At 31.2% G+C, this 52486-nt stretch carries 92 protein-coding genes and 2 pseudogenes (1 of these 94 cut by a window edge); 3 read left to right on the forward strand and 91 right to left on the reverse strand.

The window, feature by feature from the left end; genetic code table 11:
* The 3 genes from ABMB67_RS07470 to dcm all read right to left on the reverse strand — a co-directional run.
* Positions 1-602, reverse strand: a 602-nt coding sequence (locus ABMB67_RS07470; RefSeq protein ID WP_354571566.1) for an IS110 family transposase, incomplete at its 3' end; no start/stop codon positions are given.
* A 197-nt stretch (positions 603-799) separates the two neighbouring features.
* Positions 800-1021 (reverse strand): hypothetical protein, encoded by a 222-nt coding sequence (locus ABMB67_RS07475; protein ID WP_354571567.1) that lies wholly within the window; start codon positions 1019-1021, stop codon positions 800-802.
* Positions 1022-1128: 107 nt separating this feature from the next.
* The gene (dcm, locus tag ABMB67_RS07480) at positions 1129-2268 is read right to left on the reverse strand and encodes a DNA (cytosine-5-)-methyltransferase (RefSeq protein WP_435528559.1); all 1140 of its coding nucleotides are present in this window, start codon (positions 2266-2268) and stop codon (positions 1129-1131) included.
* Between the two features lie 74 nt (positions 2269-2342).
* Between dcm and ABMB67_RS07485 the strand changes: the two are divergent.
* Positions 2343-2495: pseudogene (locus tag ABMB67_RS07485) on the forward strand (DNA cytosine methyltransferase); the annotation flags it as partial.
* A 20-nt stretch (positions 2496-2515) separates the two neighbouring features.
* Here the strand turns inward: ABMB67_RS07485 and ABMB67_RS07490 are convergent.
* From ABMB67_RS07490 to ABMB67_RS07650, 33 genes are all read right to left on the reverse strand, one after another.
* On the reverse strand, positions 2516-2698 hold the full coding sequence (locus ABMB67_RS07490) for a hypothetical protein (protein ID WP_354571568.1): 183 nt from the start codon (positions 2696-2698) through the stop codon (positions 2516-2518).
* A gap of 138 nt (positions 2699-2836) precedes the next feature.
* Positions 2837-3070, reverse strand: a complete 234-nt coding sequence (locus tag ABMB67_RS07495; RefSeq protein ID WP_354571569.1) for a hypothetical protein — start codon at positions 3068-3070, stop codon at positions 2837-2839.
* Entirely contained in the window at positions 3051-3560 is a 510-nt protein-coding gene (locus ABMB67_RS07500) for a hypothetical protein (protein ID WP_354571570.1), read from the reverse strand. The genes ABMB67_RS07495 and ABMB67_RS07500 overlap by 20 nt, the downstream gene beginning before the upstream one ends.
* 32 nt (positions 3561-3592) lie before the next feature.
* A complete protein-coding gene (locus ABMB67_RS07505; RefSeq protein WP_494337745.1) occupies positions 3593-4498 on the reverse strand; it encodes a Mom family adenine methylcarbamoylation protein in 906 nt (301 codons plus the stop codon).
* A 46-nt stretch (positions 4499-4544) separates the two neighbouring features.
* Entirely contained in the window at positions 4545-4754 is a 210-nt protein-coding gene (locus tag ABMB67_RS07510) for a hypothetical protein (protein ID WP_354571572.1), read from the reverse strand.
* A 240-nt stretch (positions 4755-4994) separates the two neighbouring features.
* Positions 4995-5402: a DUF3307 domain-containing protein gene (locus tag ABMB67_RS07515; protein WP_354571573.1), complete on the reverse strand. Its 408-nt coding sequence runs from the start codon at positions 5400-5402 to the stop codon at positions 4995-4997.
* Between the two features lie 482 nt (positions 5403-5884).
* The gene (locus ABMB67_RS07520; RefSeq protein ID WP_354571574.1) at positions 5885-6037 is read right to left on the reverse strand and encodes a hypothetical protein; all 153 of its coding nucleotides are present in this window, start codon (positions 6035-6037) and stop codon (positions 5885-5887) included.
* 198 nt (positions 6038-6235) lie between these two features.
* On the reverse strand, positions 6236-6712 hold the full coding sequence (locus ABMB67_RS07525; protein ID WP_354571575.1) for a siphovirus Gp157 family protein: 477 nt from the start codon (positions 6710-6712) through the stop codon (positions 6236-6238).
* Between the two features lie 509 nt (positions 6713-7221).
* Positions 7222-7773: a guanylate kinase gene (locus ABMB67_RS07530; protein ID WP_354571819.1), complete on the reverse strand. Its 552-nt coding sequence runs from the start codon at positions 7771-7773 to the stop codon at positions 7222-7224.
* Positions 7770-7994 (reverse strand): hypothetical protein, encoded by a 225-nt coding sequence (locus tag ABMB67_RS07535; protein ID WP_354571576.1) that lies wholly within the window; start codon positions 7992-7994, stop codon positions 7770-7772. The genes ABMB67_RS07530 and ABMB67_RS07535 overlap by 4 nt, the downstream gene beginning before the upstream one ends.
* 20 nt (positions 7995-8014) lie before the next feature.
* Positions 8015-8710 (reverse strand): 3D domain-containing protein, encoded by a 696-nt coding sequence (locus ABMB67_RS07540; protein ID WP_354571577.1) that lies wholly within the window; start codon positions 8708-8710, stop codon positions 8015-8017.
* 19 nt (positions 8711-8729) lie between these two features.
* Positions 8730-11837, reverse strand: coding sequence for a DNA polymerase III subunit alpha (gene dnaE / locus ABMB67_RS07545; protein WP_354571579.1), 3108 nt, complete (start codon positions 11835-11837; stop codon positions 8730-8732).
* A gap of 19 nt (positions 11838-11856) precedes the next feature.
* Positions 11857-12969 (reverse strand): RecB family exonuclease, encoded by a 1113-nt coding sequence (locus ABMB67_RS07550; RefSeq protein WP_354571581.1) that lies wholly within the window; start codon positions 12967-12969, stop codon positions 11857-11859.
* A 12-nt stretch (positions 12970-12981) separates the two neighbouring features.
* Positions 12982-14001 (reverse strand): hypothetical protein, encoded by a 1020-nt coding sequence (locus ABMB67_RS07555; RefSeq protein WP_354571582.1) that lies wholly within the window; start codon positions 13999-14001, stop codon positions 12982-12984.
* Between the two features lie 13 nt (positions 14002-14014).
* Positions 14015-15511, reverse strand: coding sequence for a hypothetical protein (locus ABMB67_RS07560; RefSeq protein ID WP_354571583.1), 1497 nt, complete (start codon positions 15509-15511; stop codon positions 14015-14017).
* A gap of 14 nt (positions 15512-15525) precedes the next feature.
* Positions 15526-16131 carry a YorH family phage-derived protein gene (locus tag ABMB67_RS07565; protein WP_354571585.1) on the reverse strand — a complete coding sequence of 202 codons (606 nt, stop codon included), beginning with the start codon at positions 16129-16131 and terminating at the stop codon, positions 15526-15528.
* Positions 16132-16185: 54 nt separating this feature from the next.
* A complete protein-coding gene (locus tag ABMB67_RS07570; protein WP_354571586.1) occupies positions 16186-17154 on the reverse strand; it encodes an AAA family ATPase in 969 nt (322 codons plus the stop codon).
* A gap of 55 nt (positions 17155-17209) precedes the next feature.
* On the reverse strand, positions 17210-18328 hold the full coding sequence (locus ABMB67_RS07575) for a hypothetical protein (protein WP_354571587.1): 1119 nt from the start codon (positions 18326-18328) through the stop codon (positions 17210-17212).
* A gap of 129 nt (positions 18329-18457) precedes the next feature.
* Positions 18458-19177 (reverse strand): hypothetical protein, encoded by a 720-nt coding sequence (locus ABMB67_RS07580; RefSeq protein WP_354571588.1) that lies wholly within the window; start codon positions 19175-19177, stop codon positions 18458-18460.
* Between the two features lie 304 nt (positions 19178-19481).
* Positions 19482-20072 carry an HNH endonuclease gene (locus ABMB67_RS07585; RefSeq protein ID WP_354571589.1) on the reverse strand — a complete coding sequence of 197 codons (591 nt, stop codon included), beginning with the start codon at positions 20070-20072 and terminating at the stop codon, positions 19482-19484.
* 172 nt (positions 20073-20244) lie between these two features.
* Positions 20245-20535: a hypothetical protein gene (locus ABMB67_RS07590; RefSeq protein WP_354571590.1), complete on the reverse strand. Its 291-nt coding sequence runs from the start codon at positions 20533-20535 to the stop codon at positions 20245-20247.
* Positions 20536-20665: 130 nt separating this feature from the next.
* Entirely contained in the window at positions 20666-22591 is a 1926-nt protein-coding gene (gene ligA, locus ABMB67_RS07595; RefSeq protein ID WP_354571591.1) for an NAD-dependent DNA ligase LigA, read from the reverse strand.
* A 64-nt stretch (positions 22592-22655) separates the two neighbouring features.
* A complete protein-coding gene (locus ABMB67_RS07600) occupies positions 22656-23369 on the reverse strand; it encodes a metallophosphoesterase family protein (RefSeq protein WP_354571592.1) in 714 nt (237 codons plus the stop codon).
* Between the two features lie 290 nt (positions 23370-23659).
* Entirely contained in the window at positions 23660-23881 is a 222-nt protein-coding gene (locus ABMB67_RS07605) for a hypothetical protein (RefSeq protein WP_354571593.1), read from the reverse strand.
* Positions 23882-23932: 51 nt separating this feature from the next.
* A complete protein-coding gene (locus tag ABMB67_RS07610; RefSeq protein ID WP_354571594.1) occupies positions 23933-24127 on the reverse strand; it encodes a hypothetical protein in 195 nt (64 codons plus the stop codon).
* Positions 24128-24147: 20 nt separating this feature from the next.
* On the reverse strand, positions 24148-24420 hold the full coding sequence (locus ABMB67_RS07615) for a hypothetical protein (protein ID WP_354571595.1): 273 nt from the start codon (positions 24418-24420) through the stop codon (positions 24148-24150).
* Between the two features lie 19 nt (positions 24421-24439).
* The gene (locus ABMB67_RS07620; RefSeq protein WP_354571596.1) at positions 24440-24910 is read right to left on the reverse strand and encodes a hypothetical protein; all 471 of its coding nucleotides are present in this window, start codon (positions 24908-24910) and stop codon (positions 24440-24442) included.
* Positions 24911-24950: 40 nt separating this feature from the next.
* Positions 24951-25130 (reverse strand): hypothetical protein, encoded by a 180-nt coding sequence (locus ABMB67_RS07625; RefSeq protein ID WP_354571598.1) that lies wholly within the window; start codon positions 25128-25130, stop codon positions 24951-24953.
* A gap of 32 nt (positions 25131-25162) precedes the next feature.
* On the reverse strand, positions 25163-25360 hold the full coding sequence (locus ABMB67_RS07630) for a hypothetical protein (RefSeq protein WP_354571599.1): 198 nt from the start codon (positions 25358-25360) through the stop codon (positions 25163-25165).
* A gap of 40 nt (positions 25361-25400) precedes the next feature.
* Positions 25401-25658: a hypothetical protein gene (locus ABMB67_RS07635; RefSeq protein WP_354571600.1), complete on the reverse strand. Its 258-nt coding sequence runs from the start codon at positions 25656-25658 to the stop codon at positions 25401-25403.
* A 23-nt stretch (positions 25659-25681) separates the two neighbouring features.
* Positions 25682-25915 (reverse strand): hypothetical protein, encoded by a 234-nt coding sequence (locus ABMB67_RS07640; protein ID WP_354571601.1) that lies wholly within the window; start codon positions 25913-25915, stop codon positions 25682-25684.
* A 36-nt stretch (positions 25916-25951) separates the two neighbouring features.
* Positions 25952-26269 carry a hypothetical protein gene (locus ABMB67_RS07645; RefSeq protein ID WP_354571602.1) on the reverse strand — a complete coding sequence of 106 codons (318 nt, stop codon included), beginning with the start codon at positions 26267-26269 and terminating at the stop codon, positions 25952-25954.
* A 52-nt stretch (positions 26270-26321) separates the two neighbouring features.
* Positions 26322-26537, reverse strand: coding sequence for a hypothetical protein (locus ABMB67_RS07650; RefSeq protein ID WP_354571603.1), 216 nt, complete (start codon positions 26535-26537; stop codon positions 26322-26324).
* 90 nt (positions 26538-26627) lie between these two features.
* Between ABMB67_RS07650 and ABMB67_RS07655 the strand changes: the two genes are divergently transcribed.
* Entirely contained in the window at positions 26628-27461 is an 834-nt protein-coding gene (locus ABMB67_RS07655; RefSeq protein WP_354571604.1) for an ATP-dependent DNA ligase, read from the forward strand.
* A 50-nt stretch (positions 27462-27511) separates the two neighbouring features.
* On the opposite strand, the gene ABMB67_RS07660 is transcribed toward ABMB67_RS07655, so the two are convergent.
* From ABMB67_RS07660 to ABMB67_RS07860, 41 genes and pseudogenes are all read right to left on the reverse strand, one after another.
* The gene (locus ABMB67_RS07660) at positions 27512-28057 is read right to left on the reverse strand and encodes a hypothetical protein (RefSeq protein WP_354571605.1); all 546 of its coding nucleotides are present in this window, start codon (positions 28055-28057) and stop codon (positions 27512-27514) included.
* Positions 28058-28092: 35 nt separating this feature from the next.
* Positions 28093-28311, reverse strand: a complete 219-nt coding sequence (locus ABMB67_RS07665; RefSeq protein ID WP_354571606.1) for a hypothetical protein — start codon at positions 28309-28311, stop codon at positions 28093-28095.
* 36 nt (positions 28312-28347) lie between these two features.
* Complete coding sequence (locus ABMB67_RS07670; RefSeq protein ID WP_354571607.1) at positions 28348-28635, reverse strand: hypothetical protein; 288 nt, start codon at positions 28633-28635, stop codon at positions 28348-28350.
* Positions 28636-28692: 57 nt separating this feature from the next.
* The gene (locus ABMB67_RS07675) at positions 28693-29073 is read right to left on the reverse strand and encodes a hypothetical protein (protein ID WP_354571608.1); all 381 of its coding nucleotides are present in this window, start codon (positions 29071-29073) and stop codon (positions 28693-28695) included.
* A gap of 37 nt (positions 29074-29110) precedes the next feature.
* The gene (locus ABMB67_RS07680) at positions 29111-29470 is read right to left on the reverse strand and encodes a hypothetical protein (RefSeq protein WP_354571609.1); all 360 of its coding nucleotides are present in this window, start codon (positions 29468-29470) and stop codon (positions 29111-29113) included.
* A gap of 211 nt (positions 29471-29681) precedes the next feature.
* Positions 29682-29802: pseudogene (locus ABMB67_RS07685) on the reverse strand (AbrB/MazE/SpoVT family DNA-binding domain-containing protein); the annotation flags it as partial.
* A 46-nt stretch (positions 29803-29848) separates the two neighbouring features.
* Positions 29849-30145, reverse strand: coding sequence for a hypothetical protein (locus ABMB67_RS07690; protein ID WP_354571610.1), 297 nt, complete (start codon positions 30143-30145; stop codon positions 29849-29851).
* A gap of 94 nt (positions 30146-30239) precedes the next feature.
* Positions 30240-30485 (reverse strand): hypothetical protein, encoded by a 246-nt coding sequence (locus tag ABMB67_RS07695; RefSeq protein WP_354571611.1) that lies wholly within the window; start codon positions 30483-30485, stop codon positions 30240-30242.
* 137 nt (positions 30486-30622) lie between these two features.
* Complete coding sequence (locus tag ABMB67_RS07700) at positions 30623-30928, reverse strand: hypothetical protein (protein WP_354571612.1); 306 nt, start codon at positions 30926-30928, stop codon at positions 30623-30625.
* A gap of 20 nt (positions 30929-30948) precedes the next feature.
* The gene (locus tag ABMB67_RS07705) at positions 30949-31878 is read right to left on the reverse strand and encodes a DHH family phosphoesterase (RefSeq protein ID WP_354571613.1); all 930 of its coding nucleotides are present in this window, start codon (positions 31876-31878) and stop codon (positions 30949-30951) included.
* 86 nt (positions 31879-31964) lie between these two features.
* Complete coding sequence (locus ABMB67_RS07710) at positions 31965-32189, reverse strand: hypothetical protein (protein WP_354571614.1); 225 nt, start codon at positions 32187-32189, stop codon at positions 31965-31967.
* The gene (locus ABMB67_RS07715; protein WP_354571615.1) at positions 32186-32740 is read right to left on the reverse strand and encodes a hypothetical protein; all 555 of its coding nucleotides are present in this window, start codon (positions 32738-32740) and stop codon (positions 32186-32188) included. The genes ABMB67_RS07710 and ABMB67_RS07715 overlap by 4 nt, the downstream gene beginning before the upstream one ends.
* Before the next feature lie 179 nt (positions 32741-32919).
* A complete protein-coding gene (locus ABMB67_RS07720; protein ID WP_354571616.1) occupies positions 32920-33465 on the reverse strand; it encodes a metallophosphoesterase in 546 nt (181 codons plus the stop codon).
* 269 nt (positions 33466-33734) lie between these two features.
* Positions 33735-34043: a hypothetical protein gene (locus ABMB67_RS07725; protein ID WP_354571617.1), complete on the reverse strand. Its 309-nt coding sequence runs from the start codon at positions 34041-34043 to the stop codon at positions 33735-33737.
* Between the two features lie 37 nt (positions 34044-34080).
* A complete protein-coding gene (locus tag ABMB67_RS07730; RefSeq protein WP_354571619.1) occupies positions 34081-34347 on the reverse strand; it encodes a hypothetical protein in 267 nt (88 codons plus the stop codon).
* A gap of 15 nt (positions 34348-34362) precedes the next feature.
* A complete protein-coding gene (locus ABMB67_RS07735) occupies positions 34363-34557 on the reverse strand; it encodes an antitoxin VbhA family protein (RefSeq protein WP_354571620.1) in 195 nt (64 codons plus the stop codon).
* Between the two features lie 100 nt (positions 34558-34657).
* The gene (locus tag ABMB67_RS07740; protein ID WP_354571621.1) at positions 34658-34912 is read right to left on the reverse strand and encodes a hypothetical protein; all 255 of its coding nucleotides are present in this window, start codon (positions 34910-34912) and stop codon (positions 34658-34660) included.
* A 27-nt stretch (positions 34913-34939) separates the two neighbouring features.
* Positions 34940-35113, reverse strand: coding sequence for a hypothetical protein (locus ABMB67_RS07745; RefSeq protein ID WP_354571623.1), 174 nt, complete (start codon positions 35111-35113; stop codon positions 34940-34942).
* A 29-nt stretch (positions 35114-35142) separates the two neighbouring features.
* Positions 35143-35355, reverse strand: coding sequence for a hypothetical protein (locus ABMB67_RS07750; RefSeq protein ID WP_354571625.1), 213 nt, complete (start codon positions 35353-35355; stop codon positions 35143-35145).
* Entirely contained in the window at positions 35352-35543 is a 192-nt protein-coding gene (locus ABMB67_RS07755; RefSeq protein ID WP_354571627.1) for a hypothetical protein, read from the reverse strand. Before ABMB67_RS07755 ends, ABMB67_RS07750 begins: the two co-directional genes overlap by 4 nt.
* Before the next feature lie 15 nt (positions 35544-35558).
* A complete protein-coding gene (locus tag ABMB67_RS07760; protein WP_354571628.1) occupies positions 35559-35861 on the reverse strand; it encodes a hypothetical protein in 303 nt (100 codons plus the stop codon).
* A gap of 47 nt (positions 35862-35908) precedes the next feature.
* Positions 35909-36265: a hypothetical protein gene (locus ABMB67_RS07765; RefSeq protein ID WP_354571629.1), complete on the reverse strand. Its 357-nt coding sequence runs from the start codon at positions 36263-36265 to the stop codon at positions 35909-35911.
* A 16-nt stretch (positions 36266-36281) separates the two neighbouring features.
* The gene (locus ABMB67_RS07770; protein WP_354571631.1) at positions 36282-36563 is read right to left on the reverse strand and encodes a hypothetical protein; all 282 of its coding nucleotides are present in this window, start codon (positions 36561-36563) and stop codon (positions 36282-36284) included.
* Between the two features lie 292 nt (positions 36564-36855).
* Positions 36856-37245: a hypothetical protein gene (locus ABMB67_RS07775; protein ID WP_354571632.1), complete on the reverse strand. Its 390-nt coding sequence runs from the start codon at positions 37243-37245 to the stop codon at positions 36856-36858.
* Between the two features lie 122 nt (positions 37246-37367).
* On the reverse strand, positions 37368-37625 hold the full coding sequence (locus ABMB67_RS07780) for a hypothetical protein (RefSeq protein WP_354571633.1): 258 nt from the start codon (positions 37623-37625) through the stop codon (positions 37368-37370).
* Positions 37626-37664: 39 nt separating this feature from the next.
* The gene (locus ABMB67_RS07785; RefSeq protein ID WP_354571634.1) at positions 37665-37892 is read right to left on the reverse strand and encodes a hypothetical protein; all 228 of its coding nucleotides are present in this window, start codon (positions 37890-37892) and stop codon (positions 37665-37667) included.
* Positions 37893-38042: 150 nt separating this feature from the next.
* Positions 38043-38411, reverse strand: a complete 369-nt coding sequence (locus ABMB67_RS07790; protein WP_354571635.1) for a hypothetical protein — start codon at positions 38409-38411, stop codon at positions 38043-38045.
* A 53-nt stretch (positions 38412-38464) separates the two neighbouring features.
* On the reverse strand, positions 38465-38644 hold the full coding sequence (locus ABMB67_RS07795; protein WP_354571636.1) for a hypothetical protein: 180 nt from the start codon (positions 38642-38644) through the stop codon (positions 38465-38467).
* A gap of 23 nt (positions 38645-38667) precedes the next feature.
* Positions 38668-38871: a hypothetical protein gene (locus ABMB67_RS07800; protein ID WP_354571637.1), complete on the reverse strand. Its 204-nt coding sequence runs from the start codon at positions 38869-38871 to the stop codon at positions 38668-38670.
* Between the two features lie 41 nt (positions 38872-38912).
* Complete coding sequence (locus tag ABMB67_RS07805; protein ID WP_354571638.1) at positions 38913-39164, reverse strand: hypothetical protein; 252 nt, start codon at positions 39162-39164, stop codon at positions 38913-38915.
* Between the two features lie 72 nt (positions 39165-39236).
* Complete coding sequence (locus tag ABMB67_RS07810) at positions 39237-39401, reverse strand: hypothetical protein (RefSeq protein ID WP_354571639.1); 165 nt, start codon at positions 39399-39401, stop codon at positions 39237-39239.
* A gap of 26 nt (positions 39402-39427) precedes the next feature.
* Positions 39428-39901 carry a hypothetical protein gene (locus ABMB67_RS07815; RefSeq protein ID WP_354571640.1) on the reverse strand — a complete coding sequence of 158 codons (474 nt, stop codon included), beginning with the start codon at positions 39899-39901 and terminating at the stop codon, positions 39428-39430.
* Positions 39902-39928: 27 nt separating this feature from the next.
* Positions 39929-40375, reverse strand: a complete 447-nt coding sequence (locus ABMB67_RS07820) for a hypothetical protein (protein WP_354571641.1) — start codon at positions 40373-40375, stop codon at positions 39929-39931.
* A 20-nt stretch (positions 40376-40395) separates the two neighbouring features.
* Complete coding sequence (locus ABMB67_RS07825) at positions 40396-40752, reverse strand: aminoacyl-tRNA hydrolase (RefSeq protein ID WP_354571642.1); 357 nt, start codon at positions 40750-40752, stop codon at positions 40396-40398.
* Positions 40753-40796: 44 nt separating this feature from the next.
* Positions 40797-41078 carry a hypothetical protein gene (locus ABMB67_RS07830; protein ID WP_354571643.1) on the reverse strand — a complete coding sequence of 94 codons (282 nt, stop codon included), beginning with the start codon at positions 41076-41078 and terminating at the stop codon, positions 40797-40799.
* 161 nt (positions 41079-41239) lie between these two features.
* Complete coding sequence (locus tag ABMB67_RS07835) at positions 41240-41554, reverse strand: hypothetical protein (protein ID WP_354571644.1); 315 nt, start codon at positions 41552-41554, stop codon at positions 41240-41242.
* A gap of 22 nt (positions 41555-41576) precedes the next feature.
* A complete protein-coding gene (locus tag ABMB67_RS07840; RefSeq protein WP_354571645.1) occupies positions 41577-41789 on the reverse strand; it encodes a hypothetical protein in 213 nt (70 codons plus the stop codon).
* 51 nt (positions 41790-41840) lie between these two features.
* On the reverse strand, positions 41841-42245 hold the full coding sequence (locus tag ABMB67_RS07845) for a DUF3603 family protein (RefSeq protein WP_354571646.1): 405 nt from the start codon (positions 42243-42245) through the stop codon (positions 41841-41843).
* A gap of 139 nt (positions 42246-42384) precedes the next feature.
* Positions 42385-43518 (reverse strand): IS200/IS605 family element RNA-guided endonuclease TnpB, encoded by a 1134-nt coding sequence (gene tnpB / locus ABMB67_RS07850; protein WP_354571647.1) that lies wholly within the window; start codon positions 43516-43518, stop codon positions 42385-42387.
* A gap of 10 nt (positions 43519-43528) precedes the next feature.
* Complete coding sequence (gene tnpA, locus ABMB67_RS07855) at positions 43529-43927, reverse strand: IS200/IS605 family transposase (RefSeq protein ID WP_354571648.1); 399 nt, start codon at positions 43925-43927, stop codon at positions 43529-43531.
* A 326-nt stretch (positions 43928-44253) separates the two neighbouring features.
* Positions 44254-44487 carry a hypothetical protein gene (locus ABMB67_RS07860; protein ID WP_354571649.1) on the reverse strand — a complete coding sequence of 78 codons (234 nt, stop codon included), beginning with the start codon at positions 44485-44487 and terminating at the stop codon, positions 44254-44256.
* Between the two features lie 225 nt (positions 44488-44712).
* Here ABMB67_RS07860 and ABMB67_RS07865 point away from each other — a divergent pair, with 225 nt between their 5' ends.
* Positions 44713-44937 (forward strand): helix-turn-helix domain-containing protein, encoded by a 225-nt coding sequence (locus ABMB67_RS07865; RefSeq protein WP_354571650.1) that lies wholly within the window; start codon positions 44713-44715, stop codon positions 44935-44937.
* Between the two features lie 269 nt (positions 44938-45206).
* Here the strand turns inward: ABMB67_RS07865 and ABMB67_RS07870 are convergent, their stop codons facing one another.
* The 14 genes from ABMB67_RS07870 to ABMB67_RS07935 form a co-directional block, all read right to left on the reverse strand.
* Positions 45207-46172 (reverse strand): phage lytic cycle repressor MrpR family protein, encoded by a 966-nt coding sequence (locus ABMB67_RS07870; protein ID WP_354571651.1) that lies wholly within the window; start codon positions 46170-46172, stop codon positions 45207-45209.
* Position 46173: 1 nt separating this feature from the next.
* Positions 46174-47499 carry a ParB N-terminal domain-containing protein gene (locus tag ABMB67_RS07875; RefSeq protein ID WP_354571652.1) on the reverse strand — a complete coding sequence of 442 codons (1326 nt, stop codon included), beginning with the start codon at positions 47497-47499 and terminating at the stop codon, positions 46174-46176.
* A gap of 111 nt (positions 47500-47610) precedes the next feature.
* Positions 47611-48642, reverse strand: coding sequence for a tyrosine-type recombinase/integrase (locus ABMB67_RS07880; protein ID WP_354571654.1), 1032 nt, complete (start codon positions 48640-48642; stop codon positions 47611-47613).
* Between the two features lie 75 nt (positions 48643-48717).
* The gene (locus ABMB67_RS07885) at positions 48718-48924 is read right to left on the reverse strand and encodes a hypothetical protein (RefSeq protein WP_354571656.1); all 207 of its coding nucleotides are present in this window, start codon (positions 48922-48924) and stop codon (positions 48718-48720) included.
* A gap of 207 nt (positions 48925-49131) precedes the next feature.
* The gene (locus ABMB67_RS07890; protein ID WP_354571658.1) at positions 49132-49302 is read right to left on the reverse strand and encodes a hypothetical protein; all 171 of its coding nucleotides are present in this window, start codon (positions 49300-49302) and stop codon (positions 49132-49134) included.
* A gap of 54 nt (positions 49303-49356) precedes the next feature.
* Entirely contained in the window at positions 49357-49581 is a 225-nt protein-coding gene (locus ABMB67_RS07895) for a hypothetical protein (protein WP_354571660.1), read from the reverse strand.
* 19 nt (positions 49582-49600) lie between these two features.
* Positions 49601-49741, reverse strand: a complete 141-nt coding sequence (locus tag ABMB67_RS07900; RefSeq protein ID WP_354571661.1) for a hypothetical protein — start codon at positions 49739-49741, stop codon at positions 49601-49603.
* A 22-nt stretch (positions 49742-49763) separates the two neighbouring features.
* Complete coding sequence (locus tag ABMB67_RS07905; RefSeq protein WP_354571663.1) at positions 49764-49973, reverse strand: hypothetical protein; 210 nt, start codon at positions 49971-49973, stop codon at positions 49764-49766.
* Positions 49974-50016: 43 nt separating this feature from the next.
* Entirely contained in the window at positions 50017-50259 is a 243-nt protein-coding gene (locus ABMB67_RS07910; RefSeq protein WP_354571664.1) for a hypothetical protein, read from the reverse strand.
* 94 nt (positions 50260-50353) lie between these two features.
* On the reverse strand, positions 50354-50539 hold the full coding sequence (locus ABMB67_RS07915; protein ID WP_354571666.1) for a hypothetical protein: 186 nt from the start codon (positions 50537-50539) through the stop codon (positions 50354-50356).
* 28 nt (positions 50540-50567) lie between these two features.
* Positions 50568-51299 carry a hypothetical protein gene (locus ABMB67_RS07920; protein WP_354571667.1) on the reverse strand — a complete coding sequence of 244 codons (732 nt, stop codon included), beginning with the start codon at positions 51297-51299 and terminating at the stop codon, positions 50568-50570.
* 109 nt (positions 51300-51408) lie between these two features.
* Complete coding sequence (locus tag ABMB67_RS07925) at positions 51409-51630, reverse strand: hypothetical protein (RefSeq protein WP_354571669.1); 222 nt, start codon at positions 51628-51630, stop codon at positions 51409-51411.
* A 32-nt stretch (positions 51631-51662) separates the two neighbouring features.
* The gene (locus ABMB67_RS07930; RefSeq protein WP_354571670.1) at positions 51663-51821 is read right to left on the reverse strand and encodes a hypothetical protein; all 159 of its coding nucleotides are present in this window, start codon (positions 51819-51821) and stop codon (positions 51663-51665) included.
* A gap of 65 nt (positions 51822-51886) precedes the next feature.
* Positions 51887-52486 carry the 3' portion of a hypothetical protein gene (locus tag ABMB67_RS07935; protein ID WP_354571671.1) on the reverse strand. It continues 114 nt past the right edge of the window, so 600 of the gene's 714 nt are visible here — the last part of the coding sequence; its start codon lies beyond the right edge, outside the window; it ends in the stop codon at positions 51887-51889.

Here is a 52486-nt window from a genome sequence, read left to right on the forward strand (position 1 = left end):
GGAAACAGCTTTAAGGTACAGAGAGCGGCTTTGCCTTCCCAATCTCCAAACACATCGAAAAACTCTGGAAAGTAGCGTTGAATCACATTTTGAATACGACCTTCTGTGATCATAAGCTGTTCAACGAGCTGATCTCTTATTTTGGCGCCTTCCCTCAGTTCGGCATAAATGCCCTCTAAGAGATTCGGTACGGAGTATCGCCCGTCTTTCATCAGCTGTGCGATCACTTTGGCATCCTTGGTATCATTTTTCGTCGGTGAATTGTCGTCGAGTTCTTTACTTTTCTTAACGTGCATTGGGTTCACGACGACAAAGTCGTAACCTTTTGCCGTTAGATAGTAAGCAAGACTCTTCCAATAATGTCCTGTTGGTTCTACGCCAAAAATGACGTGATTCTTCTTGTGTTTTTCTTGGTGTTGCTTTACCCACTCAACGAGGGCTTCAAAGCCAAAGATTCGATTTTCAAAGATCAAACGCTTTCCAAAGTCTAATCCACGATCATCTTGAGCACGTGCGACATGTTTGTCTTTGGCAATATCAATGCCAATAATGAGAGTTGATGGTGTGATTTGCGAGATTTTGTGATTTTGAGTATAATTCATTACGAGTCCTCCTTGGTTACTAATTTAAGGGTCCATTTTTGCTTCGAAGCTTTGGACACCTCGTATCATACCAAGGGGCTCTTTTTTTGATCAATCCTCAAATTTCTTCATTACAGGAATCCTCCTTTAAAATAAAAAGAGAAGCTTATTTAACTTCCCTCTTAACTTGTACCTCAATTATAATTATTTTTATTTTATTAGTCAATAGATTTATTTAATTTATTTTGTTTATTTTCTTCTCTATGTTTTTTCACTGCTTTATTGTACATATCCGAAATCTGCTGTGAGCTGTAATTAGATTTAACCTCTTCCCATTTCATCCCATAAAGCTCTTTTGTGTAATTTAAGATAATTTGTGCAGGAGATTCTGGGTGTGGTTGTTTATTTTCCTCTACTTTAACTAGTTTCTTTTTAACCAAATTGAACCTCCCTTAAAAGTTGGATTTTATTGAAATATTAGGTCTCAAAAACCCTTATATATCAACGTTTTTTTATGTGTGGTATTTTTCAATTTATCATTTATGTATTAAATTAAACTACTTTTCTTCATTTCTTTGAAAATAGCTTCTGCAACATTTATTACAATGCTATTACCAGCTTGTTTATAAAGCTGTGAATCAGATCTATCTTTACCTTTATAGAATTCTTGATTTAATGATTCTTTAGCAGTATTAAAATCATTATCTGTGAATCCCATTAGTCTCCAACATTCTTTAGGTGTTAATTTTCTGATTGCAAAATTATTTTCTAAATATAACCCTGTTTTTCCACCTAACCCTCCTCCATTGGCGGTCTGAGATGCTGCGATTCCATTTGAATCATATACACGATTTCCTTGGGGATAATTTCGACTTAAACCCTTACCATCACCAACCCAATCTTTTTCACCAATACCGCCAACAAAATTTAATTTGTTTTCTTCTTTCTCAATTACTTTTGGTTGCCTATTTCCTCCTTGCATAGTTGTTAGAGTTGGAGATAAACCTTCCGATGAATAAACTCGTTTAATTACATCTTGACCTTTGATATCTAACTCGCCAACAACTTCAATGATCTGTTTTGGTTGTTTATAATCCCTTGCCAATAATGTACCCATCACACCTTCTGTACCATATACAATATCGCTTTGACCAATTGTTCTGAACTCTGGAGCAGTTGTGTCTACCGTATTCGGATTATATTTTTCATTAAATTTAAAACGTTTTTGTACTTCTTCACTTAAATAGTATTTATCTCCAATCTGCTGCTCAAGTACATCTTTTAGGCGAATCCCCTCATCTTTTCCAACTGGGAAGGTAAATTCATTTGCTTCAATATCTTTTCTAATACTGATAACAAAAACCCGTTCTCTATTTTGAGGAATACCAAAGTCTTTTGCATTTAGCACTTCATAATATGTATTGTATCCTAACTCATCTAGCATATTGATCCACTTATCAAAATCATCTTTAAATTTCCTTCCTATTAAATTCTTAACATTCTCTGCAATCATATATTTTGGCTTCTTCGCTTTTGCTATTTTCATAGCTTCCCATAATAAGCTTGAACGAGTATCGCTATTCTCTGAGAAACCATTCTGTCTACCTGCAACTGATATATCCTGACATGGAAATCCGTAAGTCATTAAATTAAAATCAGCAATATCATTAGGGTTTACTTTAGATATGTCACCTAAATTAGAATTTTTATTGAAAAAGAAGTCTTATAAAACAAAAATAAAAATATAAGGAGTTGTTTATTATAGGAAATTTAAAAGTGTTGTCTTTGTTCAGTGGAATTGGCGCATTTGAAAAAGCTTTATCCAATTTGGGAATTGATTTTGAATTAGTCGGATTCAGCGAAATAGATAAATATGCCATAGAATCTTATTGTGCCATACATAACACTAATAAAAATTCTATTTTATTAATCTCTTATTTTTGCCTTTTGTTACTGTCATCCTTCACTCTGCTATAAATATCGGCTCGCCATCCCTTGGTTTCATATCCTTCTTTTACCAACTCAGCACCAACAATATATCCACTATTAGTTAAAGCATTTACTAAATCTTCCTTATTGCTATAGCCCCTAATATTTAATGAAATTAACTTGTCCATAAAAAATCACCTCTTTTATTTAAATTCATTTTAGGATCTATTATTTTACACTTACCTTTTTAAAGTGTAAAATAATAACAAGTCATATTCGACATATTTTTATTGATGAGGGGAGTACTCCCCTCCTTTTTATTTTGTTTACTCAATTCCTAAAAAGTCAAACTCCCCATCTAAATTAATCACCTTATGTAATCCAAACCACTCTATTTCACTCTCCTGGACAAGATATGTATCTATATCCTTCCATTCAAATATCCTTTTAGCTATCATTTCAGCATGTTCATGACTAAAAGCTCTTATAAATGTAGTATTTGAGTCGGATTTTACTTTATAATAGTTCATAATAGCTCCTTTATCTATATCTACTGTCAATATCACCACTTACCGTTGATACACTCCCTCTAATATCGCCACACTCTACATCTCCAGAAACCGTAGATACACTTCCATTTACATTTCCACCAATTTCAACGTCGCCAGATGTAGTTTTCACAGAGCCAGCATCACCGTTAACCATTAACGAGTTACACGAATCTATACTCAACATTTTAACATCACCTTGGATTTGAATATTAATTTCTTTTTGTTTGGTCGGCACTGCTTCTTTACCATCAATGATCACTCTTCCATTATTGACAACAATACTATTTCCTTGATATGTAACTCCGTTAATATTTACCGTTCCCATTGTATCACTCCTATCTACCTTCGGATTTATTTTTTTAGGTGGCTTTACCACAAAGGGAATTTCAAGAGGCTTCCCATCTTCAACTCTTACTGCTTTGAATGGTTTAGAGTTTTTATTTTTGCGATTAACGTATTTATCATACAAATATCGCCATCTTTCTTTTTTTGTCTTCATTTAATTTCTCCTCTTTGAATAAAACAGGAATTTTATGTAGCCATAATTCTACTGTCTTGAATTTTATGTAGATTTTTTTCATTTGTTATATATTTATTTTTAAACCATATTATACTTTTATTTTTGTTTTGTTTATTGAATTCATCCGTAATTTCTTTTTCTTCATATCCTAATTCATTTAAATGGTTAATAACTTTTCTATAATATTTTTCATCGTTTATACTTTCATACATTATTGCTAATCTTACTAGTAAACCAATCGAATGATTATGTTTGACATATTCCAATCCTTTTTCATATTCTGGATAAGGAAGTTCTTTTAATTTAACTTTATGATTTTTATCTATTTGATATATGTATCTATAAGTTTTAACGTAGAATGCTTTTAACTTATCGTCTAAGTATCTTCTGTTTTTTTTTAAAAATCCTTGAGGTCTATTCGTACATTCCAATGGAACCTTATGAAAAACTTCACCGTCATCCATGTCTTCGAAAAATAAGCTTTTTTCATGACCAAAATATTTAAAATTAGACGCTTTGTAGATTGTACCGCATCCTAATCTTCCATCAGCAAAACTCTGCACATATTTTATATGAGGATATTTCTTCTTGATTATTTTCAAAGATGAGGATATTAGAATTGACTCTGCATTCTTGACCAGTTCGTCATCAATCCACATCCTATTTAGTTCGATAACACTATCCATACCTAATTCTGTAATTTTTTTATGTGACTTGGTGTTCATTAAATTTCCAAACACAGCCCCGCCTAATAATCTATTATCCTTAAAAATGCCAATATTTATCTTCCCGAAAGCCGTATTCCATTTCTTTGAATAGTGATTGTTTATCATCATTTCTTTAGCGACTTTATAATCAATTTCCTTAATTAATAACCTTCCATTTAGTTTAGTATTTTTAACTATCTCTACAACAATCTCCTCCTATTCTTTAAAATAAAACTTTTAATTAAATTTATTTTAATTATTTTGATTGCTCAAGCAACTCTTCATAATCATCTTTATGTATTAACACATAATCATCTGGTTTAATGGTTAATGTCGTATATCCGCTATTACTAACTAAGTTAAATTCATGTTCATTTATCTCTACTTCACTAGTCTTTATATCAATATCAAATGCAGAATCTAGATTGCAGTCTAATAGTTCAACTATTAATTCTTTTACTGTCATCTTAGCAGCTCCTTTTTATCTTAAATACTCTTTATTATTCACCTTTTTCACGTCCGCAAAAGTCTAGATAGTTTAAATAAGACAAACATCTTTCATCATTAGGAGTTAATTTAAATTCACTTTCCTCATCATAATGATCGTTAAAGCGTTCGCTAACGCACACCATGGACTCGTTATTGTTAAGCATTTCATGTTTAGGTGTCCACATATTCCAGTAACATTCTTTGAGATTACATTTCATTAGATCACTCCACATCCAATCAATACTGCGATAATGAAGATGCGAATATAATGTACTGTTTGGTCAATCTCAATCATTACAAAGAAAGGTAAGCTCTTAATGTTAAAGTCTTTCTGCTTAGCAACCTTAGTTTCTAAAAATGTCTTCCACCATACAATAGGCTTGCGTGAGTCGATAATGAAATGTTCAATCATAGTTAATAAGAATACAATTAAAGCTGTGTACCAACTAAAAAATGGAATCAGTAATAATGAAATCGTTAAAGAATAGACTATTACGTGTTTTAACCTTGCGTATGTATTAATTGCTTTATTTTGAGCTTGCCAATCAGTTTGCAGTAAATAATCACCAATTCGATGACCTACGAACATGACAATAAATGCTATAGCAAATAATAATAGATCCATTTGATCACTCCTTGTATAAAATTTTATTTATTTACTTTTCATTATCTTTCTTCCATTCTAAGAACTTCTTCCTATTTTTAATGTAGGATATAAAGTAAGCTGAAGCTTCTGTTCTCCGATAAATAACTTTATTAAAAAGAAACCAAACAGGATATAAAAGTAAGCAAACTGTTACTAAGCATCCCATAAAAATAATGAGAGCTGCTGACAAGTAAGTGGAGTATGTGAGCATGTTTATAATAAAATTGGTCAAAATCTTAAACCTCCTTCCTTTATAAAATTGTTCTTTTATCTAAGATCATATTTCTCATCTGATTTCCATATCACCGTATATCCAACTTCTTGAGTAACTGTTACTAATTCCTCACTATGCAGCTTTCTAAGGAAATCTCTTAGATCACTAATGTCGCAGCAATACTTTGTATGAATGTATCTCATTTCTTCCTCCTTTCAGTTTATCGTTTATTTCACTAAGTTTTGAACTATTCATCAAAAGTAACTGCCTCTGCTTTTCCTTTAACCACTTGGATAGCATCTTTAATACGTCGGATTAAAGGCTGCTTCAATGGCTTTGCTACAACATATCTTCCGTTCTTAATCCTAGTGTTATGAAATAATTCATTAGCTTTTAACATACAAACCTCCTCACTTCGCATTTTTATTCTTACGTTCAATAAAAACTAAATTTTATTGAATATTGACCTTTTTTCATTAAATTTAATTTAAATTGACTAAATTAATAAAAATGGGCTAAAAACCAACATTTCTTCAATTAAACAAATATTAACCTTCAAAAAGCCTGTAATAAAAGGATTTTTTAGCTTTATTTACGCCTACCGAATTCTTAACGACTTTGTTTGTTTGATTGCTGCTCCTTCAACCTCTTTACCTTCTTTAAGATCCTTTAAAAGAGTCGTTTTATCTAATTTAGATGGTTGAGGTTTGAAATAAATTTTAGGTATTTTCTTTTCATTTAATACCTCAACACTAGGAGGATTATTTTGCATAGATGTAGTAAGGATAGCACCCTTAACTTTATCTAAATTTAATTTTTCTAACTCGTACTCTAAATAATTTTTTAATCCAGTAACTTTATTTTCAAGCGCCTTTCGACGTTCAGATAGTCGTTTTTCTTCGGCTTTAATAACTTCAGCTTCTCCATCTAACGTCTTAATGAGCTTTGCTGTATTCTCAATTTTTACTTCAATTGCATCCTCAAGAGATTTCAAGGTGTCTAAAAATGATTCAGAATCATTCTCTGCCAATTCTAAAACTTGTTGATACGCATCCGTTAATTCGTAAAGCTTCATTTAAAATCATCTCCAATATTATTTTTTATTTTATATATCCTTAATGCACTTTGTATTAATCGTGGATCTGTAGCTTTACTAAGAAAGTCAGGAGTTGAAATAGTTTCTTTAGTAATTTCAATTCCGTCAAACTTCATTCAAAATAATAGAATTAAATGCTTTTCATTTTTTATTTTATTTCCATGCTCTTCAATAAGCTGCTCAATTTTATCGATCATTTTGCTTATCTTTACTTCGTGCTAGAGTACAGAGAATAATGAATTTAATTGGAATAGTTATTACAGCCATTATGATAGCAATTGGTATGAATATAACCATCATAACTACGAATATCACGACCATTATAGCTGAAAGAATTATTCCTAAAGGTATATAAACCAATACTATGATAAACCTTAAAAATTTATCATGTATTTCCTTATCTAAGTAACTAATGCTGCTATCGCTCATTGCGACAAGTATCGAGAACACAATCCAAAGGGTTAACAATATACTTACTATTATCATATCTATACATTTCCTTTGATTAATTCTTTAATTACTATCTGGTGTGCTTCAAGTTGAGCTTGCTTTAAATCATCATTAACAATCACATAATCAGCATATTTTTCATTTTCAAGCTCTTCTGTCTGTCTTAAATGCTTAATTCTTTTAATAATAGCCTTGAGACTATCTCTTCTTTTTATCATTCTCCATATCAGCGTAATAATAGAAGGTGGTTTTATGTATATTGAAACCGCTCTTTTTCCTAATTTATTTTTCAAGTCAATAACACCATTAATGTCTTTGGTGCAGTGAAAAGGCTGCCCATCGTATAGCTTATTGATAGATTCAGTGGGCGTACCATAATATTCACCAGCATATTCTGTTGTTTCAAAGAAGAATCCCATCTTCTGAAGATGTAGAAACTCCTCTTTAGTTACCTTTTGAATGTGATAACCATTCACTTCCCCTTCTCTTAGAGGGCGAGTTGTGCGATTAGTCATGAAGGGAATTGGTAGTGAATGCTGTATCGTTGACTTTCCACTACCACTAGCTCCCATAAAGATAAATAACTTCAGTTTGAATCAGCTCCTTTTGGAAGTTCGATTATGTCTAATTCTTCCTCCTTAAACTTTCCTCCGTTCCTAAATCCATCATCAAACACAACAAAATAGTCGTAAAGGCGATTCGATAGGAGTTCTACTACAATACCGACTTGACCAACATCATTTTTCATGAATGAAGCTGCTTTATCATTTATCCTGACTTTCGTTCCCAGAGGTATCTTATGGTTTTTCATATTTCACCTCATCATTTATTTTAATTTAATACTTTAACTTGTACGTTTTCTACTCCATTTTGAATTGCCTTTTCCTTGCTACCTACTAGCAAATCAATTTTATTACCTTTAATTGCTCCACCTGTGTCAACTGCTTTTGCAGTAAAAGTCTCTCCATTCTCTCTTTGAATCTGAACTGTTGAATTTAAAGGAATGACATTTGGATCTACCGCAATAACTCTCTTGTTTTGATGATAAATTGTATTCCTCACGTCTACTCCAGTAGCTGTGATGCCAATACATCCAGTATCGCAAAAAGCTGTATAAGAAGTCATTTTAAAATTTCGATGACCACCTCCTCTACTCACATTATTAAAATTTTCGACTTTTGTTTCTAGTCTTTCAATTTCCTGCCTCTGATCCTGTAAAATACTATCTTTGTTTTTTATTCGCTCTTCAAATTGCTGGATCTCATTCTTTAAGCTTTGATTTTCATTTTGTAATTTTTCATTGCGATCTTCTTCTTGCAGCAGTTTACCCTCTAACTCATATGTAAGATTTTCCATCATGGTTAATTCTTGATCGAGTTCTTGGATGTAAGTGGTTCTATGATTACTTGTTAATATTAAATATGTACATGTCATTATTAGAAACACACTGGTTACAATATTAATTAATTTTTGTTTATTTTTCTTTGCCATTTTAAGGTACTTATCGTACCTCCTATATAAAGACATCAAAACACTCCTTATGTAATTACCTCAGCACTTCCCATTCTGATAAATACTGTTCCTTTTCATCTAATACTGTCCACTGCCCATCTACTTTTCTTCTCTTATTTCTTTCAGAAATTTTCTTTAAGCTTAAAATTGAGTACATACCGAACTCATTCTTCTTCATGTCAGTCTTCTTACATTTCAGTGATAATACCACCCCGTCTTGTAAACGATATAATCTTACCACTGGTGTATATTTTGTATTTATATCAGTGACAATATAGACTGATTTAGGCGACTTATCTATGATTGTTGTTTCATAGCCGTAGTATTCAATCTCCGCCTGTATCTGCTCTTTAATGTTTAATTTTTCGTTATCCATCTTTATTTCTTCATCTCTTAGCTCTAATAAGCGTTTTTCTTTTGTTTCTTCTTTCAATTTTTTATTTTTTAATTTTTTTTCATATCTCTCGATTAAATCTAACAATTTTTTATTGCCACCAAATTCTTCAAAAAAAATTAAACTAGCCAAAATTTTTAAGTGCTTAAATGTGGCAGAAGTTTTGTTATGAGCATCATAAACTAAATCAATAAAATAATTATAATTATTTTTACTTAAATCATATAGCTCTTCAGCCACAACTTTATTTAAAAATTTAATTGACCCAATTCCTTTATAGATTGCATTCTCCTTTTTGTTCATTGTATAATCGGATTTTGATTTGCCATACTTTATTGGCTTTAAGGCAATCCCTCTTTGCTTTGCATATTGGATAATGTCTGAAGTTTTTTCTTGATCGTCAAAGTTAATGTTCATCATCTCGGTCAAAAATTCCAACGGATAGTAGTGACGGAGATAAGCACAAATATATCCTAAATAGCTATAAGGTTTAGAGTGATTTAAGCTAAATCCGTAATCACTAGCATTTTTTATAACTTTTATAAAATAATCTAAAATCTGCTCTGCTTCTTCATTTTTGAGATCATAATTTTCCTTCATACTTCTAACGAACCCTTCTCTGATATTAGGAAGGAATTCTTCGGTTCCACTTTTCTTCGCTAATCCTCGTCTTACTGAATCGGAATCTGCAGGGTGAAATCCACAAAACTCAGTCAGCCATTGCATAATTTGTTCTTGATAGACAAGATATCCTAATGTATCGCTTAAAAACCGATTTAGAGCTTCGTGTCCATTATCATGAAAAATACCCTTTGCCAAATCATCTCTATAAGAAGCTCCTGATGGTCTAATTGCTCCATTTCCAACTGATAATAAATCAATCATACTTATATTGTAATCATTATTTTTTATGATTTTTAATGTGTCTTTACTAAACAATCTTTCTATGTATGATTTAGCAGTAGCCGACTCCCATTGAAAAACTCCTAATGTACTTTCTCTGAGTGATTCCCAGACCTTCATGTCATCCTCATCTATATTATCCGGCGTCAATCTTTCTATGTTCGCTGATATACATGTATTATTTATAATTTCAATATTATCTAATCCCAAGATGTCAAGTTTGACGTAGTTTAAACTATCCAGTTCTTTCATATTTAATTGACTAACAGCATATTTACTTTCCTTCGTATAGCAAAGACCTATATTTTCACTCAATTCGATTGGCGAGACTAAGAATCCCGAAGGATGAGATCCTATGCTCACAACAGTTCCGCTTAAAAGATCGACATACTTAAACAATTCTTCATACTTATCTCTGACGCTTTGATCGATATTTCCTTTTAAATCAACTTTTTTTGCTATCTCATCAACTTCAGAAAGAGGCATTTGCAAAGCCCTTCCGACTTCTCTGATCGCACCTTTTAAAGCAATTGTATTAAAAGTTATAATTTCACTAAAATAAACACCTTCTAAGTTTGCAACATAGTCAATAACTTCCTTTCTCCTCGAAGGAGGAAAGTCTATATCAATATCTGCAAGAGATACTCGATTAGGATTTAAAAACCGGAAGAAGTTTAATTTATGTTTTACGGAATCCATTTCTGTTATACCTAATAAATATGCTATATAGCTTCCATTTACGCTACCTCTTCCGTATCCATGATAAATTCCATTCTCCTCACACCAATCAATAATGTTTTTTTGCAACAACATATAGTCAATAGTGTTTAATTTTTTATATACTGGAAATTCTTCTTTTACAGCCTGAACTCTTTTTTCTTTTTCTTTTTTTGGGAGACTATTAATTCCTCTTTTTTCTATTCCTTCTTTAATTTTTTCTTTAAATATTTCTATCGGATTATCGTATAATTTTGGATATTTTGCACTTTTATCTAAGCTAAACTCTTCTACCTTTTCTGCTAGAATATTTGTATTATTAATAGCTTCAAGATAAGCTTCTTTGGGAATTGCTGCTTGTTTTTTAAACATGTCAACTAACTCTTCATAAGATTTAAAAGTTAAATCAAATAAGTCCTCGTCACCGTAAGAAGCCCCCTTAGCTTTCATCAATATTTTTCTAGCTTCTTGATGCTCCTTATTTAATGCATGAGTATCTGTTCCAGCAATTAATGGAACTCCTGACTCTTTTGAAAAATCATAAAGCCATTTATTAAATTCAATCTGTTCAGGATGATCGTGATATTGAATTTCTAAAAAAGCTCTATGTTTATTTTTCTCAAAAAAATCTTGAAACAATTTAATTTTTTCTTTATCACCCTTTTTTATATATCTCCAAAAGGGCGATGCTAAACATGCACTTGTCATCAAAATATTATCGCTTGTACTAAAAAGCTCTTCGAATGTAATTCTTGGATTGTAATAAAAATGACCATCCTCACGATTAAACGATTTAGAAGTTAACTTGTTTAACTCCTTAACTCCATCGAAGTTTTTTGCTAGTAGCATAAAATGAAAGTTATCCCTAATTAATCCTTTTTCTTTGTCATTATGCTCTGTTAGATAAACTTCATTTGCATGAATGTATTTCATCCCTCTTTTTTCTATTGCTTCTTTTTTCTTTAGCCAGTTAAAGATATTACCATGTTCCGAAAAAGCAATAGCCTTCATTTCATACCTTTCAGCTAAATCTAAATAAGCTTCATAGCTTGTTGAACTATCTGCACCTGTACCTGCAGTCGGATTACTTAACATTGTATGTAAATGATATATTACAAGATTATCCATTTTTATCACCTACCTTATTTTATAGTCCCAACAGTTCATTTAAATCATTTAAGTCGATCTCTGCCACCTCTTCCTCTTCTTTATTTTTATTTAAATAATCTTTATAGTAATTACAATGCTTCTTTACGCCACATAAAACATTGCAGTAATACTCTTCAGATTTTTCAATTTCTCCTCGGCTCCAATTTTCTCTTTCTTTTCCTTTATCTAGTATTTGTTTAACTAGATCAGTTAAATCACTAATCATATTACTAATAGTTTGCTCATTAACATCGACTTCTACATATGAATCGCTTAAAGTATATTTGTCAGCTATTTCCGAATGAATACCCTCTAAAGAATTTTGTTCAATTAAATCTTCAACTCTCAATTGAGCCTGCCAATCCTCAAGACATTCAAATTGAATCAGATCTTTTTTTAATGGGGTTTTTATTTTTTCAACCCATTTATGCCTTTCTCCAGTGGTTGTTTTTGTTTTCCCGTTTTTTAATTTATAAGATATATCAACATATTTAAGAAATCCCCATCTACATTTAATCTTATGCAAAGGAATACCTGCAGCTTGATGTAGCCCATAAGCATATAATAATAATTGATTTTGATTTTCTTCCACTTTTTTAGTTGAATATTTGGTTGATGTTTTATAATCAGTTATAATGATATTTCCTTCATCATCTTTATGTATAGCATCGACATAACCCATGAATACATGACCATTTAAATCAATCCATAATTCTTTTTCTGTTGCAACTTTTTCAGCCATTTTTTTATGTGTTCGTAGAAAGTGGCTTATGCATTTTTTATATTTATCACTCATAGAATCATGCTTTTTCTGATCACTACTAAATTTAAAATCTGATATTTCGATATTTAAAAAATCACTTTCGAACTTAGGGAGCATGTCTTTAAAGTCAATTCTATTATTATAGAAATCTTCTAAGATGTCATGAACCACTGTTCCACATAAAGAATAGATATTATCTTCCTGTCTAACTTTCTCTATTCTTTCTAAATAATAACTATGAACACAATTATTTAAAGTATTCACCTTGCTAAAACTCCATATTGGAAATTTATCACCATATTTCTTTTTAAACCTTTGCGGAATAACTCTCCTTTTTCTCTCTGACAAATTACCACCTGCCTACATATATAATTTACGATTTCTTAGTAAAAAATGAAATTTTTTATATCCTCGATCAACTATAGCGTCTTTATCCTTTAATAACTCCCATTCATCTTCTGTGTAAGATACTCTCGAATATAGAGAAAGCTCTGCGCATGTTTTTAGAATATGATCTTTATCAACATCTTTATCGAAGCATATAATGATTTCTACTCCTAATGATATTAACAATTTCTTTTGAAAGTCAGATAAGTCATGACTGCCAACAGAAACACTACAGGGAACCTTGAACATATCAGCCTTGATTGTGCTTTTTTCAGCTTCTTGAACTAGTACAAAACCTTTATTTTTTATATATTCAATGTTATGACTAAACCCATATAGATTTTTGTTTTTCTCATACTTGATACCTTGCATTGAAAAATACTTTGGAATCTTTAATGAATCATACGATGGTATGACTGTTCTTCCAATTAGACCGACTATTTTATTTTTATCTTCATAGCTAAAATGAGGAAAAATTATTCTATGTGTATACGGATCAAATCTAACCTCATACTTCTTGAGAACATTTAGATCAATAATTCCGTCTTTTTTAATCAAGTCAATATGTGGGTATTTTGAATAAATATCTAATGATTCTAATGTTAGATAGTCTTGGATGGCATAATTAGGTTTTACTACTTTTCTTTTCATACCTTTGAAAAAGGATAAATAATCTTCGGTGCTTTTATATTTTTTTTGCTTTGTTATTCCTAGTACCCCTAACAATTTTGTATACGCCCTATTAAAATCAGTTCCCTCAATAAATGAAATCAGATCAATAATACTGCCATAGACTGTCTCTCCCTTGGTGAATATTCTGACCGACAAATTTTCATTTAAAAATATCGAGACTTTTGTTCTGTCTTCGTCTTCTGGCAAGGCACATCTGATTTCATTAGTTCCGTAATTGAAGCTATGAAATTCAAATTTTTCAAGTGTACTTTCAACTAAATCATTTTCAAATATGTATTTCTTCAGACTATTTGCATCCATTGTATACACCTACTTATGTATCAAAAGGTATATCAGTAATTCCCACTTCTTTATAAACTAAATGACTTAAATCTTGCTCAGCTACAATTTGATAGGATTGTGATTCACCGTTTCTGTTTTTTTCTAAGAATAGAATTACATACTTTTTATTTGGATTTAGCTCTATTGGCTTCCCTGATTTCAAACTACCTCCAATTGGCTGAATTACTTTAATTTCATTTTTTTCTCCGGCGTACTCATCATTACGAACTCTTCTCATAAGTATTGTTACAGAAGCAGTATCAAGTACATTCTTACCAAGACCAATATTATCGCCAGTCAAATATCTCTTTAAAACACTTCCCTTTTGAAGCTGAAGAGTCATCCATAAATTCACATTTAGGTTAGATGGCTTAACAAGATCATCAAATTTACGAACATCCTCCTGCAAAGAAAGCCAAGTCTGTTCATTGTCATTCCTGTCTGATGATAGTTTAAAAGTATCTAAGATAAATTTCTTAACACCTAGAGAAGAATATTTTCTAATCACTCTCTCTGCTTGCTTACGACTATATGACTTAAAATGAATCAATATGATTTTATTATTCTTCATTTTTTCTTGTAGATACTCTTTTGCTTGATTTAAAAGAGATCTTTCTTCTTCGGTAAAGCCACCTGTTCTCCATCTCTTTTTTGCAAACATTTTTTCGTCATTCTGAACTAATTTGTTATTGATTATATATGTAAGCAATTCTCTTTTCCAAAGCTTTTCATCCTGTTCATTTAGCATAACTACTAAAGGCTCTTCCTCTTCAAAACAAGCAGCTAAGAGAAGTTGAATTGTAATTGTAGTCTTCCCTGTTCCAGATAATCCACCAAACAAGATAATTTGTCCATCAATTACACCACCAATTTCCGAACTTAAAATTTTGCTCGGTATTGGCATTCCTACATTTACTCCTTTATCTGCTTCGTCAATAACTTCGTCAAGACCATCTTGGATTTCGAATGACTCGATGCCATCGTCTGAATTAATAAAGATATTGTTTATATGAGCCATAACAAAATCATAAAGTTCGTTTGAGTTTAAATCGGAAAATTGATTTAAATCATTTACGTCATCAAGATAAACTTTATCAATTATGTCATAAAGAGCAGACCACTTCTTTAATTCACCAATGTATGACTCGGCATTATCAACAGTAACAAAAAATTCTAGCTTTTCAATAGTATTATATTCACCAAATTCAACGTATTTTTCGAGTGATTTTTTACTATCTTTCAATAAGGTTTTTATTGCAACGTCATCAATCTCTTTTATATTCTTGTTTGCCAGTTTCTTTCCAATATCAAAATAAAATTGCCAAACTTGATTTTTGAAGGTGTGGCGAGTCATATCGGAATAATCAAAATAGAGATTTATATTCTTCCAAAAGCAACCAACTACATTTGCTTCAATTGGCTTCATCTTATTCTTAATTTCAAGCTTTAATCTATCCTTGTCAGAGATATTCTCGACATTCAATCGCACTCATTATCATCCCCCTACCAAATATCACGAAGCTTATTAGCAACTTTATTATCATTAATTTTATTTCTTTTATAATTCTTTTCATCGCTAAAGTCTAAGTTAATTTCATTAAGTCGTTTATCACTGCTTTTCTTAGCTTCAATTCTCTCCAAAATATCATTGATATTGTTAATAATGACAACCATTATATAATCTATTTTATGGGTATCATTTTTAAATTTACTTTTATCTTTAATCCCTCTGATAATATCAAACTTTTTAGCTTTAAAAGTTTTTAGTATGATCTCATAAGAATATCCACTTTCATTTCCATAAACCTTGCTATTCCTTGAGACTCCATATTCTTGTCCTGATTTCAATGCCTGTATCCGTCTAACTAAATGAGTAGGAACCCTTTGATTGCTCTTATATTGAAGAATTTCTTCTTTGACATATTGACAAATTCGATCCAGTTCTTCTTTTTCTTTTCGATTATTCAGAAACTCATTATAGCAATCGTCATGAAAATATTTATTTATAATCTTACCGTCTTTATTAATAATAGAATCTTTTTTTGATTCAATTTTTAGTACAGGATTTTTACACTGGAAACAAGTATAGTGATCTTTACTTTTTCTCAAATCTATCACCTTTTAAAATAGGTGGGAGTTTAATCCCACCTATTAAATTTAACATTAAGCCAATCCTTTAATAAATTCGATTACTTCTTTAAGCTCAGTAGTTTTCGTAGGATCTGTGTATTTGACTACACCTTTCTCCTTCATAACGTTTGCAATTACTTCTTTATTCGAAGAATCTTTTTTAGTCGCTTCGGCAAATAGAGTTTTAAATTCTGCTACTACTTGATCATGAGACTCCTGCTCTTGTTCCATTGAATTAATATTTGATTCGACTTGCTTATCATACTTTGTCTCAAGAGTCTTGCCTTTATTATTTTTTTCAATATAATCCTTGAAAAGTTCATATGTAGCATTTTCAATTTTCGTTCCGATTTTATGCGTTTTTGTAGTATCTTTCTCTACTTCTACATAAAATTTATATTCATTAGTTGCAATATCTTTTTCTTTAAAGAAACGTAACACTACATCAAAGGTATGTTCTGCATTCTTCCTAAGCGAAGGTTTTTCACCAATTTTAACCTGCTTACCATTTACTTCTTTGTTGATGTCATCTTTATGGGCTACAGCGATAACTGTAATGCCTTTAGCCGATGCTTGAGCAATATATCCATCAAAACGGATAGTGTTTAATTTAACCTTACCCCATCCTCGCTGCGAAACTGTAGCATCATCAACATTTCCACCTTTTTTTCTTGCACGATTCTCTTCATTCTCCATAGCTGCAACTTGCATCCCGTTATAAATATTGGTATATGAATCAATAGTAAATGTTTTATATGTATCAGGGTTGCTAACTACATCCTCAGCTAGATTAAGTGTTTCGAAGTAGTCTGATGTATCAGCGATACCAGCAATATTATCTTTATATTCTGGATCGTTTTCATAAACCCCAATTTTTGATTCAGAATCAATAATCCCGTTACTAGGAAATGATAAAGCAAATAAAGATTTACCTGCATTATTTTCGCCATAGGCTAAAATTTTTAATCCTTGCTTTCGTTCTTCTGGTTTTCTAAATCCCATTAAATAACCTCCACTATGTTTATTATTTTATAATTGAGTAAGTGATAACTTTATCTTAAAGATCGTCTAAAAACGTTAGATCTTCTTCTTCAACTTTAATCTCAACTTCTTCTACTTCAGGAGGCAGGCTGTTGAGGTCAGACTCTTCAAATTCGTTGTCATCCATATCTACTTTAGGTAAATCACCTTCTTCTTTTCTGATGATGACAGGACGTACAACGACCATTTCATCTACTCGATTTCGATTAGCATAAATCTTCTGAACTTCTTCTTCCGTATAAATACCATCTTCAATAAGTTCGAGTGCTTCCGGTGGCAAATCTTCCAATTTAACATTGCCTTGAGCATATCCAGAATTATAATAACCCTCAACCTGAATACGACGAACTTTACTTCCTTCTACCTTTAAGAATTTATCAATCATCTTTTTAATTACTTCTTTTTTATCATCCGTTGCTCGTACAACAAGCGGTAAAACTAGAATGTTTGGCTCTTTTGATTGTGTTTCTTTATTATATTTTGTATAGTAAAGCTTTGATTTTATGTATGCGACATTTTCTTTTTCCCATTGTGTAGTATCAACTGAATCTTTATCAAGAAGAATTTGTTGATTAAATTTAAAGCCTAATTCATGCTCCTCTTCTGCCGGAAGAACTAGAAAAGTTTTAACTGTTAAATCCTTATTTAGATTGTCATTATACTTACTAAATCGTTGTTGTCCTCTCACATAGACAATCATATCCGATTTTAAATTTTCCTTTAAGAACTCGATGGCATCATACATTGTTAGGAAGTGCTTATAATCAAAAACTTTCTTCCCATTTTCATCTTCAATTCGATCAACTGCAACACGAATAAATGCTCTATCGTCAATATTCTTTAAAATTTCAGGGTTATGTCTATCAGCAAAACTAACTTCAAGATTATCATCAAAATTTCCATCTTTAATTTGAGCGAAAATCTTTTTACCTTTAACTGAATCATAACCATCCATAACATTTAAAAAGAAATTGCCACCTTTACCATCATCCATTCTTAGATTCATCCGATGGTAAATAAAGTTTTTATTATTACTCCCTTTTTGATTTAAAAAGAAAGAATCTTCTCCAACTGTAATTTTCCCTCTCAGTTCGAAATTACCATATGTCTGTCTTTTTAGATTATTTTCACTCAAAATAACATCTCCCTTTTAATTTACAATTATTTTATATTTGTTTGTATTAGCTGTAAGATTAAAGGGGTGGTGCTCGTTCACTTTTTGTAAATTCTATTATTATCACCTTCAATATATTATAATTAAATTCTATTTATATATTACTTTTCCATTATCTAAAATTTCAAACGTGAATAAATTCTTTTCCTGAAAATCTTTAAATGTATCAATAAGACCTTTTCCTATACCTACTCCATCAATAATTACTCGATCCGGTTTATAGCTTAGAATTTTCTCGGCTATATCTAGTGTTATACTTCTAAAGTTCCCATTGATAGTATAAGGTCTATTTCTAACTCCATTTTCTTCAACTAAACTGATTTTTGTAACATAGTTGGAATCGTTATTTTTTATGAAATCTACCATAAGAATTTTTACCCCAGTAACATTAGCTCTTCCTTGATCGCTATTTAAAGCCCTTATGAAGCAATGTTTCCCAACATCAGGTGGTGCTTGAGTTTTATACTGTGGACTGCTACATGATTTCTCCAAAGACTCAATCATCAAAGATAATTTTTCATATGCTACGCTCCACATATGATGAGACTTGAAATCCCCTTTACTCAAACTTAATTTTACATTTCTAGTGAGACTAATAATTAAATTTAACATCATTTTTTTAACTTCAAGAATATCTTGATGAATATCTTCAGGTAAAGGTCGGCTTGACAGGATTAAATTCAAGTATCTACTAGAGGTGTCAATTAACGTTTTAAATTCTTTTTCATTTTCCAAAGATAATTGACTCACTGCTTTCTCTAAACTCGACTGTAAATGGATTTTGGTTTCATCTAATAATTCTTTATTCATTATATTCCTCTCATTTTCACGATTGGTCGTGACCCTTTTATGTTACAAGATTAATATTTTTTACTTGACTCATTACTTAAACTTATTCATTAGAGCAGTAAAGTTATTTTTCACATTCACCGTTCTCACCCCCCTTTCATAAAATCACAATTTTATATAATTTAATTTATTTTATTTATAAAGCATGTAAATTATCAATCTATTAAGAACTATGAATATTTTTTGATTCTAATTTCACTATCCTAGTAACTGTAGACCTAGAATGACCCTCCTTCAAGATACATATTTATTATTTCTTTTCGCCTTACTTTCGGTAGTGATTACTTTTCCTTTTTATTCCTGTTTTATAATCTGATGATTTGGTTGACATCTCATATTTTTTGCACCATTTTCTAATTGTGTTACTTGATACTTCCAGTAATCGTCCAACTTCTTCAAACGTATTATGTATCAATAAATTATGTAGTTCTTCCTTTTCTATAATTGAGGACTTGCTAATATGTTTTAACTCCTGACGGAAGCACTCTTTAGAGCAGTATATTCTATTTTCCTTAGTTGAGTTAATAGGAGATCCACAATGCTTGCATAATTTAAATCTAAGTAGCTCACATCTAAAAGTGCCATCTCCGTTATAAATCAGCTCATAAGGTAATCCACAATGTAAAATTCTATGATCTGACCCTGAACTCAAAACAAGAAGGTTTTCAATATTATTATTATTTCTGTTTCCATCTATATGATGAACAACTTCAGTTTGCGATAAATCTCTTCCTATTATTTTTGATGCTATGTATCTATGCTCGTATATATAGCCTTTCCAGTTCTCACTTTTCATTGCCATTTTTGATTTAGGCATATAAATTAGTTTGTATCCATTTATAAACCTATCTTCCAATATTTAAATTCCCCCTTCAATCATTCAATCCTTTAGCTGAATTAACTACTGTTACAATTTCATGGAATAATCCTGATTCATTATACGCAAACTCTCCAGCTTCATACGCTTCTTTAGGTGTACTAAATGTCTCCATCAACATTATCTAATTTAATTCCATATTTCATCTTAATCATTCTCCTTTATTGTTTTCTCTAATCTCTTTCCACTCTTTATCTGTAATAATTTCTCCTGTGTACTTGTCAGCTAATTCTTCGTCGATAAGCACTTTCTTCTCATAATCAAATTCAACTTCTTTGCTGGCAAGGTCAATTAATTTGAATGCTTTATCGACAAGCCATTGTTTCATATATTCCTTATCATCTGCTTGCTCTTTTGTCACCAACCCCATAAGATCATTGCAACTAATATTAAAACTTACGCTACCTTGCACAAAAACTCTCTCAACTTTATTTCCACTCATAACTCCACCTCTATTTATGTATATTATTTAATTAAATTTATTTAATTTGTATTGTGATAATTTCTTATTACAATTACTATAATACAACACATTAAATTTAAAGTCAACTATATAATTTAATTTATTTTATTTAATTAATTAGCTCAATAAACGTTTCTTCATCAATTATTTTTACACCTAAATCTTTTGCTTTTTTATTCTTTCCGCTTGTTGAGTTAATATCATTATTAATTAAAAAATCTGTCTTTGCACTAATTGAACTGGACACTTTCCCACCCAGACTTTCAATCTTAGCTTGTAGCTCTTTTCTATTCTTAAAAATACTAACTGATCCTGTAACTACAAAAATCTTTCCACTAATTGAACTGTCTTCAATTGCTTCATTAGTTCGATGAAAAGATAAGCCAACTTCATTCAATTCATCATATAGCATTCTATTCTCTTTCTTTTTAAACCACCAAACAATGCTGTCAGCCACTACATTTCCAATATCACTTAGTTTCATTAAATCATCCTTTGTTGCCGTGGAAAAGTCTGAAACTCTATAATTAGCTGCTAATGTTTTAGCTGTAGATTTACCTACATTTGGAATACCTAAAGCATAAATAAAATTTTCAAATTTTGTTTGCTTGGAGTCGTCAATTGATTTTATTAATTTATTGTATGACTTCTGACCAAAGCCATCTAAGTTAATAATCTGATTAGCGTATTGCTCTAAATAATAAATATCTGGAATTGATTTAATAAATCCTTGATCAATAAATTTATTTATTGTTGCTTCTGAAAACCCTTGAATATTCATTGCATCACGAGAAACAAAATGCTCCAATCTCTTACCGATTAACGATGTACATTGTTCATTACTGCAATATAAAAAACGAGCCTCTTTTGCTGTTTTAATAACTGTAGAAGATCCACAAGCTGGACATTTATCAGGTAGCTCAATTGAATTACTACGTGTTAAATTGCTCATAATTTGTGGAATAACCATATTTGCACGTCTAACTGTAATTCTATCTCCTACACCTAGCTTCAATTCCTCAAATATATCTACATTATGAAGTGAAGCACGACTAACCGTTATTCCGTCAATGTCAACAGGTTCAAATAATCCAGTTAATGAAATCATTCCAGTTCTAGTTGTATTAGCTTCTACACCTAAAAACTTTGTTATATATACTGCATCGTCAAACTTAAAAGCAATTGAATGCCTTGGATATTTAGAAGTGTGACCTAGTGATTTAGCATATTCTATATCATTATAGGTACAAACTAAGCCATCAATTGGAATATCCTCTAATTCAGCAATTCCACGAAGTGCTTCAATTGCAAATTCAAGGTTGTCTTTATTAACTTTAATATAAGTAGCTACTTTAAACCCGTTCAGCGTTAAAAAGTGCAGCTCTTCCTCTCTAGTTTTAAATTTAGAAGTAGAATCCAACAATCCAAAAGCTAAAAATTTAACATTTCTATCTTTGCATATTTTACTATCTAGTTGTCTGACTGATCCACTTGCTAAATTACGTGCAGATTTATACTTTTCTTCTTCTTCAAGCTTAGTGTTAATCTTCTCGAAATCTTTATATGTAATAATGGACTCTCCTACAACCGATAAATCCTCTGTAACGGATATAGGGATATAATGTAATGTCTTAACATTATGAGTGATATTTTCTCCAATATATCCTGAACCACGAGTTGCACCTAATTTAACCTTATTATTTTCATAAACAATACGAGTTGTTAACCCATCACATTTTAAACTAAGTATACATTCCCGATTACCGACAAATGACTTTAATTCCTCGATTACTTTAGTTTTATCTAATGACAATAAAGGTTCAGGGTGCTCAACTTTATCTAATTTAGACTTAACTTCATATCCTACATTCTGAGTAGGGGTATTAGAATAGATTATTCCTGTTTCTCTTTCTAATTGTAGCAATTCATCATACAGTTGATCATATTCCGAATCATTTAGTGAAGAATCATTTTTATTATAATAAGCATCATTGGCTTCATTAAGTATTTTAATTAATTCCCTTATTTTCTCCAATAATTACAGCCTCCTTCGAATGAACTTACAACGAACCACACTATTAAATATAGTTGTATTATTGTTACCATCCAATGCCCTCTTTATTTGACTCGACAAAATATGTTTTATAGCCTTCCCCGCTAATCTCAAGACAATTTAATTGAAATCCATAAGCACAAGCTCCGTCAACTCCAATTTTCTTGTCTCCAAAATAGATATCTTCTGTATCATGTAGATGTAAGCACGGTGTATGACCGTGCACTACTGTTTTATTTTGCTTGTGGTCTCCATCTAGGAACTCATCACGAATCCAAATAAACTCTTCTCTACTTGTTTGCTTCCAGTCTTGCAGCATGGGATTGATCCCTGCATGAACATAGATATGCTTATCATCTTCATGATAGTAAGGTAAGCTTGATAAAAACTCCGTGTGTTCATTAAATTCTGTCCAAAACATATTAGCCCATTTCACGTATGTATCAAGATACCAAACATCTTCTTCTGCAGTAGGGATGTATGACTTAATTGTCTCAAAACCCCCATTACGAAAATACCATTCAGTTAACTTTGCAGGTTTTCTAATCCAATCTTGAACCATTTGATCATGATTACCCCTAAGAGCAATAGCTCCGTATACTTCAACTAACTCCTTAACGAATTCAACGACCTTTTTGCTATCCTTCCCTCTATCAATATAATCACCCAATAAAATCAGTTGATCATTGACTGAATTATATTTTACTTTTCCTAATAACTTTTTGAATTCATTATAGCAACCATGAATATCGCTAATCACTAATGTACGCTTAATATGTATCATCTCCTCAAATAGCTATTTTAATTTTCCTTTATTGAACTTGCCCTCAATCTTTCTTATTGAATAGCCAATTATAAACATGAGAATAGTGACTATAAAAACAGGATAATAAATTATCCACAATATCTTATTCTTCAGTGTCATATCTTTAAAGCCATTAAATTTTAAAAAGTTTTTTATAATATCTTCGTCTCCAAAGAACATGTTTCACCTTCTCCCTACTTCTACTTAAAAGCTGTGTTTTATTTTATTTAATTAAATTTACTATCTTATAGAATTTTAATTACCTTAAAAGTAATGCAATCTGGCAACCCAATCATTGCTCCGCTTTCTAATCCTCGTTGAAGCTGCTTGAAGCAATCGCTTGCACTCTCCATAGTTAGATTTTCAGGATATTGCATAATAAGTGTATCACCATCATAAATTTTAATTTCTGTCTCTTCAATAATATCTCCGTTGACATCAATTAATTGCACTCTGCATTGTTTCATACTATCACTCCTAAATTAATTTTTTGGATAAAAGGTAATTTTTAATTAATTTTAGAAACTCATATAAAAACTCTCGATCATATTTATTACATCTTGAGGAATTCCCTCATTAAATGTAATTGTAAAATTACCTTGATCTGTAAAAACATACACTTCAGATAGCTCCTTATTAAAGTCAATCAAAGTGAGGTTTTTATCTTCCAGTACGCTTAAACCATCTACAATCATGTCCATAATGTTTCTCATTTCATATCCTCCTATTTTATTCAATCTTCAACTTTCTCATATGTAGCCGCAAAAATATCAGTCTTGCATGGATAAAATTCCCCTGAAATACCTTTGATGATATAGTCACCATCCCTTACTGTCATTTCGCCCTCTAATGTATGAATATAATAACGTCCATCTTCTGCGGTTTTATTACTCCACATTTCAGATAACATTGCCCTATCTTGGATGCCAGGAATATCATTGCTGAATGTCTTCTCATTAAACTTCCATGCTTCAATTACTACTGGTTTCTTACGATATTTACCCAAATCTAAAGCTCCTTATGTTTTATTTTTCTATGGACACTATGTATGTTTTTTTGTAATTCTCGATGCCTTCCCATCTGAAATTCTGAATTTCCTCTGTTATTTTAATGCCTTTCACTGTTCTCAACTTTTCGATTACTAATTCTTGCATTTCAATATCCCAACGGAACTTATTTAATGCGATCCTTTCTCTACCTTTTTTAAGATATTGGGTATTATAGCATCCAATTTTATAATATCCACTTAGATGATCATCGTTAAACCAATCACATATTAAAATATAAATTGAATCCTTTGGAAACCTTATTAATTCTCTTTGAATCCCTTTTGCTAGATATGCAACAGCTTCATCTTTAGTGATCGAATTTTTAATTCGCTGATACTTTTTGTTGTCTCGCTCGGTTAAGTAATTTGCCAATGGCTTCATTAATTCATACCATTTGTTGCGAGCGTTGCGTTTTTTCTGCTGCAACCATAGTTTTAATTTAAACATTTAATTCCTCCTTTAAATAATACGAATATTTCATCTAGATTTAACGTTCTTCATAACCTTCACATTCTTTTATTTCATACTCATCATAAAAGCGGTCTTGAATATCTTTATCATCACTATAGCAATACTCTGCACAACCATAATCATCATTCCCCAAATGCTCATTGCACTCATGCCAAAAATGCTTGCACGTTGCACATATACTATCTTGGACTTTCATTAATACCCCTCACTTTCCATAAAACAAACATATTAAAGAACTTCTTTTACTTTTTGCAGTAGATTGATTAACTCATTGACTTGCGCTTCATCAAAATACATATATTCTTCTGTATTTCCGTTTCGGCTTTCTAATATGTATTGATTAAGTTGTCTTTCCCAACTATCCGAACTTGTGATCGTTCCACTTCGCTTAATTGAAAAGTTATCACTGCCGATAATACTCAACATGTCTCATTCTCCTTTCATTTAAAAAAGCATTTCAATTAAACTATTCTGACCTCAGTGAGTCTAATAATCTTGGTATTTCTTCAGGTAATATAGGCTTGAAATCTTCGTCGTATTTAATAAATAGTTCGTCAACTTGTTCATCATCTAATTCACTATTGCTCTCATATATACCCACTAGCACACAAATATGTTTCATGATAACGTATGATTTTAATCTTGATTCTAGATCTGCTTCACGATTACCCCATATCCTATTCCATCTATCATATATTTCTTTAACTTGTTTATTTTCAATCATTCTCCTGCCTCCAATAAAACATTTCATACCATTACTTGGAAGTTCACATAATGATAATTACTACTTCTGTCACTTACTAAAACCTTTAATTCATTATTCAGTGAATCTAAGACATCGTTATTATTTACATATAAGCTACCAGAAAAAGTTCCTTGATCATCTTTTATTACTTCATAGATATTATCATCTAGTTTTTCTAAAACTAGATACGCCTGTTCCTTTGCTTTTTTCTCATAATAACTATCTAATTTTGGCATATACTAACTCTCCTCAAAATATAATCCAATTTCTTATTAACACTTACCATCCCACTCATTAAATAACTCAATATTACTTTCTAATTTTTCGTTCCGTTCTCTTTTCTCTTTGAGACTACTTTCATATTTTTCTACGGCATGTTTTGCCATGCCCTTAAAATCATAGCCCCATTCAGGATAAATATAATAGCCACTCTTAAACACATTAATAAATTTAATTTTATTCTTACCAAATAAGGTATTAACTTGCTTTTCTTTAAATATTTCTACTAAATAATCCCAACCATCATTATAAACATCTACTTTGTATGTGTTCCCATTTTTACTTGTGACAGGATGCTTAGAAAGTTGCACTTATTTCACCTCATAATTTATTTCATTTCTTCAAAGAGCAAAAAATTGCATTTTATATATCATAATAACCCAAACTATTTTTTAGCTTAAATAAGATTAATTCATATTCATCAATCTTTTTACTTATTCTAGTATTCATTTCTTCCGCTACTCTCGAAGAGAATCTAACTGTTGGCTCTTTAATTTTTTCTCTTTTCATATCAATTTCCTCATATAAAATTTTTATTAAAACTTCCTTTTCGGTATCAGTTAATTTCTCTAAATTCATTCTTACACTCCCTTAACATTCCTCAATTAACTTCAAAATCCTAATGATTATCATCTCGTTATCTTCTAATATTAAAGTGAGGTGAATTATATGTTTGTATCTCCCATGCTTCTACATTCAATTAAGGAGCCACTATTAGAAGATAATGACTATATTACTGAGCTAAAACTAGATGGAATACGTCTAATTATGAGCAAGTTTAATAATAAAACTAAGCTATATACACGCCATAATAACGAAGTAACTTCACTATTTCCTGAGCTGCTGCAGTTTGATATTCCTGATGGAACTGTACTCGATGGTGAATTAATCGCATTAGATGATTCCGGTAAGCCAGATTTTGAATTAATGATGAGTAGATTCAAGTCCAAAAAGTTAATTAGTCAAGTAAACATACAGTTTGCAGTATTTGATATTATCTATTACGACAATGAAAAGATTGCTCATTTACCTTTGCTTGATCGCAAGCAATATGTACAAAAAGCTATTTCTACTGATCAACAAATAATAATTGAGACTCAATATATACAAGGAAATTCAGCGGCTTATTTTGAAGCTGTTAAGCAACAAGATCTCGAAGGTATTGTAGTCAAAAGTATTAATTCAAAGTATCAAATTAATAAAAGAAGTCATGACTGGCTGAAGTTAATTAATTATAAATATCAAAACGTTTATGTAGCTGGATTGCGTAAAGGTGAGTTCGGAGTGGCATTATCTGATAATGAAGGTAAATATCTTGGTGTGATGGAATTTATGCCACCTCAAGCTCGAAAGTATCTATATAAAACTTTTGGTGATCATGTTACAAATGAGACTGACAAATTTATTTATTTAGAGCCTTATTTGAAATGCAAAGTTAAATATCGCAATTTAACTAAAAACAACTTATTGAGGATTTCTTCATTTGTAGAGTGGGTTAGCTAACCCACTCTTTTTTCATTCAAATATTAGTTCTAATTTAATTTATAAACCTGCTATCTAACAAATTCAACAAACTCGCTTCCTCTTTCGGAAAATTCCTTAATCATAGCGCACACCAACCCAAATGACATTCCCGAATGACCCTGATTATCAATCGCTACCTTTGCTTCTTCAAAAGTTCCATTGTTGTTGAGGATTTCTACTATCTCTAAACAAGCACCTAATTCCATACCTTGATATAAGTCACTCAATCTAATTGGAACAATCTCATCCCAAAAGTCTAGCTTGTCCTCAGCGATAATTCCTCTAGCTTTTTCCATCCAAACTTTTGATTGCTCTGGAATGTTTTCTCTATGTTCTTTTTTACGTCTATCATAATCTTCTTGCCATTCTTGTTGTTGCTTGTCAAATTCTGCTTTCGTCTTACCAGTGATTCCTTTGTAGGCACTATCCATAGTCACTGTGTCAGAATATAACATGACACCGTTAAAATCACCGCAAACTAACTCTCCTTTTTCTCTGTATCCCATTAATTCATTAACAGCATCTTCAATAGTATTCCCTGCAAAAAACCCAATTTCTTTGTAATTCTTATCCATTTCTTACTCCTCCGCTTCTAATTAAAAGATTAGTTTTAAAATAAATGTTTAAAGCTTACCCAGTGCGATATTCTACTATTATTAACAGGTTCAATTAACATTTTTTTGTTGCCTAAATCAATATCTATAATAGTTACTTCAATACCTTTGTAATCGAATTCTTTTCCGTTTAATTCCCACATGATATCTGATAATTGACTTTCTAGGTTGCTAATTTGCTCATTCAATTCATTTGCCATTTTTAATAATTTCATTTATTTACTCCTTTATATTAAGTTAAAATCGCTCTTTTAAACAACCTTCCCATATCTCTGCTCAACAACTTCATCAATCCACTTTCTAACAGTAGACCAAGTTGAACCAATTTCATTACTCATTGACAAAATACTACCACCATTCAAATATCTGTCTGTTAGTAGTTCTTTAAATGCCTGATTGACAGCTCTTCCTGATTTATTGTTGTTCTTAATGCTTTCAATGAGCTTTAATGTTTCCGCTCTATCGTAGCCTCTCATTTCACAAATTTTATGTAGTTGTTCTCCGTTGCGATAATCGCTGATGAAAGTATTGATATTCATACAAAACACCTCTAATTTAATCAACTTTATGTTATATCACTTCCAACGTGTCCCACTTCAACCAAATATATATTCAATTTTAATTGGAATTTTCACAGTATCTTTTGAACCTGTAAAATGTTTTACTGGTACCCCAAATTCAGTTTCTAATGTCATATTTCCAATCCTATATCTAATATCTTTTAGCTTCTTAATATCATCATTTGACAATTTATTTCTTTCTACTATCTTCTTGTTTATCAATGTCAAAAGTACGTCCTCAATCAATGAATCAGTAAAGTAAAAAGTTCCATCATGCTTTAGAGAGCGACTAAATTCTAACGCATTATTTTTTGTCAGGTTAGAATCATATACGATATAATCTGCCTTGCCAAAGATTCCATTTTTTTCTAAAATAAAATTAATTCTATCCATTGGATTGAAGGTCGTTGATCTCATTTCGACTCACTCCTTTAAAATTTCTACTTTAAACAATCTACCATTTAACAGTGTTCTTAGTCTTCTTCATGTTTAAAGAATCATAGGTCTTTTTGGCATATAATACTGCTCTCATCCAACATAAAGGATTATTCATAATCATTCCTTTATGTTGAAATTGAATTATTGAAGCACCAAATTTAGAGCCATCTCTCATATCCCACAATGCAAAATTCGCTATTGTTTTACCATGATACCCCTGAATTTCCCATCTACACTTATCAAATTCTTTTTTAAACTTTTTAAACGTTGCATAACCATACTCTTCTGGTTGCTCCTTTACCATTGAAATATGTACTGACCAACTTATTATTGATACGATCAGAGCTACTGAAAATACCACACTTATAAAAAACATAGTTTACACCTCGTTTTTATTTAGCTTAATTCATTTGTTCACATATAATTCTAAATACTCCTTTTAGTCAATCAATATTAAAGATATTTATTTTTATATTCTTCTTCTAGCTCCATCATCTTTACTTTGAGCGACGAATCTCGCTTCAATTCTTCCCACAATTTCCTATAATCCACAATCTTGTACGGTTTTAAAGTAACTTCTTTATTTTCTGAATCAACAAATATTTCGACTGGATCTCCTTCTTGAAATCCTAAGATTCTTCTTATTTCCTTTGGGATTGCAACTCTTCCCAAATCATCAATTCTTCTTACGACACCTACCTGTCTCAAACGAATTCAACCCTCTCTGAAAATGTTGTTTTAAATAGAATTTCGGCTATTCTTTTTCGATTTTCATGTCAATTTTTCCGGTTCCGTTCATATCAACCTTTATATTAAAAAATTCTTCGTCTTCTGTTGGTGTTGGTAATACAGCATTTAGTACATTAGTCAAATTAATCATCATTCGTACATTGTCATAATCATCTTGTGTCAGTAAATTACCTCCACATTTAGGACAAGGTTTATTAAGCCATTCTGAATATTCTTCTACCTTGACCGAATCATCATTATAATCACAATCTTTTGTGTCGCATTTAATACCAGTGATATTTAATCTAATTGCTTGATCCACTTAATCCCCCCCTGTATCAAAGAAGAATTAGATAGATAATCAATATTTATCTCTTCTTATTTGATTATTTTTATATTATTGTGTCTTATTCTGCTTATTTATTAAAATAATGAACCTCTACACCATGTTTACAAACGACTTCGTAATCTCCTTTAGTATCTTCATCAATTAAAACTGGTAAAGCTGAGGATAAGCCACTAAAAAATTGACTAAGTTCCTCTGGACTTAATGTTGTTTTGTTTGGAAATTTGATACTTTCACTTTTACCGCACATTTCGTTGATCTTTGCTGATGTGAACTTAAGTAATACAGCTTCACCAACTTTTCCATGATTATTCATAATTATCACTCTTTCTAAATTGTTATTTTATTTATTTTTATTAAGTCCGAGCCATTTTATATTGTTGCTTCTTTTCACTCTTGTGTTGTTCTCACTATTTACTATTTTTTAATGCACTTCCATTTTTAATTCTATTTTCATTCTATGTCCTCCCACTGACATTCATACCCATGTGAATAAAAATCACCTAGCCCCGAACTATCAATAACTACTCTCTTCGCATAAGCCGGATGTCTAATGTAAATTTGCGTTCCATGATCTTCTTCTACGGAATCTTCATGGATGCCAACACATTCAACAAAATAACTTAGCGATTGAATATTATCCATATCAAACCCTTCAGTGTAATCGATTATGTGATAGCTCATGCTACCACTATTCCTTTCTACATCATTAAATAACTCGTCTGGATCGCTTGGAATAGCATATTCTTGACGTGACATGATTGACTTCCCTTCTGTAATTACTTTTCTTTAAACAAGCCATCAATAAATCCATTTAGTAATTCCTCATCAAACTCACTTCCTGCAGCTCGTGAATGTCCACCACCACCAAACTTGGCAGTTACTTCTTTTCCTAGATCGATATCCTCATTAATTCCTCGATAACTAATTTTTCTTTGCTGTGGATTGATAATTACAATGAAGTCATATTGAGGGTTTTTCTTAGCAAGCTCATTGCCAAGTTGTGAGGTGTATTGTTCTGCAAATACAACACCAGCATTATATCCAAGGACATTAGTTTGCATTACATTCTCGCTTGCCATTTCAATATATTTATTAATTTTATTTTGTTCCATTTTTAAAACCTGTTCTTCATTTTTCGTGAAATCAACCGAAATGTTGTTTGAAAAACGATTAAAAAATAAATCTCTACCTAAGATAAAAAATAAATCATTGAGTTGTTTAGCATGAATGTCATTATATTTTGTAGACCACTCCCAAGAATCATAACGCCTTACTTTTTCTACATAATTTGACAGTTCAAAATCATAACAATCATACTTTTCACAAAGATAATCAAATAACATCGAAGTTCCACTTGATTTTACATTAGTATAGCTATCTTCAGAGATAATTTGTGTTTCCATATCGTCAACTGTTGCCCACTTGTACTCATTTAACCATTCTGCCGTAGCGTGATGATCCAATAAGACAGTTTTATCTGCTATGTATTGGTTAATTTCTTTAGCTACATGTTCGTTAACTGAAATGTCGGTGATTAAAATTAAATCATATAGAAGATATGCTTTCTCAGCAATAAACTCACTCACTTTATTATCGATATCATCATAGTTACAATATGTGATATCCAAGTCATTAAATTGGTAAGAAGCTACGATTCCACAAGATACTCCATCTAAATCGGTATGGGTAAATAATTTAACTTTCATAATCTATTCCTCCTTTTACTATTTAACTTATAATCATAGTACCATAACATTCAATGAATGTATATAATTATTTTTATTTTATTTATTTAAAAGTCACCTTTTATTAAATGGTCTTTACTATCACAATAAATTTCTTCAGCCCAATGCTCGATGGAATACTCTGTAACTTGATTTGGATACTTCTTTATTAAAGTTATCAAACTTGAATCGTAAACCATTTTCTCAGCCTGTCGTTTAGGCACACCGAACATTTCTTGAATATCTAATACAACACAATCTATAAACTTGCTTACGCTTTCTTGTTGCTTCATAACATCAATTTTTCAATTTCATATTTAAACATTGACTTCACAATATCAATTTCCATTTCGCAAAACCAATCTCTAGGAGCCACATAATCTTCATTATCCAAAATTAATTCCTCAATCCATCCATCTACGTTATTCGTTAAATATTTACCCTCATAATACAATACCAAATTATCTATGTATTTTATAATTAACTTTTCATCTTCGGTTGGTGGTTCCAGCCCTACAAATTCATACATTTTATTTTGTACTTTATGTTCAATCGCCTTATAATCCGGAAGAAGCGCTTTTAGAGGACGTGGAATATCAACAATATATGCTTCGCTAAAATCATGCGATAGTGCGTACAATTCAATTTTCTTACTACACCCTAGCTCTCTCGCTACTAGTGCACAAATCATTGAATGCTGCGCCACTGAAAAATGAATAGGCAGGTGATTACCAAACCTACATGCTTTTGCTAATGAATGCACAATATCTTCTAAACAAATTTCTTCTAAACTGGGATTTAGGGGATGAAACTTCTTACCGCTGTATGTCTCCATCCAAGTCATATTATCATCTCGTTTCTATATTAGTGTTTCTTCGTTTCTCTTTTTTGTATACTGAATAAGAGCAATTATCAAGCAACCCAATATCAGCGTTATAAAACTTTCTATAATGGTGATTAAATTTAACTGTCACAATAGCATATTTTATGTATTCTATTATATTATTTTTAATTTGTTTATACTTACTTAATTTCATACGGTCTTACTCCCTTTGCTACATCACTGTAAATTTGATCTACGTGAATGGGAGTATAATTAATATTTTCTACGCTAACACAGTAATGTAGATCCTTATCTAAGCCTTGTACTTGCTCATGAACATGTCCATGAGCGTTTGCAATAATATCAGTATTATTGTATAAGCTTCTCAGGGGTGTAATCTGCTGAGGATAATGACTCAATAGCAGTTCTTCAAATACATAATAATTGTATGGCTCAAATCCTAATTTACGATACTTTGTATTACTACTTTTATCATGATTACCTTTTATTAGAGTCTTGCGCCCGTTCAATCTATCACTTATGTATTTCATTTTCTGTGCACCACAGAAGAAAACGTCGCCTAGGTGAAAGATTAAGTCATTAGGCTTGACCACTTTATTCCAATTTTCAATAAGAATCTCATTCATTTCGTCAGCATCCTTAAATGGACGTGAAGAGAATTCAATTATTCGTGAATGATCCCAATGTGTATCGCTAATTAACCAAATGTCCTGAAAACCAATCATATAACACCTCACAATTTATTTATAACACCTCATATTTATGAATAGTATCTAATAATACTTGTTACTACGTCTTCCCTTAATCATAATAAATTTCAAACGCGTTCGTATCTGATAATATCTCAAAATTGCTTTTTGCCACGGATTTAACTCAAGACCACTATATTTTTCAATAAAATAAAATATGTTATTTTTACATTTAATTAATTCCTCTTCATTCATGTGATTTTCCTTTCTGTATTTTTCTATGCTCATCCTTCAAAATGATGCTTTTATTTCACTACACTCAAAATTAACTGCTTAACTTTATCAAATTCACTATCCTTTATTAAAATTTTGTCATCTGGATTAGTAGCAAAAAACCCAATTGTCACGTAAACGTACTCTCTCACACACTCATCGAAATCCTCCTCGAATTCAATGACTTCTTTCCACTCTGTCCACTCTAGAACAACGTTTGCAGTGAATTTAAATTGTTTTAAATCACTTGTTTTCACGTTAGGAAGCTTTTGATTGCAACAGTGACAGTAGGCTTTAAGTGTTTTATATTCCAGTATTACGAAGTTACTCTCTTTTTTCACAATATTCACACCTTAATATAATTTTTATTTTCACCCTTTACTTATTTTTCTTTGAAATTTTAACTACATAATCCTTTTGTGAGAATACTTCAATGATATTATTGCGTCGTTTAAGCATGTCTTCCATAGTTTCATAAAACCTAAGTTGTGTTTTCTTTCCAGTTAAACTTAACATGAAATAACCTTCCAGTTGCGAATGGCAAACCATATAAAAATTATGCTCCCTATGACCACCTGAGCCAAATTGAATGATATCCCCAACTTTTATATTATTTAATTTACTGTTATCTACTGTAACATTCATTTGCAAATTCTCCTTTTATTTTAATTTATTTTTACTCATATCAAATACACATCGAATAAATTCATCTTCTGATATTTCTCCCTCTATTACCTTTCGGATCAATCCTTCTTCGGCTTGGTTGAGCTTTTTACCTTCAATTTCTAAAGATGCTATGGCATTGCGAAATGAGTATGCTTGCTTATCCTCTTTATGCTTTTTGAATACAATCAACCCCTATATCATTCTTCTTATTAATTTATTTAACTTCACTCTCTTTTTAAAATAAGCGATTTCTTCTTCGGTAGAGCTATAATTAATTTATTTCTTTTATTTAGATTTCTTCAAACTTAACTTCATTCACCTGCTCCACTGGTGTCATCTCTGTGATAGTAGTACTTCTAACAAATAATTCAATTGTCTCATAAAATTCCGATTCTACATTATATGTAACCAAATTTAAAATTGCATATCCTCGATCCCTATCATAAATAACTGTATGTAACTCTTCATGTGAATTAATCAGAAAACAACCTTCTCTAAAAAGATCTTTATTCGTTGAGTCATTTCTCAAGATTGAATATTTCATTTGTAACAACTCCTTAAAACTCTTCTTTTATTCAATGAATACTTCTGGAAATAGCTCTTTAACTGACACCTTCGTTGATGCGCCATCATCATCCGTTATATAAATACCAGTCTCCCCTTTTGGAACATTAGTTTTTACTTTTATTCCATAGGACTCTGCAGATTTCAACATATCTTCCTTGATAATTTTAAAATCATTCATATGAATTATTCCCTTCTCAAATACTCCTTTTAAATTGAGTCTAAATCAAAGTCTGCATATTCACCAATCAACTTCCCATTTAAATAAAGTTCTGTTGTAAATAACATCTGTTTAAGTTGAATATCATTTTCTCCTTTTATGACTACTAACTCGAAGTTAGAAGGTTTGTCACTAATTGAAACTCCATTTACTCTCAACGTTTGAATAAACCATTTATCTTTTGAATTTAATTCTGCTGTCATTTAATCACCACTCCATTCTCCATATACACCAATTTCTTCTCCCGCTGATCCTTTTGCCACGCTGATTGATTTGTGTATTCTGGCTTAATTGGCTGCGCTTTTTCATATTGTGAATGTCCGACTTCTAAGTGATTAAAACTTAATTTATTTTCTTTTGTTTTACGATACCACAGTGTTACTGGCTCCATTGGTCATCACTCTCCTTATTCAAATTGATTAAAGCGTTTGATAAAGAATGGATGTTTTTCCTTCATCATTTTTTCTTTTTCAAATTTTATAATCAAAGGTTTCCATTCTTTAAAATAAGCAAATAAAAACACAGCAATACCAATGACTAAGAATATTGGTGATACTACATATTTCATAAATGTTAAATCTAATAATGGTTCGTCATATAATCTAACTGTCAAGATTAAAAATGAAATTATTGACATTAGAAATCCCGCTCCGACTATTTTCAATAATGCTTTTTTTAGAACGATCATATCTCGAATAAATTTACTCATTTCCAACCCCCGCTCAATTAAAAAATATATTTTAATCAACTTTATTTTCAATTTACAAGAATACGCAATTCTTCCAGACTCATCTGATTCACTTTCTTATGCGCTTGCTCAAGCATCTCTTTCATTTCTTTCTTATAAGAAACATTCTTTTCATATTCTTCTTTAGATAACCACAAACGATATGAACATCCGTCTGGAATTCCATATTGAACTTGGTGTGTCTTTTGATCAACTTTATAACGCACTTTAGACTTTTCATAATACCAAATATATGCGCTCGTTTTATTCGCTTCTAATACGATCATTTCTTCAAGTTTCTGCTCGTGATCAATATCTCCCCAAAATTTACTCACTGTTTCGAGCCATACTTTTTGTCCAACCTGTAGAGGTACTTTTTTAGACATTTTGTATTATCCTTTCTCAATTATTTGAATGTTGCTTTTTAATTCTCTTACCATAAAACTTCACAAAGTCCTCAACGCTCATTTTTTGCGTTACGAGTTTACCACCCATATATAACTCTTCAAAGTCAATATAAATTTCCCCATTCTGAATATATGGTAAGGTTTGAGCGACTATTTCATCTTGACAATCTACCTCCTCCAAGATCAAATCATATAAAGTAGATAACATTACTTTTATAGTCTCATCATATTTTTCTAGCAGATCATTTATATCTTTTGTGACTTCTTGAATATTCAATAATATCCCTCCAAAGTTTCACAGATTATTTTATTTGTGGAATAACCTTGTCTAAAACTTTCTGTAGCACCTTATCAAGATAATCCAGCAAATCCTCTAATTTATATGCGGCTATTGTTAGCAGAAATAAAGGCAGCCATATGGGACTCGTTAGTATCAAAACAAACAATCTCACTTTAAGCATAAGTCTATGTGATTTTTCCGTATAAAATCTACTTACACCTTTTAGATCGTGCCTACTCCTCATTCCTTCAATTCACCTCATTTCAATTTTAATTTTTTTAATAAATAATCACCAAAACTTCCACCATTTTTTATTGTGAGTTTTAACTTGAGATATTTCATTATGCTTTTCATGACGCATCATAGAAATAAATTCATCAATAGCATCTTCTTTCGCATTTAAATTTATTTCTTTAATTATTTTGTCTGTATGATATGTAATTGTATTATCTAGTCCGTACATAACATCTTCAATAACCACCTCATCATTATTAATGTTAACTTTGTTTCCCTTTCTAAATTTAATGGTCATATCCTCTTCATGAAAAACTAACCTTCCTTTTAACCTGTAGTATTCCATAGGAAACTTCATTGTAGATCCCACTGGTCTAGAAATGTTAAGATATTCTTCACGAAGTCCAAAATCATCAGTTGTAAACGTCGCTCTATTTCCCATCATCCATTTATTCTCAATTACTTTACCTGTAAAATATGATTTTATTTTAAATACACCTCAATTCAGATTCTAATAAAACAGGCATTTTACACAATAACTAAAAGTTTTTTCAGATTTTAAAATCATCAACAATACCTATTCTCGAACTCCCTGACATCATTGAAAATTCTTTTCCATGATGGTGACGTTGGCTCAAAACATTTCTCTAGTCGTCTAACATTACTTTCTTGCCTTCTTAGCTCATCTTTCGCTGGTATTAAATCGCCAAACGAGGCATTTAAAATAGCTGTGATACAATTTGCTTCATGTTCATTTAATTCTTGCTTGTTATTAAATTTTTCTATTGCACGATGTGCCAAATTATAATCAACATTCACTTTCATATTAGATCCTCCTCAATGAACATTTAGTCAGAATATTGATCAATCTTCGTGATATTCGTATGCTCGTTGTACTTCATCGAACTCTTCTTTTGGCAATACATCTTTAGCAACCTGACACCAATAACCTAAATCCTGTGCTGCTTCAATTAATTCATTAATTGCTTGCTCTTGTGAGATTCTTTTCTCATCAATAAACAACTCGCCCTCTGTGTTTTTTGTTAGCATATGTGCTCCTTTTTTATGTAAACATACTTTTACTTCTTCCATTTTCAATTCCTCCTAATTTAATATAATTTAATTAATTTTATTTACTGGTTAATAACTTTCTTTGAATTCAGATTACCACAATGCGTCTTTTGTTTCAATAGTTATTTTTATTTTATTTATTAAATTCACTTTAAATCACTATGTCGTATTTTAGATAGTACTATGATACAGCTTAAGAAATAACTCTTCATTAATTTTAATGACCTCTTCATTTTCACTGCCACATTTCGTTTGAATAATATCAATTACATTTAAGCCATGTATTCTAAACATAATACTTTCATCAATGTTATAAACCTTTTCGTGAGTTGGGGTGAAAGGATTTTCCCAATGCAATCTCTCTTCCCAATTTGGATTTTTATATGCGAATAAGCACTCATACATCTCATGCAATTGATCATCAGTTAAGACTACTGAATTAGATTCCTGGGTTTTATAGAAAGTCTGAGTTATTTTTAGTGTTTCGTTCTCACTGCTCATTATCAATCTCTGATTCTTATTATCCTTTATCGTTAACAACCTTTCCACCCCAATTCAGCTCACTCATATTATTGACATTGATTTTTATTATATCATAGTCCACTTGGTTGTAGATAATGGCGACAACAACCATTTTCTTTATGTATTAGATTGTATTTATTCATTGTTTCAACTTTCTTCTCTGCCTCTTCAAGTGTTAGCCCCGTTTCCACTGTCCACCAATAATCCGCAAATGGACATGTAAAAACAATTTCATATAAGTCATTATTCATTTAGAATCTCCTTAAAGGAAAAATTATTCGCTTTCATAATTTAAAGTAATCCCTATGCCATCTGTTTTAGCTTTATCAATGAACTTGAAAGTCCCATCTTTAAAATAAATGTTAACTCCATTTTTATAATTCTCTACTTTATTAATGCTATCAGGCGTTATTGTTATAATATCAACTTCATCTTCACTGAGAACCCTATGGGTTCCGTCTTTATTATAAATTCTCACCATATTTTTCACCTTCGCCCTTCATATAATGGAAAATTTATCTATTTTAGTTGCTTAAAATGTTTCGCTACCAATCGAAAAGATTTATATAATTCAATTTCTTCTGGAGTTGCTTCTCTTATTTCTTCTACTCCGTTAAACCGATAATCACTTTCTACAATATATCCATTTCTGATCCATCTATCTTTATCTCCTAAAATATTCGCCAGCTCTGCTTCGATAATACTGCCGATATTCCATGAGTTAATTTTTGCTTTCGACCACAGCGAGACACTTGTTTCAAATTCCGCCATTCATCTTACCCCTTTCACAATTTAATATTATAATTAAACTTTACTTGTTTTCATTTAAAAGAAAGATTTCAATTAATCTTCATCCTCAGTTAACTTTTTATATGTATCATTCAGTAGCTCATATAACCCACCATCTTGTTGCATACTACTACTAACTTCTTCCCTATCAATGATCCTTAATTTAATTAAAATTGTTAGTGACGCTGCTAAACAGTCCTTTAACTCATCTTTCTCCATTAGTTTACTTCCCCTTTCTATTTTATTTAATATAATTTCCACCAAAAATCAAATATCTTGTTAGTCATATTACCTTTAAGAGAGATGTCTCCCTTATATCTTCTTATCTTTCTGTGCGATTGTTTTTTAAAGTGTCTACTTCGCTTTCCACGATAGGATCTTTGTTTCCACCCTTCTCTGTTATTAACATTCATCCATGAAATTTCACTTAACTTTTTAAGTCTCTCTTTTTCTTTTTTCTTATAATCCCGTTTATGCAATCTCTTTTTCTTTTTACGTTTGGACTTTGAATTATCAATATGTAAAAACTCCATCTTTTCCATCAGTGCCTGTATGTACATTTTATAATAGGCATCTTCACTACCCATAGACATCTCATTCACAATTAAGCCTGTCCCAAAATCAAAATCCTCTCCTTCCAATTCTGCGTAGGCTAGAAGATCATTCAGTTGGTCGATGTAATCTTGTTTAGTTATTAATTCTTTATTGTTGTAAGTCACCAATACCACCCCGAAAATTAATAATGATTATTTTATTTTTTTAATTGTTATTTTCAACTTCCCTTCTTCAATTTCAATTTTTTCATAAGTGTTATTATAATCATCTTCTTCGCTCCAAGGTGGATAGATTAATTTAATTCTACTCTCCACTTCATTCAATAAATCAATACAAACAATGTCGCTATGATTTAAAATTCTTCCTAAAATATTTGGTCTGTCTTCAACTTTATTGCTCATGGGATTACTAACAAACATACCTAATGGCTCATCATAATCAAAAGGATTATACACAAGATCGGATTCTTCTTGGTATAGCACTTCCAACTCAACACCTTCGGCAAGATAGGCATTCTCTTCATAAAAATCATTAGTGAATGGTTTTAAATCTCCATATTCAAATTTTAAAATACGTTCAACAGGAATTATGATTGACTCACAATTTTCAAAGATTAATTCAATATATTTAACTTCCACTAACTAATCTCTCCTTTTTATTAATTATATAATTTTAATTCTTTAATCCAATCAGGTAGCATATTCGAAGTCATAATTCCATAGTTAACACATGTTAGCGTGTCCGGCTTTAATTGAGTTAACCCATTATCTCTAATTACACAATAATTACCTGTTTGCTCAAGCTCCTCTAGTCTCCATTGTGGACATTTGAGAATTATTTTCTTCTGGGCAATCATGTAATCCTCAAGCGGTTCAATCTTCTTCCCTTCTTGTAATGGTTTGATAGCGTTATAGTAAAGATGACTCATTACTGCATGACCGACTTGCCCTGCTAGCTTACCCTTACCAATCTTGATGTTTTCATTAACTAAAATATACATTCTATAATCGTTCATTCTTTACTTCCTCTCTTCAACTTTTTAAAAGTCTTTTCATTTATTTAATCATCCCAAAATTTATTTCCTTTAATGATGTGCTCCACAATAATTTTCACAATAATCGGAAACCAAAACAAGGTCACAAATGAGTAAACAGTTGCTAATATTTTTTTATCCCCAATCAATTTCACTAATAAATTCAAACTATCCAAGAGGTTTGATTCGAGTTTATCTAATTCTTTGCCATTCTCATACTTAATTATAGTGTGATCCATTACTTTTACTATACATTCTGACATTACAATCCCAAAGAAAAAATATCCACCATATATAATACTGATCATGTGACAACCTCCTCCGTATTCATCTATATAGGGTATTCATTCTAATTAAGAATTATTAATAGTTGTAAGGAATGGTCGCATTTAAAGAAAATAGTGAATAACAGAAACATTTTTTAATTTTCTATCCCTTACTTCTCCTTTCATTAAAAGACCGTTTTTAATTAAATATATTCCCCTGCCGTATAGTTTTCAACGATTCCTTTCTCAGTCAAATCCAACATAATTTTTTCAACTTTGTCTTTTACCGTCAGAGCGAATTTAAAATTTGGGTCTTGTGATAAGTAATATTGATAATCATAAGGTTGTAAAAAGTTTTCATCTAATACGTCAATTTTAAAACTACTATCTTCTTTTTTAACTGTGAGATTGAATGTAATATCCTCTTCAACTGTTTTACAATAATGCCAATATCCTTTTCTATACTCTGTGAAGGACAATTCTCTCATTTGCATATCATTTAATATGTTTACTTTCATAATTTTACTCTCCTTTAGAAAATTATTTAAATTGTAATTCCCCTTTAAAATAATTGGATAAAGCTTCATGAATATCAATACAGCTTACTTCTCTGCTCTTTTGTTCTACTTTTAAATTACCTGTTATCATTTGTTCATCATCATAAAGAATTTTAAAGTTAACCATATCTCTATATTTACCAGTAACATCACATAAAACAGTATTCACCTGATTGATAGTAATATAACCTTTCATATTCCCTCCTATGATTTTTTTGATTAAAATGAGAATATTATATTATTTAATTTATTTCTTTACTTCTTCTCTGTTTACTTCTATTCTCCACGCTTTATTCAGATCGCTAAAATTTCTAGTGATCATTTCTCCAAATATAAGATGTCTGTCGCTCCACCCCTTATTAACTTCATTATGTAACTGTTCTTTGATAACTGTGGCATCATTATAACCTTTATGTAAATTCGCTTTAGGATTCCATTCTTTATACCAATACCTTAATTCAGAAAGAGAATTTTTATTCCCTATACGTTCTAATGCATCACATAACAATTTTTTAAGCGCTCTTTCTTTTCTAGTCAAACCAATCATGTTTATTTTATTTTTATTATTTATTTTATTTAAATTCTTTTTCTGTTTTTCAGTTAAATTAAACTCTTTAGATGTAGGAGAGATTACATTATTTGAACTACTCACCACTTAACACCCTTCGGGTTGTTTGAAGTGGGAGATTCTTGGGAATAGAGCGTACTTGTTAGCGTATTTCTTTGCCAACAGAGGTTTCTCTTATTGACCAAGCTATCCCCGTAGATTCCTACGGTTCTATATTTTTTGTTTAAGCCAAAACTAAGGCTCTTAAACCTTCGGCTAGGATATTTTTGCTGGCATTTATATCTCTATCGTGATGTTCGTGGCAAACAGGACAAGTCCAATCCCTTATTTCAAGAGATTTCTTGCCATCTTGATGTCCACAATCGGAACATATTTGACTAGACGGAAACCATCTGCTTATTTTCACGATTGTTTTACCATACCATTTCGCTTTGTATTCTAATTTAGTTACAAAGGCAGACCATGATACATCAGAGATTGATTTTGCTAACTTATGATTGCGTAACATTCCTTTGGTGTTCAAGTCTTCGATACAGACAATATCGTGGTTTTTGATGATTTCTGTACTTAACTTGTTAAGAAAATCGTCACGTTGGTTCATTACTCTCTCATGCAATCTAGCAACTTTACGCTTTTGTTTCTGATAGTTTTTTGCATCAAGAAGGTTAATACCATTGTTTTTAGCATTTAACGCACGTCTTGAGAGTTTTCGCTGTTCACGTTTTAGTTTCTTTTCCATTTTTGATGTGAATTTCTTATTATCAATCTTGCGACCATCAGAAAGAATGGCAAAGTCAGTAATGCCTAAGTCTATACCAATAGATGATTCAGTTTTCTCCAATGGCTGTACTTCTATTTCTGCAAGAATGGATACAAAGTATTTACCACTAGGATTTCGTCTAACAGTAGCATTAAGGAGACGACCATGTACTTCACGACTTTTGGCAAAGCGAACAAGACCAAGTTTCGGCAATTTGATTTTGCTGGCTACAATGGCAATGTTATTGTTTGTTCCTTTAGTCGTGTAGGATTGTACTTTATTCTTTTTAGACTTGAAGCGCGGTGCTTTATTTTGTTTCTTGAAGAATCGAGTATACGAATCAGCAAGGTTTTTCAGTGATGATTGAAGGGCAATGCTATCAACTTCTTTTAACCATACTAATTCTTTTTTTAATTGTGTTAACTGAGCAGAACAAGAATTATAAGTTAATCCTTTGCCAGTTTCTTTGTATGTATCGTTCCATTGACCTAAAAAGCGATTAAATACAAAACGACTACATCCTATTGTTTTAGCAATTAAGATTTCCTGTTCTTTGGTTGGATAGATACGGAATTTGTACGCTTTGTTGACTAACATTGTTTCCACCTCACTTTAGACCTTGATTTTCAATGTACTTTTTAACTACGTTGATTGGAGATCCACCAGTAGTTAGTAAGCAAAAACTTCTCGACCAAAACATTTCTTTCCATAGCTTTTTTCTTATTTGTGGGAAGTCACGTTTTATCAGACGAGAACTTGCACTTTTATAAGCATTTATGAACTTTGACAATTCTGTATTAGGGTGTGCTTTGAACAAGATGTGAACATGGTCTTTATCATGATTCCATTCGACTAGGGAGATATTATATTTCTCGCCTAGCTTTACAAACATATCCTCAGCATAGTCAGATACTTTATCATCAAAGACTTCTCTACGATATTTTACAACTAGTACAAGATGGTAATACATTAAGAATACTGAATGATTATTACTGTCCAATTTCATTACAATATCAGCCTTTCTCTTATATAAGACTGATTATATCAATAAGGTATGAAGTGGGCAACAAAAAGCCTTTAGGCTATCGCCTAACCGACATTCATCTCCCCCTTATCGTTGGGCTTCGCCCTTCACACGATTGAAGAGGGAGTCTTCTGTCGGAATACAGATAAAATAATTCCTTTGTTCTTTTTGATTAAAAAGACAGGCCTTAGTTTGTCTAATTTAACGAAATGCCTGTCTTTTTAGGGTTCACAAGGGTTTATACTTTGCAATGAGAACTTTTCTTGTTATACTTGCTCTTGGGTATAAATTTAGAGACTACTGTTGGCTCAGTGGTCTTTCTTTTTATCATCTTCTACTTCTTCTACTTGCAAATCATCTATAGACCAATCAAACACATCTAAATCTTCATCCTCTCCATTAATATTGCTAATTTTTAAACTTTTTAAAACACTAACCTCATTACTTACTTTTTTTAAAAGTCTATGCAATGCTTCTTCCTCCGTCTCACCTCCTAACTCTAAAGCAAAATTAATAGTTAGAATCCCATTACCAATATACATTTTTATTTCCCCCTCACTGTTGTGTTTTAATCTGTGCCTTTTGGCGGTTTTAGCGAACACCTACAAACAAATGTTCTTATTTCTATTATACAATAGAAATATGGTAAAATCTATATTGCTAACCCAAATTGTTTTCTCCTTATTTTAAGCACTATACTATTTTAACAATTTTTGTTATCATATTTGTTATTATAGTGATTAGAACTTTTGTAGGAGGACTTTCTTATGATACGCAAAAAGCGTAAGAAATGTCTACTCCGATATAGGTTAGCCGAAAAACGCATGTCTCACACTGAGTTAGCTCAAATTACTGGAATATCAGTCACCCAGATATCAGAATATATCAGCAATAAGCGTGGAATGTCTTTAGATAATGCTGCAACGATTGCTTATGTATTAAACACTCAGATAGATGACTTGTATGATTGGGACATTACCATATCCGAGTAGACGCTAAAGGACTAGTCCTTTAGTACGATAGACTTTACTATATAGTAAAGTTGCGGATAGTAAGAAAGTTCGGGTTGCTATTATTTTACTACAAAAGGTAAGTAATAGCATCATCATATTTTGTCGATAACACAATATGATTGTCGAATCATCCAGAAATTTATAGTTTATTATCAAATTATTGACAAATAACTCGACAATCACATCGAACATTTTATTTTAATAATTATTTTTATTTTATATGTAAAATTCAGTCCATAAATACTGGACTAAATTTCGTATAACTTCTTGATGTTTTCTATGTTGACATCCTCTTTGATGCCAATAAGGTTGTAATCCATCTTGCCTTGCAGTTTTGATTTTTTATGCCCGAAATTTTGAACAATTGTTCTCAAGTCGTTATTTGTTAGCTCCCCTGTTTCTTCATATATATCCTTTCCCACTTTTATCATGCCACTTCTTGCGATATTTGTCGGCGTGAGATAAGGATAGTCAAAAAACTTTTTAAGCATTTTTACTCTAGTATAAAGTGTCATATTTCCGACTGGTGCATTTTCATCTAATACCCGACCATTATCAATAGATCGGATAATAAAATCATTGCGTATTAATTTCTTTTCTGGATTTGCTCGTTGAAAAACGGATTCTCCGTTATTAACAATGTATACAGATTCTTTATAAGCTTCCGTAATTATTCTTAAACACCTATCACTTACTTTTACCTCCCTTTCCATCTCTCCTCTAACTTTTATAATATTATTATCAAAGTCTATGTCTTTATAATGTAAATTTCTAATCTCACTCAGTTGTGATCCTTTCAATCCTTCAAATAGCAACCGGAAAACAACCTTGTCTTGTCCATTAACTAACTTCTTATCTTCTAGTTCTGCCAACTCTTCTTCAGTAAGAAACTGCTTTTTGCTATGGTCAATTAAACGGAACAAGGAATCTCTAGTTAAATTTGCAATTGGATTAATGGAGCTATTAGAATATCCATGAGCACTAGCCCAGTCTATATAATTTTTAAACACATTTGCTGCCATAGCTATAGAGCCTAATGATGGCTGAGCCATGTCTCTTAAGGTATCTTCAATTTCTGCTCTAGTAAAAGAATATAGGTCTTTCTGGAGCGCTCTTTCATTTCTTTCAGCCCCTCTTAGCTTGTATCTATAAATAACTGCAGTATCTGCATCATAATTTTTTAAAAAAGCTTCTTTGATTTTTTCGTTGTACAAATTAGACACCTACCTTGTATTTACTCAAATCAATATTTTCAAACACTTCTTTTATGTGTTTCCGTATCCCTGCTGGAGATTTACCTTTCAACTCTTGCCAATTCTCCTTATTAAAGTCGATATCTTTTACAATATCAGATAGTAACTCAATTTCAATACCCTCATCTTGCATTCGTTTAGCTAAGCAGACAAAACCATAAAACATAGTTGGTCTGTTAATTTCACTTTTATATCTTATCTCTTTAATATCGCTGATGAATTCATCAGGAAACGAGTAACAAAGATTATTGAAATACTTAGTCAAATACTGACCAGTTTTAATAGCTTGACCTCTATTTTCCATTTCAAAAAATTCTTCTACGGCATCCACTAAAATTCCGAAAGTAGTTAATTCATCAGACTTAACAGTATTCTCAGACGTAATCTTTTCTTTTAATTCACTACCTGACTTTTTAAGAAATTCTACAGCTACAGTAGATAACTTTTCTTGATCCATCTCCTTCATTCGAGAAGTAGTGATATCATTAAATGTATTAATTTCAACAAACACTTCTTTTGCTTCGGCATCAGTGAGATTCTGTATCTTTATGATAAACTCCATGTCTTTATTTGGATTTTCATGCTGCCCTTCAACTGTTGCTGTAAAACGGTGAAATCCGTCAATGCAGTCAAATAAAGTCCCTTTTGTAATGGTTAATTCTTTTGTATCTTCATCGTAGGAGATTTCTTCCCCATCATCTGAACTTCCCAGGCGGGCATTAAAAGTTAATGTCGTACTTGATAATTTCCCTTTTAAAAATCTGTTTTTGATTCCTTCGATGCTTCTTCTAAATATTTTTGGGACGGGAATAAAGGTTTCATCATCAACCTGTTTGACTTTGCCACTTCTTTGTACGTTAGGATTATATTGAATCTGTTTTCCATTGCTTAATAATCGCATTTCTGTTACGGATATTTTACCCGTATAGCCATCGTGCAACTTTTCGAAACTACTCTTGAAAGTATATGGAAATTTGATTTCTTCCGCCTGATAACCCGTAAAAGTTGTTTCAATTTCCTTCTTCTCTCTTTCATTATAAAAATGGTCTGGATTCAGTCTTTGATTACCCGTTGTCATGTAAAGCTGCACTGAAAAAACATACAGCTCTTTATCGTCTAGTTGTGGAACTTCCTTTTCGGGATCATTTAATACAGATTGAACTCTGCCTCCCAGCACTTTAAACTCTGCCATCAGATCCTTGTATTTACTAACCATATCTTTTTTTGTTTTTATTGTGGGAAGTATTTCAATCAATACACTCTCTAATTCTTTTCTTTCTACTTTCACAATGTGACACCTCTCTTCAAAAGACATTTCAATTAATTTTGTTATTAAATTCAATAATTAATACACTTCCCTTCTATTATACACAATATAAACAAAAAATAAAACAAAAAATTATAAATTCGAATTGAGGTTTCTTAGTAATATAATTTTCGCAACTTTATTACTATTAATTAAGTCCAATAACTCTTCTTTACTTAGCGATTCTAGAGCATCGCTGTTAAGAAATTTATCGAAATCTAACACACCTATTCTCTTGTATTTATTTTCTTTTATATATCTTTTTGTGACATTGAAATCTGAGTGACCTGCGAATTCCATTGTCGCATGAGGATCTTTTGAGTTTTCATAAAAAATAGTAATCGCAGTTCCACGTATGCTATGGAAAGAGACATTTCTTTTTTCTGAAATATTCATTTTGATTTTAAGTTGATTCATTAGTTTCGATATATGATTCTTGTTAAACGGAAATACTACCTCGTCATTAACTTTATTATCAATTAATTCTTGAAAAAAGTCTTCATCTACATAATGAATTTTCCTCCGCTGCCCTTTTCCTCTTAATTCGATTTCATAATCTCCTTCTCTTGTGAGAATAAAATCGCTCCACTTCAACTTTAAAATTTCTTGCTGTCTCAGTCCGGTGTGTAAAGCGAACTTAATCAGCAATCCTTGAATAATTCGATTTTTAAATCTAGGCATTCCCTCTTTGACCATTGGGGCAATCTTTATCATTTCTTCTACTTCTTCCTTATGGAGTAAGCCGTAATTTACTTCTACGCTCTTAAGCTTTTGCATTTTACTAATGAAGCTAATGTCTATATCGGCTAATAAACCAAATTCTATCTTCCTGCTATTTATATAGCTAAACAATCCAGTTATTGTCGTTAACTTTCGTTTTATTGTTTTATTAACCGAACCTTCATCCTGTAAATGAGCAATAAATTTATCAATATCGCTAACAGTAACTTTAAAATCATGTTCGATTAAATTTTCCAGCTCTTTTCCTTTTGTGATTTTAAAGAAATGTCTTATGTCACCCAAGTAGTTTTTAATTGTATTTTCGGATCTTCCGTTGCTCTTTAAATACATCATAATTATCTCTAAACAATTAACTTTATTTATATGGACTAATTGTAAGCTCATCTCTTTCATCCTCCTCAAAATTATATTAGGTTTATTATACAATTACATCAACATTTAATCAATACAATAATTTAATTATATTTGTTTACTTAGTAAATTCATATACCCTTTTATCATATTTCTTCTCGCTTCGCTTTTATCGATATTTCTTTCTTTTATGTTTCTCTCCGTATTTCTCCAGTACATCCCCTCATTCCCCGAATTAACAACGCCCTTCATAGAAATTTCCTGATATTGTTTTTCAATTTTTTTATGTACTAAATTAACTACTTTATTTTCCATTTTATTTACCTCCACTACTATATATACCTTATTATATTTGTTTTAAACATAAATATTACTTTTTTTCGTTTGACTATTTCTGACCTTTATCTGATTATAATATAACATATTGGATAGTGGAAAGTAAATAAAAATATATGACAAATAGCCTTATTTTTAATATTTTTTAAAAAAATAAGGCTCAATTACTTATTATTTTTTTATTTTTTATTCAGTAACTCGTTTTCTATATTCATAAGTAATTAGTTTGTCATTATGATCTATATCTATTTTTACTTTATTTCTAAACTCTTCTTTAATATCTTTTATAATTATTTTCATTTCCTTTTTGTTTTTATATGGCTGTGCTCCCATGTATATTAGTTTTCTTTTATTCATCTACCATCATCCTTTCTTAAAATGTGTAATTTATTGAATTAATTTATTTTTCTATTATTTCTCTAGATACTCTCTTGCTTCTCTTATTATCTCTTCATATTCTTCGTCCGAATACACTCCAGATTCTCCAATTTCTTCATTTGCTAAAATTTCTATTAATTTATTTTGATACTTAGCGGGTAAATACTTTAAAACATATTCACGAAAAAGTTCATCAACCTCAGCACCATCAAATGCTCCAGAAAGTCTTTTTAATATTTCTTTTCGTTTTCTACTCATTTACTCCCCTTTACTCTTCCTATTGGTTAGCTTTGTCTTTTAAATCTTCATAACATAAGATGTGTACCCACTGTTCAAATCCATCATATATTCCGGCTTGATCGATCATCTTATCTGTTGAATCTTCTTTGCTACAAAATGCACATACCTTTTTATTCATTGCAAGTCCTCCTATTTCAGTTTTAAATCTCAGCTAAATTATGATTATCGACAATCCATCTTTTTTCGCCTTCAAATTCTTCCCCATCCACACGCTCAATGATCATCCTATTATCAAAAGCACTAGCAGAGCCGACAATATAATATTCTGATTCCGTGTCTATTTGAGGCTGTTTGTTTGTCATAATCCCATAACCTAATGATCTGTTACATTTATATTTTCTTTTCTCCATTTTCGCCACCCTTTCTCAGTGAACTACATGACCGAGAAGCTTATTAAGAACTTTCTCGTTCCCAAAGTAAATCTTTTAAGACTTTTCCTTTTTCGTCAAGCTCGTACTCAAATTCACTTTTGCATTTACTACATTCAAGATAATCCATCGTAGTATCGTACTCTGAACCCATAGTGTGAATTTTTCTTTTAGATAAGGTGTTTTTTGATGTCAAAGGTATTCTATATACTTTTTCAGTTACCTTATAAAGACTTAGCTCTCCATCTTTACATTTAGGACACTTCATTCCATCCCTCTCCTTTCTATATCACATTATCACTCTTTAATTCATTAAAACTAAAATTTTAAACACAATTATTATCCTAGCTCTTTTAAATTTCTCATTCCAATTCATACATACTTCTAATATCTATACAGATTTCATGTGCCTTATTTAATTGTTTTTGCGCCTGCTCAATTGAATTAATATCCTGATCATTCATGATATTTTGGTTCGCATACCCAATTAGAAATTGAATTTCTTCGACTTTCTTTAATATGATCTTTGTATTCCCTCTAGCTTTCATTCTCCCCCACCTTTACTCTTAGCTTCTATTAACCATGTTTCCAGATAACTTTAACTTGATGCTCATTGCCTTTTAGACATGCTACGTCTATCACAGATCCATCTGCTAGCTCAAACTGTCTTACATCTTCATCACTTAACACAGCGGCATGTGGAGCTTCACCAAGCTTTATTTTACCCAGCTCTAAACTTTCTTCTATTACAAACATTGCGCCTTGTTTTTGAACAACGCATTTATTCCATTGAATCCGATCATCATTCTCTCCATTTCCTCTTTCTGCAAGAGAATAATTAAATTTCCGACTGTCCTTTTGATATGGCTCAGCAAATACATAGTCACCATGCTTTAAATCTAGCTGTCTGACAATTGATTCTGGGATAAACGCTTCAATTTCTGGAATGAAAGCTCCTCTAATCTTTCTTTCTATTTTGTACTTTTGAGTTTCTGAATCGGTTTCGTCTACTGCATCTTCATGTTGTTCTTTTATAACAAATCCAGAAAAATCTTCGTTATTACTATTTAATAGAAAATCCATTTCCTTATCAGTAACAAAATCTTTGCAGGTTGTTCCTAAATCACAAGGTCTTGAAGTATTTTTTGATGCCTTTTTATGGTCTGCATATTTTTTGATTGCAGTAAGCAACTCTATCTGATGTTCTAATTGCTGACTGGGATTTTCATCCGCTATATTTATTAGATCAATCGAATCTTTCATTTCCTTTTTAAGCAAATCTAACATTTCTAAATATATTTCCGTCATTATTTCCACTCCTATAATCGCATCTCTTGGTGATTTATTCATGTAGTATTGTACACGATTTATGGAGTTTATAGTATAGTTTTGTTTACGTTGTTATGAAACGATGCTTTTATTTGACTTTCTTTACTTTAACTCTACTGTTCATGCCCTGCACTTCTAAATAAAAAACACTGCCCTCTTGGAACACTTTTACATTTGGACGATATTGGTAATTGTATTGATATTTATACTCATCTTGTTGAAATATTCTCCCGTTAGTTAATTCAAAAAAAGTATCACGGTTTTTATATCCTCTACAAGCACCTTTAATTTGAGCTTCACAAAATAACATTTTAATCCCTCTCCTCACATAAAATGATTATTTCATCTTATAATTTCCAATTCGGTAGCCTTAGTCCAAAATCCATTCAAGCTTGCTGGCATTATCAAATAATAGCCATCCACTGTCATACCCTTAACTACACCTTCGATATCTTGATAATATCCAGTCGTTACTTTTACCCTTCTATCCATTAGGTTCATTTTTTCAGCTCCAGTCAATAACTAATAATTCCAATCTCTTTCAGACTTGAAATATCATTATCGACTTAATCATATTTCTTTTCAGGATTTTTAAAGCTTTCTGAAGAAGAAAGTGTTGTTCCAGTAACTCTTCCTCTCTTTTTCCAAGTATCCCCTTCTTTAAGCTTATACTCTCTGTACCTCTTGGTTTCTTTTTGGAATACAAACTTTTTTGGATCATGAAGGAGATTGTACATCTTATCGACAAACTTGATATCTAACTCCTTTTCTTTTTCTTCTGTCTTTATGCAATATGCTTTAATAACTTCTTCAATTCCTTCGCGACTATCTAGTAGTGACAATTGTCCTCTCAACTCTAAGAGAGTTTTTAGGGCTTTAATGTAATATGTAGTCTCCCTCTTAGTTGGTATCCCTTTGACTATTTCAGGAAAATCATTTCTAATCTTTAATATTAAACTCAATTCTTTTTCCGCATTCGAGAAAAACACTTGACTATCTTCTAAAGTTTCCGTCCCATTTAAAACTACAAATCTTTTTATGCATTCTGTGCCTACTTTTAGAATAGCGTTGGTATTTCGATTTACAATAGCCCAATTCCCCCTGTAATTACGAGCACCACACAACTCACAATGTTCAGAGAAATCTGCCGAATCAGAAGGGACAGA

The sequence above is a fragment of the Halalkalibacter oceani genome, from assembly GCF_040544555.1.
In the GTDB taxonomy this organism is placed as follows: domain Bacteria; phylum Bacillota; class Bacilli; order Bacillales; family Bacillaceae_D; genus Halalkalibacter; species Halalkalibacter oceani.

Bases quoted from the DNA above. Each gene is read 5' to 3' on its own strand.
- ABMB67_RS07610 (WP_354571594.1), bottom strand. From the start codon at position 24,127: ATGAGAAACATTATGGACATGATTGTAGATGGTTTAAGCGTACTGGAA.
- ABMB67_RS07860 (WP_354571649.1), bottom strand. From the start codon at position 44,487: ATGTATATTGGTAATGGGATTCTAACTATTAATTTTGCTTTAGAGTTA.
- ABMB67_RS07745 (WP_354571623.1), bottom strand. From the start codon at position 35,113: ATGAATGATTTTAAAATTATCAAGGAAGATATGTTGAAATCTGCAGAG.
- ABMB67_RS07540 (WP_354571577.1), bottom strand. From the start codon at position 8,710: ATGTCTTTATATAGGAGGTACGATAAGTACCTTAAAATGGCAAAGAAA.
- ABMB67_RS07750 (WP_354571625.1), bottom strand. From the start codon at position 35,355: ATGACAGCAGAATTAAATTCAAAAGATAAATGGTTTATTCAAACGTTG.
- ABMB67_RS07730 (WP_354571619.1), bottom strand. From the start codon at position 34,347: ATGAATGTTACAGTAGATAACAGTAAATTAAATAATATAAAAGTTGGG.
- ABMB67_RS07915 (WP_354571666.1), bottom strand. From the start codon at position 50,539: ATGAAAGCTAGAGGGAATACAAAGATCATATTAAAGAAAGTCGAAGAA.
- ABMB67_RS07795 (WP_354571636.1), bottom strand. From the start codon at position 38,644: ATGAATAATGACTTATATGAAATTGTTTTTACATGTCCATTTGCGGAT.
- ABMB67_RS07805 (WP_354571638.1), bottom strand. From the start codon at position 39,164: ATGGCGGAATTTGAAACAAGTGTCTCGCTGTGGTCGAAAGCAAAAATT.
- ABMB67_RS07665 (WP_354571606.1), bottom strand. From the start codon at position 28,311: ATGAAATTATTAAAAATGGCAAATGAATTGAATGAGCAAATTAGCAAC.
- ABMB67_RS07680 (WP_354571609.1), bottom strand. From the start codon at position 29,470: ATGTTTTTTATAAGTGTGGTATTTTCAGTAGCTCTGATCGTATCAATA.
- ABMB67_RS07905 (WP_354571663.1), bottom strand. From the start codon at position 49,973: ATGGAGAAAAGAAAATATAAATGTAACAGATCATTAGGTTATGGGATT.
- ABMB67_RS07510 (WP_354571572.1), bottom strand. From the start codon at position 4,754: ATGACAGTAAAAGAATTAATAGTTGAACTATTAGACTGCAATCTAGAT.
- ABMB67_RS07830 (WP_354571643.1), bottom strand. From the start codon at position 41,078: ATGATCAGTATTATATATGGTGGATATTTTTTCTTTGGGATTGTAATG.
- ABMB67_RS07640 (WP_354571601.1), bottom strand. From the start codon at position 25,915: ATGCCAAAATTAGATAGTTATTATGAGAAAAAAGCAAAGGAACAGGCG.
- ABMB67_RS07620 (WP_354571596.1), bottom strand. From the start codon at position 24,910: ATGTTTAAATTAAAACTATGGTTGCAGCAGAAAAAACGCAACGCTCGC.
- ABMB67_RS07720 (WP_354571616.1), bottom strand. From the start codon at position 33,465: ATGATTGGTTTTCAGGACATTTGGTTAATTAGCGATACACATTGGGAT.
- ABMB67_RS07835 (WP_354571644.1), bottom strand. From the start codon at position 41,554: ATGAAAGTAAACATATTAAATGATATGCAAATGAGAGAATTGTCCTTC.
- ABMB67_RS07700 (WP_354571612.1), bottom strand. From the start codon at position 30,928: ATGTCACGTCAAGAATATGCTATTCCAAGCGATCCAGACGAGTTATTT.
- ABMB67_RS07630 (WP_354571599.1), bottom strand. From the start codon at position 25,360: ATGTTGAGTATTATCGGCAGTGATAACTTTTCAATTAAGCGAAGTGGA.
- ABMB67_RS07705 (WP_354571613.1), bottom strand. From the start codon at position 31,878: ATGAAAGTTAAATTATTTACCCATACCGATTTAGATGGAGTATCTTGT.
- ABMB67_RS07710 (WP_354571614.1), bottom strand. From the start codon at position 32,189: ATGAAGCAACAAGAAAGCGTAAGCAAGTTTATAGATTGTGTTGTATTA.
- ABMB67_RS07655 (WP_354571604.1), top strand. From the start codon at position 26,628: ATGTTTGTATCTCCCATGCTTCTACATTCAATTAAGGAGCCACTATTA.
- ABMB67_RS07865 (WP_354571650.1), top strand. From the start codon at position 44,713: ATGATACGCAAAAAGCGTAAGAAATGTCTACTCCGATATAGGTTAGCC.
- ABMB67_RS07920 (WP_354571667.1), bottom strand. From the start codon at position 51,299: ATGACGGAAATATATTTAGAAATGTTAGATTTGCTTAAAAAGGAAATG.
- ABMB67_RS07490 (WP_354571568.1), bottom strand. From the start codon at position 2,698: ATGGACAAGTTAATTTCATTAAATATTAGGGGCTATAGCAATAAGGAA.
- tnpA (WP_354571648.1), bottom strand. From the start codon at position 43,927: ATGAAATTGGACAGTAATAATCATTCAGTATTCTTAATGTATTACCAT.
- ABMB67_RS07880 (WP_354571654.1), bottom strand. From the start codon at position 48,642: ATGAGCTTACAATTAGTCCATATAAATAAAGTTAATTGTTTAGAGATA.
- ABMB67_RS07890 (WP_354571658.1), bottom strand. From the start codon at position 49,302: ATGAATAAAAGAAAACTAATATACATGGGAGCACAGCCATATAAAAAC.
- ABMB67_RS07895 (WP_354571660.1), bottom strand. From the start codon at position 49,581: ATGAGTAGAAAACGAAAAGAAATATTAAAAAGACTTTCTGGAGCATTT.
- ABMB67_RS07590 (WP_354571590.1), bottom strand. From the start codon at position 20,535: ATGAGTGGAAATAAAGTTGAGAGAGTTTTTGTGCAAGGTAGCGTAAGT.
- ABMB67_RS07775 (WP_354571632.1), bottom strand. From the start codon at position 37,245: ATGATGGGAAATAGAGCGACGTTTACAACTGATGATTTTGGACTTCGT.
- ABMB67_RS07785 (WP_354571634.1), bottom strand. From the start codon at position 37,892: ATGGAAGAAGTAAAAGTATGTTTACATAAAAAAGGAGCACATATGCTA.
- ABMB67_RS07525 (WP_354571575.1), bottom strand. From the start codon at position 6,712: ATGAAGCTTTACGAATTAACGGATGCGTATCAACAAGTTTTAGAATTG.
- ABMB67_RS07840 (WP_354571645.1), bottom strand. From the start codon at position 41,789: ATGAAAGGTTATATTACTATCAATCAGGTGAATACTGTTTTATGTGAT.
- ABMB67_RS07500 (WP_354571570.1), bottom strand. From the start codon at position 3,560: ATGAAGACAAAAAAAGAAAGATGGCGATATTTGTATGATAAATACGTT.
- ABMB67_RS07910 (WP_354571664.1), bottom strand. From the start codon at position 50,259: ATGAAGTGTCCTAAATGTAAAGATGGAGAGCTAAGTCTTTATAAGGTA.
- ABMB67_RS07740 (WP_354571621.1), bottom strand. From the start codon at position 34,912: ATGAAATATTCAATCTTGAGAAATGACTCAACGAATAAAGATCTTTTT.
- ABMB67_RS07635 (WP_354571600.1), bottom strand. From the start codon at position 25,658: ATGATTGAAAATAAACAAGTTAAAGAAATATATGATAGATGGAATAGG.
- ABMB67_RS07755 (WP_354571627.1), bottom strand. From the start codon at position 35,543: ATGGAGCCAGTAACACTGTGGTATCGTAAAACAAAAGAAAATAAATTA.
- ABMB67_RS07535 (WP_354571576.1), bottom strand. From the start codon at position 7,994: ATGAAAAACCATAAGATACCTCTGGGAACGAAAGTCAGGATAAATGAT.
- ABMB67_RS07765 (WP_354571629.1), bottom strand. From the start codon at position 36,265: ATGTCTAAAAAAGTACCTCTACAGGTTGGACAAAAAGTATGGCTCGAA.
- ABMB67_RS07780 (WP_354571633.1), bottom strand. From the start codon at position 37,625: ATGAAAGTGAATGTTGATTATAATTTGGCACATCGTGCAATAGAAAAA.
- ABMB67_RS07695 (WP_354571611.1), bottom strand. From the start codon at position 30,485: ATGAATAATCATGGAAAAGTTGGTGAAGCTGTATTACTTAAGTTCACA.
- ABMB67_RS07675 (WP_354571608.1), bottom strand. From the start codon at position 29,073: ATGAGATCAACGACCTTCAATCCAATGGATAGAATTAATTTTATTTTA.
- ABMB67_RS07650 (WP_354571603.1), bottom strand. From the start codon at position 26,537: ATGAATTTAGAGAAATTAACTGATACCGAAAAGGAAGTTTTAATAAAA.
- ABMB67_RS07925 (WP_354571669.1), bottom strand. From the start codon at position 51,630: ATGTTATTTTGTGAAGCTCAAATTAAAGGTGCTTGTAGAGGATATAAA.
- ABMB67_RS07515 (WP_354571573.1), bottom strand. From the start codon at position 5,402: ATGGATCTATTATTATTTGCTATAGCATTTATTGTCATGTTCGTAGGT.
- ABMB67_RS07625 (WP_354571598.1), bottom strand. From the start codon at position 25,130: ATGAAAGTCCAAGATAGTATATGTGCAACGTGCAAGCATTTTTGGCAT.
- ABMB67_RS07900 (WP_354571661.1), bottom strand. From the start codon at position 49,741: ATGAATAAAAAGGTATGTGCATTTTGTAGCAAAGAAGATTCAACAGAT.
- ABMB67_RS07715 (WP_354571615.1), bottom strand. From the start codon at position 32,740: ATGACTTGGATGGAGACATACAGCGGTAAGAAGTTTCATCCCCTAAAT.
- ABMB67_RS07605 (WP_354571593.1), bottom strand. From the start codon at position 23,881: ATGAAACAATGCAGAGTGCAATTAATTGATGTCAACGGAGATATTATT.
- ABMB67_RS07570 (WP_354571586.1), bottom strand. From the start codon at position 17,154: ATGGGATTTAGAAAACCAGAAGAACGAAAGCAAGGATTAAAAATTTTA.
- ABMB67_RS07885 (WP_354571656.1), bottom strand. From the start codon at position 48,924: ATGGAAAATAAAGTAGTTAATTTAGTACATAAAAAAATTGAAAAACAA.
- ABMB67_RS07825 (WP_354571642.1), bottom strand. From the start codon at position 40,752: ATGAACGATTATAGAATGTATATTTTAGTTAATGAAAACATCAAGATT.
- ABMB67_RS07670 (WP_354571607.1), bottom strand. From the start codon at position 28,635: ATGAATATCAATACTTTCATCAGCGATTATCGCAACGGAGAACAACTA.
- ABMB67_RS07660 (WP_354571605.1), bottom strand. From the start codon at position 28,057: ATGGATAAGAATTACAAAGAAATTGGGTTTTTTGCAGGGAATACTATT.
- ABMB67_RS07760 (WP_354571628.1), bottom strand. From the start codon at position 35,861: ATGAGTAAATTTATTCGAGATATGATCGTTCTAAAAAAAGCATTATTG.
- tnpB (WP_354571647.1), bottom strand. From the start codon at position 43,518: ATGTTAGTCAACAAAGCGTACAAATTCCGTATCTATCCAACCAAAGAA.
- ABMB67_RS07555 (WP_354571582.1), bottom strand. From the start codon at position 14,001: ATGGATGCAAATAGTCTGAAGAAATACATATTTGAAAATGATTTAGTT.
- dnaE (WP_354571579.1), bottom strand. From the start codon at position 11,837: ATGGATAATCTTGTAATATATCATTTACATACAATGTTAAGTAATCCG.
- ABMB67_RS07520 (WP_354571574.1), bottom strand. From the start codon at position 6,037: ATGTTAAAAGCTAATGAATTATTTCATAACACTAGGATTAAGAACGGA.
- ABMB67_RS07580 (WP_354571588.1), bottom strand. From the start codon at position 19,177: ATGAATAAAGAATTATTAGATGAAACCAAAATCCATTTACAGTCGAGT.
- ABMB67_RS07810 (WP_354571639.1), bottom strand. From the start codon at position 39,401: ATGGAGAAAGATGAGTTAAAGGACTGTTTAGCAGCGTCACTAACAATT.
- ABMB67_RS07930 (WP_354571670.1), bottom strand. From the start codon at position 51,821: ATGAACCTAATGGATAGAAGGGTAAAAGTAACGACTGGATATTATCAA.